Genomic DNA, 56244 nt, shown 5'->3' with positions numbered 1-56244 from the left:
CCCCGCTGTTCAGTGGCTACTTCGATACCCATATCGGCCATAAGCGTGAAGCTGAGGCGTATCAGCATATCGTCAGCAAGCTACAGCTGCCCGCCGACGAAATCCTGTTCCTATCCGATGTGGTCGAAGAGCTTGATGCTGCCAAGCAGGCGGGCATGCAGACGCTGCAACTAGTGCGTGAAGGCACCCAGGCAGGAACACAGCACGCTTGCGTAACAAGCTTTGATGAGATCAATCTGACGAATTAGCCTTTAACAGTTCAAGTATTAGCTAGCGGAGAGCGCCTTAATGTCACAACTCAAAGTATTTGCCGATCAAGACCCAAACAACGCGCTGGTCGATATTACCGACGGCGAGCAGATAAAAACTGAGCTTAATCGTGTAGGCGTACTGTTCGAGCGCTGGGCAACGCCGGGCGAAATTGCCGACAACGCCACCCAGGACGATATTCTGGCGCTCTACCAGGACGACATCGAACGCTTGAAAACCCAAGGCGGCTACCAGACGGTGGATGTGCTGCACATGGTGCCCACACATCCTGAAAAGGACGCCATGCGCCAGAAGTTCCTCAACGAGCACCGCCATCACGAAGATGAAGTACGCTTTTTCGTGAAAGGCCAAGGGCTTTTCTGCCTGCATATCGACGACAAGGTGTATCAGGTGCTGTGCACCCGCAACGACCTGATCAGCGTGCCCGCCAACACGCCCCACTGGTTCGATATGGGGCCAAAACCTGAATTTACCGCGCTGCGTTTCTTTGACAACGTGGAAGGCTGGGTGCCCCACTGGACCGAGAGCGATATCGCCGGCAAATTTGACCGGATTGATCAGCTGTAAATATCGGCAGTAACAAAAAGGACGCGGGTTCAATTCCCGCGTCCTTTTTGCGCTGGCCTCAGTGCTTTTCATGCTTGCCACATGGCCTGCCACAGCGATTGACTTTCCACCCCCCTTTACCGATGATCTTGCGCCCTTCACAGCGTATGCCTACCAAGGAGAACCGTCTTGCAAGCGAGCGTGCTTGATATCCAGGGGATTCATAAATCCTTTGGGAACAATCAGGTCTTGCGTGGCATTGATATGCGTATCAATGCTGGCGAAGTCGTCGTACTGATGGGCGCCAACGGGGCTGGCAAGTCAACCCTGGTCAAGGTGCTCAGCGGCTACCACGCGGCCGACCACGGCCAGATGCAGCTTGCTGGCAAACCTTATAGCCCGCGCGATGCACGCGAGGCAATCCACCAGGGCGTGGTGACCGTACATCAATCCATCGATGACGGCGTCATCCCCGACCTGGATGTAGTCAACAACCTGATGCTGGATAGATTAGCCTCCGGCGCAAACGGCTTATGGATCAGCGCCAGAAAACTCCGCCAGCAGGCAAGCGAAGTGGCCGACGCCATGGGGCTGGATATCGACCTGAACGCCCGCGTTGCCGACCTTTCGGTGGCCGACCGGCAGATGATCAGCATCGCCCGTGCCATGGCCCATGCCCCCAGGCTTTTGATTCTGGATGAGCCGACCTCATCGCTCTCCGCCTCTGAGGCCGAGCGCCTGTTTACGGTAATCGACCGCTTGCGCGTCCAGGGCGTGGCGATTGTGTATATTTCGCACCGCATGTCCGATATCAGACGCCTGGCGGATCGCATCATCTGCCTGCGCGATGGCCAGATCTCCGGTGTATTCGATCAAGCGCCGCTGGATCTCACCGCCGCCGTGCACGCCATGCTGGGCCAGGCGATCAATAATGCCGATATCGAACCGGCAACCCCGGGCGCGCCTATCCTGACCTTGCAAAATGTCGAACTGGCTCAAGGGGCGGCACCGGTCAGTTTGAGCGTGGGTGACGGCGAAGTTGTCGCGTTTACCGGCCTGCTGGGCAGCGGAATGTCGGCGCTTGTCGAGACGCTGTTCGGGTTGCGTCCTTTAAGCAGCGGTACCATGCAGGTCGATGGTCAGCCCTATGCGCCCGTTAATGTACGTGAAGCGCTTGCCCGAGGTGTGTTCATGTCGGTAAAAGACAGGGCGACCAACGGCGTGATCGGGGATTTCAATATCGCCGATAATATGACGCTGCCGTTTTTAAAAACCTTTACCCGCGGAGCCTTCCTGAGCGCCCGTCAGCAGCGCGCCAGTACCAAGCAGATGATTGCCCAGCTGGGGATTGTCTGCCAATCCCACGCGGATTCGATTGGCACGCTTTCCGGGGGCAACCAGCAAAAGGTCATGATCGGGCGCTGGCTTCAATCGCCCAGTCGCGTGTTACTGCTGGATGAGCCCTTTCAAGGCGTGGATATCGGGGCCCGGCAGGATATAGGCCGCCATATCCGAGCGACCGCCAAAGGGCGCGCAACGCTGGTGTTTGTCTCTGAACTAGACGAGGCGATTGAAATCGCTGACCGAATTATTGTGTTACATGAAGGAGCCATTGCTGGTGAGCAATCCAACCGAGATATCGACCTCAACGCCCTCGTCGCCCAGGCCTCCGGCAAAGCCTAACGCCAGCGCCGCGAAAGCCCGCTGCCTGGAGTTGGCCATTCGCTACGGTTTCTTGCTGTTGCTGGTGGCGCTGGTGGTTTACTTCAGCCTGGCAGCCTCGGGCTTTGCGAACCCGCGTTCGGCGGTATTTGTGCTTCAATCTGTGGCGATTACCGGCATTCTGGCACTGGGCGTGACCACCACACTGGTGGTAGGCGGGTTTGATCTATCCATCGGTGCCGTGGCCACCACCTCGTTGATGCTGGCGGCGTACTGCATGGTGGTGCTTGAGCAGCCCGCCTATGTGGCCGTGGCGGTGTGTCTGTTGATGGGTGCGTTCATCGGGCTTATTAACGGTCTGCTGATCGTCAAGTTCCGCATCCCTGACCTGCTGGCCACCCTGGGCATGATGTTTTTGCTGATTGGCCTTCAGCGCATTCCTACCCAAGGCAACTCTATCGCCACCGGCATGTCGCTGGCCGATGGTTCCACTGCGGAAGGCACGTTCTCGGCGGCGTTTCTGTGGCTGGGCAGGCACCGCTTTGATCTGATTCTGGAGCGTTTGATTCCGGTGCCGGTGGTGGTGTTTGTACTGATTGCGGTCGCTATCTGGCTGTTTTTAGGCTTTACCCGTCACGGCAGGTTGATGTATGCGATTGGCTCCAATGAGCGTGCGACCGCTCTGGTGGGGGCGCCTGTGGAGCGCTACAAGATCGCGGCGTACATGATTTCTGGCGTTACCGCCTCGATTGGCGGTATTTTGCTGGCCGCCCGTTTAGGCCGGGGCGATATTGCCAGCGGCAATAACCTGCTGCTGGATAGCGTAGCCGCCGCGCTAATTGGCTTTGCCGTACTGGGTGCTGCACGCCCCAACGCATTTGGCACCGCCATGGGTGCGCTTTTTGTGGGGATTTTGCTGCAAGGCATGACGATGATGAATGCACCCTACTACACCCAGGATTTTGTTAAAGGCGCGGTATTGGTGGTGGCACTTATGTTCACCTTTTACCTCTCCTCACGGCGTGGCCAATCAGGCCGTCATTAATAACGCTTCAATACTAAAAATGTTAACAACGGGGATACCGCTATGCTTAAACACCTTGTACTTAAAAACCTTGTTCTTAAAAACTGTGCACTTAAACACCGTATGTTCAAACGCTTTGCGGTCAGTTTTACCGCCGCCATGGCGCTACTGGGAACCAGCCTGGCAACCGCTGAGGAGCGCCCGGCACCCTTTGATGCGCCGGAAGATGTCACCATCGCGCTTATCCGCTACATCTCCACGGGCGATTTCTTCCAGGCCTATCTGTCGGGTGCAGAGGCGCAAGCCGCTGCGCTGGGTGTGAACCTTCGCGTGCTGGATAGCCGCCAGGATGCAGCCCTGCAGGCAGATATGGTGGACCAGGCCATCGCGCTCGGCGTGGACGGCATCATCATTCAGCACGGGCTGCCGGAGTCCATGAAAGACGCTGCCCAGCGCGCTGTAGAGGCGGGTATTGATGTCGTCGCGTTCGACGTGGAAGTGGACAACCCCGCTATCCCGCAAGTCGAGCAGTCCGATTACCTGCTGGGCGAGATGGCGCTTGACCAGGCACTACAAGACAACGGCGACCGCTTTACCGCAGGTTATGTCTACGTGCCGGGTATCGCCCCGCTTGATCGGCGTAACGCCGCCTGGGAAGACTTTAAAGAAGCTCACCCCGGTGTGACCGAAGCCGCCGTATTCGGCACGCTGGACAACCCGATCGCCAACTCGGTTGCCAATCAGGCCCGCGCGGTAATTCAGGCCAACCCGATGATTAACGTCTTCTTCGCGCCCTACAACGAGTTTGCAGCAGGCGTGAAAATAGCGGTGGATGAAATGGGTCTGGGTGAGGATATCGCTATTTATTCAGCCGATATCTCCACCTCCGACATTGCCGCCATGCGTGAACCCGGCTCGCCCTGGGCCGCAACAGTTGCCACCAATCCAACGGTGGTAGGCGAAGTCTCGGTACGTACGCTGGCGCTACTCATGGCCGGTGAAGCGCCGGGCCAGCAGGTTATCGTGCCACCCACACTAATTACCCAAGACTTTTTGAACGATAACGCCATCACCAACATGGAAACGCTGGGCGAAAATATGCCGCAGTTCTCCCATGCCGAGGTGGCGCTTGCCGATTGGCTGCCCCTGCCTGAGCGTTAATCCTGGCGAGTCATACAACAGCCATTCAAAAGCCGCGGACCTAGTGTCCGCGGCTTTTTTATAGCACGCCTTTTATAGAAGGCTGTTTATAAAACTTCCTGGCGGTTATACGCCTGGGCCAATTCAATAAGCGCAGGTATTTCACGTACCGCGTCAGGCTCCATAATCAGCGCCTGGCCCATCAGCACATTGCGGGCTTCTAGCCTGGCACGTAGTGCAGTGTCTTCGATCTCTTCGAAGTCGGCATTATGGGCCAGTGACAGCACCCGACGGTGCATCTCGATACCGCAGTAGGCCAGCGCGTCCAGGCGAATTTCCTCCAGCAACGCATCGCAGGCGTCGTCTGCGCTGTTGCCCTGGTCTTCAAACAGCGCCCTGGGGAACAGAATGCCGGTGCGCTCGGTTTGCCATAAGTGGCGGAACTCGGCATCGAAGCTTGTGAAACACGCCTCGATGACGTCGAGAATCCACGCCTGGTAATCGTCCAGATCATCATCCTGGCGGTGGGCAGGCTGACTAAAGTACGCCATCAGGAAATTGGCTACGGCCATTCCCAAATCAAACGCCATCGGCCCGTACTGGGAGAACTCAGGATCGATCACGCGTATGTCGGTGTCGGTCGCCATGATCGAGCCCGAGTGCAAATCACCGTGGAGCATAGTTTCGGTGTTGGCGGTGAACTTCATCAATAGCCGCTGAACCTTGGCTTTTAAACGCGCATTGCGGCGCAACTCGTCCACCACCGGCGAAAGCTCCGGCGTGTGGTGATTCATCTCGGCGCCGTAATAAGGGTCGGTGAATACTAACGCTTCGGTAATCGCGGGAATCGCTACGTTGCCGGAGAAAAGGCCAACATCCTGCTTTTTCTCAGGGCTTGGCAGAGAAAGCTCTGAGCCACGAAATGCCGTGCGCGCACAAAACTGGCCGATGGTTTCACCCAAGCGCGCCACGCGTTCGCCCTTGATCAGCTTACGGCGCAAAATCGTGTGCGGGTAAAGGTACTCCATCACAAACAGGGCCTGAGGCTTATCGAAATAAAACACCTCCGGCGCAATGTTGGGGGCACGCTTGGCCTGGCGCACCAGGGCGTAATACTCGAAATGCGCGCGATAAAGCGGCAGCGGCCAGCTTTCGCCCACCATGCGCACGTAGGGCAGCGCCTGCTTGACCACCACACTGCCCGTGGTACCTGTCACGATAAACACCAGGTTCAGGTTGCCATCGCCCACCTCGCGAATTTCCCAGCGGAGCGGGTCGCCGCCAACCCGCTGGGCAACGGCCTCGATCTCACCCAGGCGTTTGCCCAGTGTATCGACACTTAACGCTTCATAGCGCGTGGATTCTTCGCGTTGGTCGTGCTGCACGGCGTGCTCCTCAGAGTTTTTGCGTATTTGTCCTTACTAACCGGGCCGTTGTCAAATCAGCGCGGCGCAAAAGCGAGCCCGCTATTTAGAAATACGGCCTAATCTATCGGCGGCTTCGTGCTTAAGACGCCACTCTTTACCAGCTACCCAGGTACAGTTACGGCCTTGCTGCTTGGCTTTATAGAGCGCGGCATCGGCCATACCCAAAAGTTCAGCCGACTGTAGGCTATCGCTGGGATACACCGTTGCCACACCGATGCTGACGGTAATGACACTCTGCAACGAGTAACCGTGATTGGAAATTTGCAGCGCCTCGATAGTATGACGAATGCGTTCCGCCATTTGCTGAGCGGCAGTGGGCGCTGCACTTGTCATCAGCAGTACGAACTCTTCACCTCCAAAGCGGGCTACCAACTCAGCGTCCCGACTCTCGTGTTGCATGGCTGCCGCCACCTGACGCAAGCACTCGTCTCCCTGCAAATGGCCGTAGTAATCGTTGTAGGCTTTGAAGTAATCAATGTCGATCACCATCAAACCCAGGCAAGTGCGCTGCTCAGCAGCATCCTGCCAACATGCGGTCAGCCTCGCGTCGAACTGGCGCCGATTGGCAATATTGGTCAGCGGGTCAGTCAGCGATAGCTTAGACAGCTTCTGATTATCTTCCTGATAGTAGCCCGCGCGAATCCTTTCTCTTAGCACTAGCAGGTACGACTTGCGTTCGCTACGCTCAAGGCGATAGTTGGTGACCAGGGTAAACAGCGTTGTGGTAAACATGCCCAGCATTGCTAGGTGCTTTGCCTCTCGCGGCATAGGCTCGTAATCCGCTACAAATATCAACATAACCAAAATGCTGACGGCCGATGAGAGACAGGCGTACGAAAAGCGCAGCGGGAAGAAGATATTGCCTGCCACCAGGATAAGGCCGAAGGAAAAAACGTCGAAATAAGAATAGGGCGCGGTGGAGGCCGTAAGAATCACGCAGGAAACCAACATCGTCAATACTACGACGCTGGCCATTAGCATCTCTCGCACAGCGGGCCGAACGCCTCGGCAAATCAGCCAAAAAATAGGCAGAGTGAAAACAATAATGGACCCCAGGCGAAGCAGCAGAATTTGCGTGAATATCTCTGGGCGAAAGCTGTAATCATTGATTAGAAAAAGGAAGTAGATGGGAATGGCGATGAGCCCGGCCACGACAATGGTATGGCTTCGACGCCGCTGGGTGTCTGCTTCGAAACGTGCTTCAAGCATCTTGGCAAAGCGCAGCCGAAAACGCCTCCTTTTCAACTCAGCTTCTATGGCTTCAAGTAGCGCGTCGTTGATCATTACCAGCCCTCTTGCCACAAAAAGTCTATCTGCGTATTGCGTTACTGCTCACTATACCTGGGGGTAGTTTGGCACATTAAACGTCTCCGGTGATGAACAATCTTGTCAACGTAACAGGGAGGGAATGCATAGACTTTTTGCTCTGGGCAAGAAGCCAAAGCAGCGCCTGCAGAGCACTTAATGTCTGTTTATATCAAAAATCTCACCCCCTGCGCGGCCAGCGGACTACGCAATCGGTCGGGTAATGCTGCATCGGTTATCACCGCGTCATAGTCGGCCAGCTGCCCGGCGGCGCAGCGCAGCGGTAAATCAAACTTGGTGCTATCCAGCACCAGAACGCGAAAGGCTGCATTGGCCAACAGCGCTTCACGGGCCATGACCTCATCGTCGTTGTAGTCGAAAAGATTGCCGTGAGCATCCATCCCGCCTACCGAGACAATGCCTACATCCGCTCGGTAGCGTTGAAAAAAGCGCCACGCATCCCCGCCAATCACGTCCTGATCGCGGCGGCGCACCCGGCCGCCTGCCACCACCAGCTCACACTCAAGGGCTGAAAGCTTGATAAGCGCGTGGAGATTATTGGTCATGATATGCAGGCCCTGTTTATCGTGCAGCGCGTCGGCCAGCTGTTCAACGGTGGTGCCGGTGCCTAGAAACAGCGACTGATGATGCTGAATCAACGAGGCGGCCTGGCGGGCAATATGGCGTTTTCCGGCTTCGTTGACGATCTGGCGCTGGTCGTAGCCGATATTTTCGCGGTCGGGAAACGGCAGTACCTCACCGTGGCGCCGCAGCACCATGCCTTTTTCGGCAAGAAAGCGAATATCGCCGCGCAGGGTTTGTACGGACACCCCAAACTGATCAGCCAGCGCCTCCAGCGAATGGCGCCCCTCTTGGCGTACGCGCTCAAGCAGCGCTCGGCGGCGCTCGTTTAGCCCCTTCATTTTGCTCTCATCTCCCCTCTTTTTTGTTAACGAAAGACTTTCCGATATGTACGAAAGCTCGCCCCCTTCAAACGAAAGCGTACTGTCATGATGCTGTAAGGTGATGACAGTAGTGTGAGCAGGGTCACTCACAGGAGACCTTCTGATGCTTAAGCGCTCACTCTGCACCGCCATCGCTCTTACCACCACGATGGCAGGCCTGGCTCTTTCAGCCAACGCCGTTGCCGACGACAAGCTCGTGCTCTATACCAGCCAGCCCAACAGCGACGCCCAGCAAACGGTCGATGCGTTCCAGGCCGCCTATCCGGATATCGAGGTAGAGTGGGTACGCGACGGCACCACGCGGTTGATGACCCGCCTGCGCTCCGAGCTTGCCGCTGGGGTCAGTAACCCCGATGTGCTGCTGATCGCCGACAGCATGACCATGGAGTCGTTAAAGCAGGAAGGCCAACTTCAGGCTTATTTGAGCCCTAATCGTGAAGCCTTTGATGCCGAGCTTTTTGACCCCGAAGGCTTCTACTACGGCACCAAACTGATCACCACCGGCATCGTGTACAACACCGGCGCTGACGAGCAGCCGCAAAGCTGGCAGGACCTGCTCAAGCCTGAATATGAAGGTCTGGTCACGATGCCAAGCCCGCTTTATTCGGGGGCTGCCCTGATTCATATGGCGGCGATTAGTGAGAACCCTGACCTGGGTGAGAGCTATTACGATGCCCTGCATGACAACCGCACCGAAGCCCAGGGCGGTAACGGCGGTGTGTTCAACGCAGTGGCAGCCGGCACCAAGCCTTACGGCATCGTGGTGGATTTCCTGCCCATCCGCGAAGCGGCCAAAGGTTCACCGGTCGAGTTTGTCTTCCCTGAAGAGGGTGTGAGTGCAGTCACCGAACCTGTCGCCATTATGGCAGGTGCCAAGAACGTGGATGCGGCGCAGAAGTTTGTCGATTTCGTGCTCTCGGAAGAAGGTCAGCAGCTGGTCAGCGAGCAGGGGTATCTGCCTGCCCACCCGGGTGTTGCGCCGCCGGAAGGCTTCCCCGCCCGCGACACCATCGAGCTGATGTCCGTCGATATCGCCCAGGCGCTTGAGCAGGAAGAAGCCCTGAAACAGCGCTTCAGCGACCTGTTCGGCGGCTGATCATGTCACCGAGTCTTACCCAAGGCAGCCAGCACCGCTGGCTGCTTACCCTTTTGACGCTTACCGTGGTCCTGCTGAGCCTGGCGCCTAGCCTACGCCTTTTGGTCGAAGCGTTAAGCGATTTGACCCAAGGGGGCAACGCGCCGCTATGGCGCGTGCTCCAGTCTGCGAGCACCTGGCGAGCGCTGTCACACAGCCTGTATACCTCGGGGCTGGGCATGCTGATTGCCCTTGCGCTGGGCAGCCTGTTTGCATTCGTGATTACCCTGACCGACATTCGCGGCAAGGCATGGCTGGTGTTCTGCTTTATGCTGCCGATGATGATTCCGCCCCAGGTCACGGCGCTTAGCTGGCTACAGCTATTTGGCCCGGCAAGCCCGTTACTCAAAAGCATCGGCATGGCACCGCCGCTGGGCAGCCCACAGCCGCTCTACTCGGCGGAAGGCATCGCCCTGCTGTTAGGTATTCAAAGTGCCCCGCTGGTGTTTTTAGCGCTGCGCACGTCACTACTTTCCTTACCACGCGAGCTTGTCGAAGCTGCTCGCATCAGCGGTGCCCGGCAGAATCAGGTGTGGCGGCATATCGTACTTCCCGTGACGAGAAGCGGTCTGGTAGCCGGTAGCGCCATGGCGTTTATCTCAAGCCTGGGTAACTTCGGCATCCCGGCCATGCTGGGCATTCCGGCAGGCTATTACGTGCTGCCTACGCTGATCTATCAGCGCATGGCCAGTTTTGGCACCGGTGTACTGGCTGAGATGGCCGCCCTTTCACTATTGATTGGTGTGCTGGCGCTGGCGGGTGTGGCGCTTCAGCAACACTGGATGGGCCGCAGCCGTTTCGGGCTGGTGGGCCATAGCGGACGCGCCCATGATTTCTCACTCGGCCGCTTTCGTGCGCTGGTCACGGTGCTGCTGGTCAGCGTGTTGCTGGTCATTCTTGTCGCGCCGCTGGTGGCGCTGGTGGTCAGCTCGCTGGTGCCGGCCATGGGCGTACCGCTCAATGCCGATACCGCCACGCTGAACGCCTACCATGAAGTGATTGGCCGCCAGGGCGCCACGTGGCGCGCCATGCGCAATAGCTTTTGGCTTGCCGGTGGCGCAGCCGTGGTGCTCATGCTGTGCAGCCTGCCGCTGGCCTACCGCCTCCAGCGGCTTCCAGCGCGCCTGCAAAACCTGACGTTGAGCATTATCGAGCTGCCTTACGCCCTGCCCGGCGTGGTACTGGCGATTGCCTGCATACTGCTGTTCGTGCGGCCACTGCCCATTATCAACGTGGCGCTTTACGGCACGCTGGGGCTGATCTTCGTGGCTTATCTGGCGCGTTTTCTGGTGGTGTGCTTAAAGCCGGTCAGCGCAAGCCTTGCACAGCTTGACCCTTCCCTTGAAGAAGCCGCCCAGCTCGCCGGTGCCGGCCCTTGGCGTCGCCTTTCCACTATCGTGATGCCGCTGATTGCACCTGCGCTGTTTGCCGGGGGCTTGCTGGTATTTCTGCTGGCCGTCAACGAGCTGACCGTCTCGGCACTGCTATGGAGCGCCGGTAACGAAACCCTGGGCGTGCTGATTTTTAACCTCGATGAAGGTGGCGAAAGCGTTCTAGCCTCGGCGGTGTCCGTGCTGGTCGTGCTGATGGTCGCTTCACTCATGCTCTCGCTTAGCCTTCTGGCCCCGCGTTTACCCAAAGGAGTCGTGCCATGGCAGGGCTAACCCTTAAGCAAGTCACCAAGCAGTTTGGCGAACACAAAGCCGTGGATGGGCTTTCATTAACGGTTGAGCCGGGTGAGTTTGTCGCCCTGCTCGGCCCCAGCGGCTGCGGCAAAACCACCATGCTGCGCATGCTGGCCGGGTTCGAGCAGGTAAGTGGCGGTGAAATCCATCTGGGCGATCAGCTTCTGGCAAGCGAGCAGCACCACGTGCTCCCCGAGCAGCGCAACATGGCCATGGTGTTTCAATCCTACGCGCTGTGGCCGCATATGAGTGTTGCCGATAACGTCGGCTACCCGCTTAAACTACGCGGCGTGCGCGGGGCGGATTATCAGCACCGCGTTGAGCAGGCGCTTTCTCTAGTGGCGCTTGAGCCCTACGCCCAGCGCACGCCGCAGGATTTAAGCGGCGGTCAGCGCCAGCGCGTGGCACTCGCCCGCTGCCTGGTCACCGACCCGTCAGTGGTGCTTCTAGATGAGCCATTGGCGAACCTGGACCGCCACCTGCGCGCATCCATGGAGCACAGCTTTGCGGATTTCCACCGCCGCACCGAAGCCACCATGGTCTACGTCACCCATGATCAAAGCGAAGCCATGGCGCTTGCTGACCGTATCGCAGTGATGCAGGCGGGCAAGCTGGTGCAGTGGGCCACGCCTGAAACGCTCTACCGCGAGCCGCGTACGTCCTGGGTGGCAAGCTTTATCGGCCAGGGCAGCCAGTTGATGATAAGTACCGGCGCACCGGGCAGGCGCCTTGGCGGCCATGAGCTGATGCAGGGGCTAGCGTCTCCCGCTGCCCAGCGTCATCAGGCGGTGCTGGTGCGCCCGGAACATATTCAGGTGCACCCCGAAGCGCCCAGCCAGCAGGATTTAACCGCTCGTATTGAGCGCCAGACCTTTCGTGGCGAGCGCTATGAGCTTCACCTGCGCATGGCCGGTGGCGAAACGCTGCTCGCCTATCATCCCCACGCCCTGAAATTGGGCCAGCAGGTAGCGCTGACGCTCCTGGAAGGCTGGTGTCTGGAGCCCGACCAATGAGCGCCAGCATCAACATGTTAAGCGGCCTGGGCGATAAAGGCCCCGCAGCCATTGTGGTGGAGGCCAACGGCAAGCGGCTTCTGCTGGATGCAGGTGGTGCGCTGCACCCGGGCGAGCCGGTCACCTGGGCACGCGGGCTTGATGTCGATGCGGTGATTATCAGCCATGACCATATCGATCATATTGGCGGCGTCAGCGAGCTGCCCGCTACGCTGCCGCTTTACTGCACGCCTCTGGTAGCTCAAGCGCTCCCCAACGGGCGCGCCTGGCAGCCGCTACCCGAACGCGGCACCTGCCAGATCGCCGGTATTCCGGTGACCACCGGGCAGGCGGGCCATTCGTTGGGCGGGGTATGGATTCATCTGGATGTGGCAGGCGGCATTTTCTATAGCGGTGACGCCTGCTTTGAGTCCCGGCTGTTTCCGTTTGATACGCCGCCACCGGCGCAAATTGCGCTGCTTGATGCGTCCTACGGCACCTACGATCAACCCCAGCAGGCATGTGTGGATGCTATCAGCGCACACTTGGACCGCCCTCTGGTTTTCCCGGTGCCTGAAACGGGCCGGGCGCTTGAGATGGCGCTCTGGCTAGCCGAAGAGGCGGATGCTCGCGGGCTTTCGCTTGCCATTGACCCGATTATTCGCGCCAATCTGCAAACCCTGCTGGCGCTCCCCGCTACGCTACGCCGTTCCCATGTGGATAAAAGAATAGAAGCGATTCTAGTGCGCCCCGATGCTTCCCAGCCAAGCCTCAACCTGATCAGTGATCGTGACGACACAGCTGCCATGTGGCCAGGTTTTCACTTATTGCACACCGGTTACCTGACGCCTTCGCGCTGCGCCGAACTGGCCGCTGGCGACATTCTCTGGCAGCGCTGGAATGTGCATCTACGCGCCTCGCATCTGGTTGGGCTTGCCGATCAGCTAAACGCCGAACGTGTGGTGCCGCTGTTTACTCATTTATCCGACCCGGCTCTTAGCAACTGGCGCACGTTACTCGGTGCGCGTCTCGCCACACAAAAGACCCTGTTCTTGAATACTGACGCCTTGAATACGCACGTTTTAAATGCCAACACCTTAAATAACAGGAGCCTTGCATGACCCACGCCGTGATTGTCGATGTTGACGGTACGTTAGCTGAATTTCACCCCACAAAAGTACACGAATGGGTGCTGGGCCCCGCCAAGCAGTGGGACCCCTTCTTTGCGTTTATGGCCGAAGCGCCGGTGATCGAACCGGTCGCCCGGCTGGTGAAATTATTGAAAGCCCAGGGGCAGCAGATCATCATTTGCAGCGGCCGCCCGGACACTCACCGAGATCATACTCATGAATGGCTGACCCGCAACGCCATACCGTTTGACGCCATGTACCTGCGCCCGGATGGCCATGACCACGTGGATGATGAAGCGGTCAAGGAAGCCCTGCTCAGCACCATGCGCGAAGACGGCTTCGAGCCCTGGCTGGTGCTGGATGACCGCGATGCGGTAGTCGCCCAGTGGCGCGCGCTGGGCCTTACCTGCCTGCAATGCGCCCCGGGTGATTTTTAATCGAGCGCCGTCCGAATGATGTATCCCTAAAGCCCGCTACTTGTTGAGCTTCTTGTAACGCTGTTCGGCCCGTTTGATGGTGGCGATTTTTTCGGGCCGCTTCATGGATTTCCAGTGGCGAATTTCTTCAATACTTCGCCCACAGCCGGTGCACATGCCGCCTTTCAACTGACAGGCGGCGATGCAGGGGCTGTCGATTTTCTTGGCCATCAGTGCCTCACGCTTCGCGCGCGCAGACGGCGCTGCCAGTCACCGCCGTGGGCGCGCTGGCACGCCTGCTCACTATCGAAGTCGATGTGCTGTGCGATGCTATCCAGCGCCACACCCGCCTCGGCCAAGGCGCTGGCCGTGAAATCATGCAGGCGCTGTTTGGCATCGCCCTTTAGCGCTGAGGCTAAATGGGCATCGGTATCAAATACCCAGATAACCACCAGGCTTTCGGGAAAGTGCTGGTAGTCCACGCAGTGGGTTAGCCAGACAAACCCGGGCACCTCAGCCTTGGCCTGCTCGCAGGCCTCGGTCAAAGAAGCAATGATCTGCCGTTCCAGTTTTCCGCGTTCCCGTTTAGCAATCATGTAAACACCTGACTTAACAAACAAATGGACCTTATTAACTGCGTTATAACATCTTAAGATAACAAGGGCGCGTTTGGCCGTCGTTGCCATATCAATAACACCACTGGCAGTAACGAAACAGGAATCAAGAGCGCATTGAGCATCGCCCAGCCCAGGGTATTAACCAACGGCCCCGCCAGCAGCGCCGTCAAGGCAACCGTACCGAATACCAGAAACTCGTTGGCCGCCTGAGTGCGCGCCTTGTCAGCCGGTTGATAGCTTTGCGTTAATAGGCCGGTAGCGGGCAGGAAGGTAAAATTCCAGCCAAGCCCCAGCAGAATCAGCGCAACGTTAAAGCCAGCAAAACCGGCATCGAACTGGGCGGCGACAGCGCTTGCCACCAGCAGTAAGCAGCCAGCGGCAATCATGCGCGGGGCGCCAAAGCGTGTCGTCAAATGGCCGGTGAAAAACGAGGGCAGGAACATGGCGACCACATGCCACTGAATGGTCGTGGCGACATGGTCAAAACTGTGACCAGCCCCTGCCATCGCCAGCGGTGTTGCGGTCATGGCCAGGTTCATTACGCCGTAGCCGATGGCCGCTGCGCTGACGGCCAGCAGAAAACCAGGCTGACGCAGGATAGCGGACAAAGGCTTTTTCTCGCTCTCTACTGCCTGCACAAAAGCGACCGGCAACCGCGTACAAAGTAATATGCCCAGTGCCAGCGCGTAGAGCACGCCCAGCCCTACGAAGCTACCTAAAAACGGCGTCTCGCTCAGCTCGCGGCTAACGCGGGCAAGCCAGGGGCCTGCAAATGCCGCCAACACTCCGCCGCCCATCACTAAACCAAGCGCTTTATCACGCAGTGCGCTGGGGGCGGCCTCAAGGGCCGCAAAGCGGTAGAGCTGCCCAAAGCCGATACCGATACCAATCAGCCAAGTCGCCAGCAGGAACAGCCCAAAGCTTTGCTGACGTAGCGCCAAAATGGCCACGGCCGTACCCATCAAGCCGATAAGATTGCCCAGCACAAACCCGCGCTTACGCCCCAGCCGCCCCATGATCAGCGAGGCGGGAATGGTGGCACACATCAGCCCCAGCCATTGGCTGGCCACCGGCACAGTGGCCCAGTTAGCCGTTGGTGCCAGCGAGGCGCCAATGAGGGGCGATACGGCAATCAGCAGAATATTGCCGCTGACCAACAACGCCTGACACAGCGATAACAGCGTAACGGTTAATGGCATGGCGATGGCTCCAAAGGCGTAGGCACAAGAGTAGGCGTGAGGGTAGACGTAAGGGCAGACTTAGCCGCCGCGCCGAAGCGCTGGCGATACACAGAAGGGGAAACGCCATAGTAACGCTGAAACTGGCGGCGCAGTTGCTCAGCGCCGCCCAAGCGCCAGCGTTCGGCTAATCGTTCAAGCGACACCGTTTGCTGCTCATCCAGCAGTGCCAAACGTGCCTGCTCCAGGCGCAGCTGGGTCAAGTAAGTAACCGGCGTCGTGGTTAAGTGGCGCTTGAATAGCCGGGTAAGATGACGTGGCGACACCGCCATCAAGGCCGCCATACTTTCCAACGAATGCGCCCCACCAGGGTCGGCATGCAGATGATCCAGCAAACGGCGTAACGGGCCAGCACCTTGCTGGCAGCGAAGAAGTTCGCTGAACTGCGACTGCCCGCCGGGGCGATGCAGAAACATCACCAGCTCCCGCGCCACCCGCCCGGCAAGGTCAGCGCCGTGGTCAGCTTCCACCAGCGAAAGCGCCAGATCGATACCGGCCGTTATCCCGGCACTGGTGTAGCGATCGCCGCTCTGTATATACAGCGCATCAGGCTCAACGCTAAGTGCCGGGTACTCCTCGGCAAGCTGCTCGGCATGGCGCCAATGGGTGGTAACCCGCTTGCCATCTAAAAGCCCGGCGGCAGCCAGCAAGAAAGCCCCTGAGCAGATCGAGCCTAACCGGCGCACGTGAGGCGCCAGCTTACGTAAAAGTGCCAACACGTGTCGGTCCTGACGTAACGCCATCACACCGCTGCCGCCTGCTATCAGCAGTGTATCCAAAGGCAGCAATTGTGGAAGTTCAGCATAGGCGTGGCTGGCATGCACCGCCAGGCCACCGTTGGTCATCACCGGCCCTGGCGCATCGGCGACCAGGGTTAAGCGATACAAGGGTTCCGGGCTTAGCGCGTTGGCGCTGGCAAACACCTGCCAGGGGCCACTGACATCCAGCAATTGGCAGTCGGGGTAAGCTAATAAGGCAATATGGCGCGTCATGTTCTCTCCCGCTCGTTAATAGGGAGAGTTTCCGCTGAGCGCGACGCGTCGGCAAGGACCATTACCCCACCGATACGGACATTACCTAGCCCGTTTGGCTGATGGGCGCTTCCATGCGACGCACGCTGGACACGAAGTCGCTGAATCGTTCACCTTGAATCAGCACGTGGTCGCATAGCGCTTGCTCAGCCAGTGCAGCATCGCCTTGGGTAATGGCATCTACGATGACCTGGTGTTCGCTTAGCGAATTATGCATGCGCTGGCGAACCTGCAATTGCAGACGACGATAGGGCTTTAAGCGCTGTTTTAACTGACGAGCTTCGCTGGCCAGAAAAGTATTGTGGCTCGCCGCATAGATGCAGTCGTGAAAGGCTTCGTTTTCGTAGTAGTACTCGTCGGTATCACCCGCCAGGGCGGCGGCCTCGCAGCGTCCATGGGCGGCGCGTAATTCAGCAAGCTCCGGCTCGCTGATGCGCCGGGCTGCCAGTCGCCCGCACATACCTTCAAGCTCAGCCATCACTTCAAACATTTCGATTAGCTGGTCGATACCCACCTTGGCGACAAACGTGCCTTTCTTCGGCGAAACGGTGACCAGGCCGCTGGCGACCAACTGCTGAAAGGCCTCGCGCACCGGCGTGCGTGATACGTTAAACGTCTGCCCCAACTCTTCGGGGTCCAGCCGTTCGCCCGGTAGACGGCGTCCATTGATAATATCGTCTTCAAGAGAATCGCGAAGCTTCTGCGCGTTGGAACGTTTGGTATCGGCCATATTTCACCTCCAAAAAAGCACGCCATTATACTTATTGTATGCTGCACTTATTTGACATTAGCACAGCTAAGGACTATTGAAATATATATCAGATTTTCTGATACACATAAAAAGCTCTTCCAAACACACAACAACAAACAGTTGGAGACGCCATATGCAACGCTACCTATGTACCACCCTGACCGCTCTGGGCTTGGCCATTGCCGTTTCTCACGCCAGCGCCGATACCGTGCTGCGCGCCTCTCACCAATTCCCCGGCGGGCAAGGTGATGTCCGTGATGAAATGGTCCAAATGATGGCCCGCCACGTCGCTGAGGCGGATGTGGGGCTTACCATCGAAGTCTACCCTGGCCAGTCGTTGTTCAAAGCCCGCGAGCAGTGGGGTGCGCTTACTCGGGGTCGCCTGGATATTACCTCGCTACCGCTGGACTACGCGAGCGGCCGCCACCCTGAATTTTCCGCCACCTTGATGCCTGGTTTGGTACGCAACCAAGCGCATGCTCAGCGCCTGAATGACTCAGAATACATGGAGTTAATTCACGCAGTGATTCTGGAGGGAGGCGCACGCGTGCTGTCCAACGCTTGGCTTTCAGGTGGTTTCGCGTCTAGCGAGCAGTGCATTACCTCCCCCGACACCGTTTCTGGGCAAAACATTCGTGCCGCGGGCCCGGCGTTTGAAGAGATGCTGGAAGCCGCCGGTGCTTCAATCGCCTCCATGCCCTCCTCTGAAATTTACACCGCCATGCAGACCGGTGTACTCGACGCCGCCAATACCTCTTCCATGTCGTTTATCTCGTTTCGACTTTATGAACAGGTTGAGTGCATGACCCAGCCAGGCGACTTCGCGTTGTGGTTCATGTACGAGCCGATCTTGATTTCCGAGCAGGTATGGCAAGGCCTCAATGAAGAGCAGCAGGCGGCCCTGATGGAAGCAGGTAAAGCGGCCGAGCAGTTCTTTGCCGAAGAAGCGGCAGCCATTGATCAAGAAATGGCTGACGTCTATGAAGAGAACGGCGTGGAAGTGGTCAGCATGAGCGAGGAGGACTACAACGCCTGGCTCGAGATCGCCCGTGAAACCTCCTACCAGAACTTTGCCAATAACGTTCCCAATGGCCAGGCCATCATCGATGCGGCGTTAGCCGTCGAGTAAGCACTTACCCCAGCAACCTGTGACCATTTGTCTGCATTAGACGAGTGGTCCGGTTCGATTGTCGCCTGCTTAGCTTGATGAGGGAACTATGGCAACTTCAACCACGCATCCCCCCGCCGCTCGCGGTGGGGTTATCGGCAGCTATATCCGCCTGATGGACAGGCTGTCACGCCTGTTTGCCTATCTGGCCTGCGCCCTGTTTGTGGCGGGCGTACTGGTGATTTGCCAGATGGTCTTTATCCGCTACGTGCTGGGCATGAGCACCAGTTGGCAAACCGAGTTCACCGTTTTTTCAGTGACCGGCGCCATGCTGATGGGCAGCCCCTACGTACTCATGACCGGCGGCCACGTCGCCATCACCATTGTCCCTGATGCGCTGGGCGGTATCGCCCAGAAAGCCATGCGCCTGGTGGCCTCGCTTTTTGGCCTGGCCTTTTGTGCAGCGCTTGCCTACGCCTCCTGGGTGTATGTACTGGAAGCCATGCACGGCAACTGGACCACCGGTTCGGTCTGGAACCCGCCGCTCTGGCCGGCGCTTATGCCCATGGCATTAGGCGCTTCGCTATTGGTACTGCAATACGTGGCTGAAATTCTGCGCGGGGAGCACTGAGCATGGATCCGATTACCTTAGGCATTATTGTAGCCATCGCGCTGATTGCGCTCATGGCCATTGGTACCCCTATCGCTTTTGCGCTGGGCGGTGTATCGCTACTGGCGCTACTTTATGATCGCGGGCTTGCCGAGCTCACCTACTTTGGCGAAACATTTTTTGACCGCATTGCGGAGTTTGGCTTTGTCGCCATTCCGATGTTCATCTTGATGGGCGCGGCTGTCGCCTCATCGCCCACCGGACGCGACCTTTATCGCTCGCTCGACTTATGGATGGGGCGCTTACCGGGCGGCCTGGCGGTCTCCAATATCGGCGCTTGCTCCATCTTTGCCGCCCTTTCGGGCTCGTCCCCGGCCACCTGTGCAGCGATTGGTAAAATGGGCATTCCAGAGATGCGCGTGCGTGGCTACCCGGATGGCGTAGCGGCTGGTTGTATTGCCGCAGGCGGCACCCTGGGCATTCTGATTCCGCCATCGGTCACCATGATTATCTACGGTATTTCTACCGAAACCTCAATCGGTCGGTTGTTTATCGCAGGCGTGGTGCCGGGCTTCATGCTCGCGGGGCTGTTCATGATCTGGACGATGATCGCCTGCAAAATGGCCGGTGGTTATAACAACCCGTTGGCGGAGTCTGCCGAGCGCCTGAAGCAGACGGTTAAACACAACGTCGATAGCAACTTGAAGGCGTTAGTGCGCGTTCTGCCTTTTCTAGGCGTGGTGGCGGGCATTTTATTTGCGCTTTACGGCGGGGTGGCGACACCCTCGGAAGCGGCGGGTGTAGGCGCCTTCTTATGTCTGGCGCTGGCCATTTTAATCTATCGCATGTGGCAGCTGGGCCCGATCAAACTGATCATGCGCGACTCGCTGCGCGAAAGTGTGATGATCATGCTGGTGATCGCCACCGCCGAAGTATTTGCCTACGCACTCTCCTCGATGTTTATTACTCAGACGGTGGCCGCCGCCATTGCCGACCTGGAGGTCAACCGCTGGGTGTTAATGGGGGTGATTAATCTCTTTTTACTGGTAGCTGGTTTCTTCTTGCCACCGGTGGCAGTCATCGTCATGACCGCGCCGATTCTGCTGCCAATTATCATGGCCGCCGATTTTGACCCTTACTGGTTCGCCGTAATCCTGACCATCAACCTGGAAATCGGTCTGATCACTCCGCCTGTGGGGCTGAACCTGTTCATTATCAAAGGCATCGCACCAGATATCTCGCTGCGCGACATCCTGATGGGCAGCCTGCCCTACGCGCTGTGCATGGTATTGGGCATCTTGCTGCTGTGCCTCTTCCCGGGCATCGCGCTGTGGTTACCCAACTTGATAATGGGTTAAGGAGCTGAGCCATGAACATGATGTTTCTGCAGGAGATTTTTAACAATATCACTCAGCGTGATGCACTGTTACGGCGCCGCAACCCAGGGGCGCTTACTCCGGACCATGATCATCTGGTGAGTGCCTGTCAGGCGCTTCTGGCAAGCGACGGCGAAGCTTCCAGCATTGCCTTGGCAAGCCGGGCGCTAGCTATCTACCAACGCTTATCAGCCGCAGAAAAAGCCAGCTTTTTTGCACGCCTGGCCAGCGACTTTGCCGCCGACGCTGCGCAAATTGATGAAGCCTATGCGGCCTACTCAGAAGCCCGCGACAACTACACGCTACAAACCCTGTTTGACGCCTGCGAACCGCGCCGTCAGGAGCTTTTTCGGCGCTTGAACCTGGCCCGCGACGGCACCTATGAGCTGGTCAAGATGCGCGAAGACCTGCTGGGGTTGCTGCGCGAGCAGCCCGAACTGGGGCCTATCGACGACGACTTTGCGCACCTTTTCGGCTCCTGGTTTAACCGCGGCTTTTTAATGCTTAAACGAATCGACTGGAACACGCCAGCCTCTGTGCTTGAGAAGATCATCCGTTATGAAGCGGTGCATGAGATTCAGGACTGGAATGACCTACGTCGACGGCTGGATGCTCGTGACCGGCGCTGCTTTGCATTCTTTCACCCGGCGATTGGCGACGAGCCGCTGATCTTCGTCGAGGTGGCCCTGCATAAAGGGCTGCCGAGTCGCATTCAACCGATTCTGGTGGGTGAAGAAAACGGCGCTGATCCCGAAGATGACGATACGGCTGCCTTCTTTGGGATCAGCAACTGCCAAACCGGCCTGCGCGGCATTTCGTTTGGTAACTTTCTGATCAAGCAGGTGGTACAGGAGCTTTCACAAGAACTCCCTCAGCTTAAATACTTCGTCACGCTGTCGCCGGTTCCCGGGTTTGCCCAATGGCTCACCGAGCAGCGTGAGGATGAGCAGTGGCCGGAAACCCTGCGCAGCACGCTGGGTGAGCTTGAAACGCCCGACTGGCACCACGATGCGGTACGCGAAGAACGCCTGAAAACCATTATTCGCCCTCTGGCCGCCCGCTATCTGATCGAAGCCAAAAACGCCAAGGGCTTGCCTCTCAACCCTGTCGCCCGCTTTCACCTGGGCAACGGCGCTGAACTGCATCGCATCAACTGGCTGGGCGATATCTCGTCCAAAGGCGTCAAGCAAGCGGCGGGGCTGATGGTCAACTATCTATATGTGCTTGATGACATTGAACGCAATCACGAAAACTATACCGCCAAGGGCACCGTTGCCTGCTCAAATGAAGTGCGTGACCTTGCGCGTCGCGCCCGCAAGCTGGCCAAGGGAGAGACCGCCAAATGAACCACAACCTGTTTGAAACCTTTGCCGCCAAGATGCGCGAGCGCGCCGACGCTGACTTTATTACCACTCGTGAAGGCCGCCACTATAGTTACACCGATGCGCTGAACATAAGCGCCCAGCTTGCCGGTGCCTTGACCGAGCTGGGCGTGACACAAGGCGACCGCGTTGCCGTCCAGGTAGATAAAAGCCCTGAGGCAATACTGCTTTACTTGGCCTGCCTGCGTATTGGCGGCGTTTATCTGCCCTTGAACACCGGCTATACCGGCGATGAAATTCGCTACTTTTTAAACGACGCCGAACCTGCGCTGTTTGTTTGCCGCCCCAAGCTAGAAGATGAAGCACAAGCACTTGCCGCTGAAACCGGCTGCCCGGCGGTGGCAACGCTGGGTAGTGCGGCGGATGGCAGCCTGATGGAAACATCCCTTCGCTCAGCGCCCTGTGAGGAGATCGTCACGTTGGGCGAAAACGATCTGGCGGCGATTTTATATACCTCCGGCACCACCGGGCGCTCTAAAGGCGCCATGCTGACTCACCGCAACCTGGCGTCCAATGCTGAAACGTTAGTAACAACCTGGCACTTCAGTGCCGATGATCGGCTGATTCATGCGCTGCCCATTTTTCATACGCACGGGCTGTTTGTGGCGTGTAATGTCGTCTTGATGGCTGGCGCCAACATGCTGTTTCTGCCCAAGTTTGATGCCGATATCATCTTTGAGGAATTGCCCCATGGTAGCGTGATGATGGGTGTGCCCACGTTCTATACCCGGCTGGTTCAGGACGCGCGATTAACACCGCAGGCGGCGGAAAACATGCGCCTGTTTATCTCGGGCTCGGCACCGCTGACCTCTGAAACCCATGAAGCGTTTGCAGCCAAGACCGGCCATGCGATTTTAGAGCGCTACGGCATGACCGAAACCAATATGAATATCTCCAACCCCTATCAAGGGGAGCGCCGTGCGGGCACCGTGGGAATGCCGCTGCCCGGTGTGGATATTCGAATTATCGATCGGGAGTCAGGCGCGGAAGTCGATGAAGGCGACATCGGCATTCTTCAGGTCCGCGGGCCTAACGTGTTTATCGGCTATTGGCGAATGCCCGAGAAAACCCGGGAAGAGCTGCTCGATGACGGCTTTTTCATCACCGGCGATTTGGCCATGCGTGACGCCCAGGGCTATGTGCATATCGTGGGCCGCGATAAGGATCTGGTGATTTCTGGGGGCTACAATGTTTATCCCAAGGAGGTGGAGCAGCTTATCGATGAGCTGGAGCAGGTGGTTGAGTCGGCGGTGATTGGCTTGCCGCATCCTGATTTTGGCGAAGGGGTAACGGCGGTTGTGGTTTGCCAGGCGGGCGCGACGCTTGATGAGGCCACGATTTTTGATCACCTGGCAGGACGCCTGGCCAAATATAAGCAGCCCAAACGGGTCTTTTTTGTCGAGGAGCTGCCGCGCAATACCATGGGCAAGGTGCAGAAAAACGAATTGCGTAAGCGCTTTGCTGACACATACCGCTCAGTTTAATCCCGCTTCACCTAGCGATTCGAGCCACTAACAACGCCGCCTGCTCTTTGAGCTCATCGTGAGCTTCTTGAGTGCGGCGTTTTTCTGCTTCGCTGCCCAGAGAGTCAATATTGGCTTCAACGTTGAGCAGCACGCTGCGTAATGCCGCAGCCAGCAGCTCTCCCCCGGCTCGGGTGTCGCTGGCAAATTGCTGCTCGCTGCACCCACCCGCCCGGATGCACAGGCTCAGAGCCTTCTGGCACAGCCGTGCCGTTTGTAGCGGCACGTCGACCGCCGTGGCGGCGGCTTGCTGAATCGCGCTGCATCGGGCCGTTTTTTCGTGTTCGTCATGGTGGGGCATCTGAAATGCCGCCATCAATCCTTCAAATGCCGCAATGTCCTTATCGGCCAAGGGGCCAAGCTGCTCTTTTAAGCGCTCGCCTTCATCAAGCAGAGCGCGTCTGGTCTCGCTTGTCTCATGCTGTTGACTCAGGTGCAGCCCCTTGAGAATCAGCGCCACGCCCAAGGCGGCAGTCACGCTGGCTGCGGCCCCACAGCCTGGCATGGGTTTTCGGGCAAGTGAATCGCCAAAATGGCCAAGCGTTTGTTCCCAAATGGGGGTGTGGCCTTGTCCAGCATCCTGCATATACGTTACTCCGAAGATCTTGGCGGTGGGATAGAACTCATACCTGCCCCTCAGGTCTTACAAGCGGGTGCCGGGGTTTCTATCTTTGAAACAAACGTCAGCTTTTTGAAACACACTTCAGCTTTTGAAACACACTTAGGTCAGTATGGTTCACCTTGGGCCATCATGTGTTATTAGCCGCCATGCGATATTAGCCAGCATAGAGGCGAGGCGTGGTAGCGTACAGGCAGCGTGATGAAAACCGCGACTTGTCCAAGACCATGACCGACGCCTTACCTCAAGGTGTATTCATTGGCCGAAATCGCAATGAGTTGTACTTCGCTAGAAGGTTATTTAGCGTTGATGCTAAACTAAATTTCACTTTGCATAAGGAGCTTGCTGTTTTGACAACTTCAAATGACATCGGCGCGCGGTCTGCCGCCGATCTTTATCGTTTTGTTACCGAAGCTACCGCACAACCCGATACCAGCGAGCTTGAGTGGCCGGATGCCAACCTCAGCCTGGACGAGGCCAACCAGACTCTGATCTGGGAACTTCACGATTACGGCAATCTAACCCTGACCCTGTCGCGTAGTGACAACGAATGGATTGCCATGACGGCGATTGCGGCGGTAGACAGCGTCAGCAACCAGGCCGAGCTCAATGAGGTGCTGCTGCGCCAAGGCCTCGCCCTACCGCTGGCATCTGTCGGCATCGTCGCTATTGATGGGCGTGATTTCTACGTGGCCTATGGCCAGCTATTTGGCGACTCAAAACTGGCGTCCATTTGCGCTGAACTGCACGCAACGGCCAGTGCCGCCATGGAAGTCGCCGGTCTGATTCAGGAACACTTTTCTTAACCATTTTTCATCTTAATACGCTTTTCAGGAGCAACTCTTATGTTAAGTAAAATCATGACGGCCTTACGCGGTAAAGCCAATGAAACCGGTCAGGCGGTCGTTGATTCTCAGGCCCTGCGTATTCTGGATCAGGAAATTCGTGATTCCGAACATCATCTCAAGCAGTCCAAGACCGAACTGGCACGCCTGATGGGCCAGCGTCAGCTGAACAGCAATAAAGCCGACACGCTGGAAGGCAAGATTAGCGAGCTTGAGCAGAGCGCTGAGGCCGCACTGGACAAAGGCGAAGAAGCACTCGCAGTGGAAGTCGCCGAGCGCATGGTGGCCATGCAGGAAGAACTCGACGCCGAGCGTAATATCGTCAGCGAGTACGATGCCAGCATCGAGAACCTGCGCGGTGCCATTCGTAACACCGAAAACCAGCTGCGCCAGCTCAAACAGCAGGTAAGCGTGGTGAAGGCGACTGAATCTGCACAGAAGGCTCAGTCTGCCGTGGCGGCGCGCCACTCGGGCCAGAACAGCGCCATGGGCAGTGCCATGGAGTCCCTCGAGCGTATTCGTGAACGCCAGCAGCTTAACTCCGCCCAGATGCAGGCCGCCGACCAGATGGCCGCTGAGGAGAGTGGTTCATCGCTCGACGCACGTTTGAAGGCCGCCGGTATTGGCGCAAGCGACCGCAAGGCCGAAGACGTGCTGGCCCGCCTGAAAGCCAAAAAGAATACGCCACAAGCGTAACTAAAATAGCGCCCGCCCAAGCGGCGGGCCTGTTCTCAAGGAGCGAGCAGTGCCTATTTTTGTACGTCTTCTAAAGGCGCTTCAAGCATCCACCATCAGCGTCAGTTGGACCTTTCTGTTTTTGATGGTTATCGGGCATTCGGCGCTTTCCTGGGCTGCCATGGCCGTTGCCGATGAAGTAGTGGCAAGCTCCTTTCGGCTGTGGATGTACTTTTATGTCACCACCACGACTACCGTGGGCTATGGTGATTTCAGCCCTCAAACACCAATTGGCCAGTGGGCAGCCACACTGTGGGTAATTCCCGGCGGCATCATCTTGTTTGCTGCGTTTATCGGCAAGGCAACGGCCAACATTAGCTCAACCTGGAGAACGCTGGTGCAGGGTAATGCGAACTATGACGGCCTTACCGGCCATACGCTCGTGATCGGTTGGCACGGTGAGCCAACAGCCAATATCATTCGTATCCTTCAGGCGGATCCTAACCTGCCGGACGATATCGTGCTGTGCGTGGCCGCCGATATCGATAACCCGCTGCCCGGCAGTATCAAGTTCGTCAAGGGCGAAAGCTTCTCCGACGCCGAACTGCTTAATCGGGCAGGTATCAAGGGCGCCAGCCGCATCATTATCTACGACAAGGTCGATGAGCGCGTGGCAACTATCGCGCTTTCGGTGTACGACCAGAAATCGCCGGGTTGCCATATGGTAGCGCACTGCGACAACCCTTCGACTGCCAGCATGTTGCGCCGCACGCTACCGGGTATCGAGTGTACCCAAGGGCTCTCTATCGAAATGCTGGTGCGCTCGGCAACTGACGCGGGGATCAGCCGGGTGGTCAATGAGCTGCTGGCCATCGGCCAGGGAGCTACTCAGTTTCAGGCCTGTTTACCCACCACCCTGCCCAGCGAGCAGAGCGTGCGTTACGGCGATTTGATGGCAAAGGCGAAAGCGGACAACAACGTGACGCTGCTAGGCGTCTGGCGCCCGGCAAGCGATGAACGCCAACTATTGAATCCGCCTGCCGACTTCGCGGTGACGGCAGGTGATACCCTCTACTATATGGGCGATCAACGCCTGAGCGAAGATGATCTTGTCGCTCTGTTTCAGTCTGCTCTGGGGAGAGTTACCTGATGTTCAAAACCTTGAAAAGCCTGTTTGGCGCCTCTGATGATACCGCTCAAGCCGAGAGTAAAGCGACCTTCAATGCGGGCCTGCCGCTGGGCATGACGTCTGAAGATTTCGAAGGGCTACGCCTTGATGGCCGCGTCAAGATTGCACTTGCCGAGCTTAGCGCGTTTCCGGACACCCTGTTTGGCTGGTCCAGCGAGCCCTACCACCATGTGGCGGCCGTTGGCCATGTAGATCTGGGCCAGGGCGCTCACCTGGTGCGCTTTTATCTGGATAACGATACGTGGCTGCAGGCCAATGTCGAAAACCAGCAGGTGGTCGAGTACAAGCTATTTGATTTTTATCGCGTCACCCATCTTTCGGACGTCGAGTTTGATGCGCTGATCAACGCAGATGACAAGAAAGCGGGCGAACTTGGCGCGCAGTCCATCACCGTTGAAGCAACTGACACAAGCGGGCGTGAATGTCAGTATCAGCGTGTATGGGGCGATGAAGCGAGCCTATGGTCGCCGCCTGTGCTGCTTGAAGAGCAGGTAATGACCACGGAAAGCGTCATGACGCGTAGCGTTACCCATCATGCCATGCTTTACGAGCGCCAGATTGAAGGCTCTGAGCGCATGGAATACGTGCTGCTGAATGCTGAAAATGACGGCGAAGGCGGCTTCATGCTGGTGCAGAATCTGGGGGTTGATGTTACCTCCGTGGACATTGATGCTATTTAAACGGCGCCAGCCATCTACACTGTTTATTCTTAACCAAGGAAGATCCTACACATGCTGTATTTACAAGGCCTCCCCCACTTCTTGGGCTATCTGATTGGCGCGCTGGTGCTTCTCGTGGCGTTCATGTACTGCTATAGCCGGATTACGCCTCACCACGAATGGACACTGATTCGTGAAGGTAACGCCGCGGCCGCTACCGCTTATGCGGGCTCGATTCTAGGCTTCACCCTGCCGCTTTACAGCGCCATGGCGAACTCCGTTAGCTTCATCGATTTCATCCTGTGGGGCATCATCGCGTTCGGCGTTCAGTTAGCCACCTTCTTCGGGCTGAAAATGGTGCTGAAAAATCAGGGGGAAAGTCTTTCACTGCACATTACCGAAGGCCATATGGCATACGGCGTTCTGGTCGGCAGCGTATCGATTGCGGTAGGCCTGATCAACGCAGCCTCGATGACGTGGTAAGGAGTTTACAGATGGCAAATCACGATCAGACACCGCACCTTCCTCGTCGCAAACGCAGTGCCCGCCTGTCATTGGCGATGATGGGAGCTAGTGCCTTCGGTCTTACCGCCTGTGGCCAGCCGGAACAGACCACCGATGTCAGCTTCGATAGCCCACGCAGCTACCAGAGCGTGGATGAGTGCGTAGCCGCCGATGTGTATACCCAGAGCGCCTGCGAAGAAGCCTACGAAGCGTCGATCAAGGAAGTGCCACGCTTCAATACGCTTGAAGCCTGTGAAGCAGAGCATGGCGAAGGTGCTTGCGTCGCGCCCAGCGAAGAGCAGGCCCAGGCGGCGACCGGCAGCAGCGGCGGCAGCTGGTTTATGCCGGCGATGATGGGCTATATGGTCGGCAATATGATGTCGCGCTCAAGCAGTGGCGCCACCAGCCGTGGTGTCTATCAGGAGCCGGTGTATCGCAACCGCCAGAATCAGGGCAATTGGAATACCGCCAACAATCAGGCTAGCCAGCGTGTCAGTCAGCGCCAGCAGACCATGCGTACCTCTGCCATGCAGAACCGTCAGTCAGCCACACAGCGCAGCGGCTTCGGCTCACGTTCCTCTGCCCGCGGGGGTTGGGGTTCGTGACCCGCAGCGGATATTCACATGCTTAGAATCGACGTGGCAGAACGCCCCAACTGGAAAACCCTGGCTCATGAGCTGGGGTTTCATTTTCATACCATTGACGGCGAGCCTTATTGGAAGGAAAGCGCTTACTATCAGTTTACGCTTGAACAGGTAGAACGGGATATCGAAGCGCCTACCGAAGAGCTTCATGAAATGTGCATGGAGCTTGTGGACAGGGTTTGCCACTCCAACGCGCTGATGCAACGCCTGGCCCTGCCGGAGTTCATGTGGGATACCATCCATGACTCGTGGGTATCCGGTCAGCCGCACCTTTATGGACGGATGGATTTTGCCTATTCAGGCCAAGGCCACGCCAAGCTGCTCGAGCTCAACTACGATACGCCCACCTCGCTTTACGAAGCGGGGTTCTTTCAGTGGGTGTGGCTTGAGCAAGCGATTCAACAGGGCATCATCCCGCGCCGTGCGGATCAATATAACTCCATTCAGGAGCGATTGATCAATGCGATGGCGCATATTGGCGACCGCCTTGAAGACCGAACGCTTCACTTCTCATGCATCAAGGACAATATTGAGGAACGGGCAACCGTCCACTACCTGCAGGATGTCGCCGTACAGGCGGGCGTTACGGCGCCGTTTGTGTTCATGGAAGATATTGGTTACCAGAGCGGCAACGACTTTTTTGTCGATCTGGATAACCAGCCTATTCAGGCGCTGTTCAAGCTCTACCCCTGGGAGGAGCTTGCCGATGATGCCTTTGGCGAGAAAATACCGCAATTGGCAACCCACTGGTTCGAGCCACCGTGGAAAGCCATTCTCTCCAACAAAGGTATTCTGCCGCTGCTTTGGGAGCACTTTAAAGGCCATCCCAATCTTTTGCCCGCCTACTTTGAAGAGAAGAACGCCGCACCGCTGCCACCTGGCTGGGTGCGCAAGCCGTTCTTTTCGCGCGAAGGCAGCAATATTGAGCTGTTAACACCGGAGGGCCAGCGCGAAGCGGTAGACGGCCCGTATATTGACAGCCCCTGGATTCGTCAGGCCTACCACCCTATGCCACGCTTTGGTAATCATCACGCCTTAATCGGCAGTTGGGTGGTAGGTGACAGGGCCTGTGGTATCGGCGTGCGGGAAGACGTAGGGCGGATTACCAAGGATTCATCCTGCTTTGTGCCCCACGCCATCGTATGACGCGCTATTGATACCCTAAAGGAAAACCTACGCCGCGTCGGCGCCCTGGGGAGTAAATTGTCCAGGGCGTTCAAATAGCTGCCTAATAGGCGCTAGCCGCGCCGCGTCATGTTTATGCGCCATTGAAAAATGCCGTGCGCCCACCCAGCAAAGTGGTACCGAAAGCACTGTCTCTTTGGGCACGCCCTGCTGGGTTAATTGCAGCAGGACATCGTCACTTTCTGTGGGGTGCCAATGCGCCAAGAGTTCAAAAGGTGCGGCCTGAGAGATACGCATAGCCAGCATGCCTGTTTCAGGCTGACCGTAGAGCTCAACGATTTGTGCAACGCCTTGAGAAACCAGCGTCTGGTGCGTTTCCTTATCCAAGGGGGCGGTCGTTACGGCGGTAATGTTGGCGGGTAACGATGGCAGGCGCTGCGCCAGTTGACGCCAGCGGTCACTGCTCGTCACCACGATATCGCCCGCATTCAGGTCCCACAGCGCATCGGCATGATCAAATAGCGAGCGTGTTTTAAAACCGGCTTCCTGAGGTAAAAGTGCGCCCAGCATAAAGCCGAAAACGGTTTGCAGCGGCAGCCAGCTGACCAGCGTGCGGTTCGCGCGCGGCTCGGCATCCAATAATGCCTGGAGCGCTTTCACTTCCTGAGTCAGTGATTCCGCCTCATGAACATACTGGTGCTGTAACTTATGGCTAAAGGCGCCGCCTGCAACGGTATCAAATAAATTGAGGCGATTAATACATGCGGTTTCACTTAACGCATTGGCCCATTCCTCCAGGGTGATGGACGCATCGGTAAGTAGTTCACCATCGGATAAATCGAAAAAGTGCTGAACGGCATTAACCAGTCCGCTGCGCTCGGGCGTACCCGCTGAAGGCAACATATCCGTATGTGCCGGGCAGTGACGCGAGGCAATATCGCGCAGCACGCTAAATAATGTGCTAGAAGTGAGTGACAACATGCTGCTTCCTTAGCAAGAATTATCATTTCCATTGGCGCGCAGAATACGTTTTTGTACTATTTTTGTCAAAAAAACCAGCAATACACCTCAAGAAATCTAAAAAATATTTACAATTATTTTCAATAACTTAAGTTAATTCAGCTTTCCATTAATTAAGGCCACCTATACTTAATTAATATTAAGACATTACTTTTTTAAAAAAATTATGCAAAAGCTTGTATAAAAAATATAACCTCTCAGGTTAAAAAGCGTTAATACAAAAACTAGACAATATTCATAAAAATCGCTGAAATCATTACTACAATATCCCACCCTCTACCCCTTACACCGCTCATCCGCGGTACTATTAGGCCTACTTAGCCCTGACGGGCATCGGCCAACTGGGAGCAATTTTGATAATGACGGCGCGTTGGAAATCTTTGCCTCTGCGGCTAAGGCTTTTTATCTCTTTTGGGACAGTACTAGCGTTGGCAATGCTGGTTGCCCTTTACCTGCAGGCTCGCTCTTATGGTCAGGCGCGCCTTGATGCACTTATCAACGAAGAATTGCCGGCTCAGGCAGAAAGCCTTGCAGCCCACCTCAGCCTAAATTTAAGCCCTGCGCTGGCGCTTTCCGAGAATCTGGCCAATAGCTACTTTATCGAGCAGTGGACGCGTGACGGTTTTCCAGAAGAGCGTCAGGCTGAAGTAGAAATCTATCTATCGCGCATGATGGACCAGTTGGGTACCGAACTTCTGTTTATTGCCGCGCAATACCAGGGCCGTGGCTACTACTTTCAGTATCGTGATGGCGAGTTTTTACAGCGTACCCTTGAGCCTACTGGAGGCGCCGACGATTGGTATTATCAGTTCACTGACAACGGGGAACTTTTTGAGCTGAATTTAGACAATGACACGTTCTCGACAGAGGAGGCCTTTGTCTTTTTGAACTTCCGTAGCACTCAAAACGCCGTCAATGGCCGCCCGCTGCTGGTAGCGGGCGCAGGTCTTGATTTGTCACGCCTTGCTCTTCTGATTGAAAACTTCCGTCTGGGAAAAACGGGCCGTGCTGCCCTGCTAAACGCTGAAGGCGAACTGCTGGTGCGTAGCGATGAAACCGATATTGAGGCGCTGCGTAGCCAAACGCCTGAGCAACTGGCACAACAGGGCAATACCTCAACGGTGTACGAGATTGAACGCGACAACCATGTCTATTTGATGAGTACGGTGTGGCTGCCGCAGCTACAGCGCTACTTAAAGGTGGAAGTCTCCAAGTCAGAGTACTTAACAGCCTCCCGTGAGCGCTTTTTAGCTTCAACAGGGATTGGGTTATTAATCCTGTTGATCGGCCTAGTGATCCTCTACCCGCTCACCGGCAGGCTCATTCGACCGCTTATTCACTTTCAGCGTCAGTTAAAGCAAATTACTCATAGCCTGGATCTTTCCCGGCGTGTTGAAACGGACGACCGAGCGGAGCTTGGTGATTTGGCCAACCAAACCAATGCGCTGTTAGAGCGTTTATCACGGGCGATTCTGGCCGTTTCCAATAATGCTCATGCGCTGACGCGAGTAGCTGACCAACTGGCTCAAACGGCCGGATTGTCAGGCGTTCATGGCGGCGACATTACCCATGAAGCCAATCAGACCATGGCCGCCGCCGTTGAAGAAATGGCCTCATCGGTTGCCGAGATCACCTCGACCATGGAAGAGCTTTCCACATCGTCGACCCAAATTGCCGATCATTCCCAGTCGGTGGTAGACGTTGCCAATCACACCCTTGAGCGTAGCCGTAAAGGCAGCACGGCCATGCAGCTGCTGCAGGTAAAAATGCAGAATATACGTAGTGACAGCGAGCATAGCCTGGCGGAAATTGTCGCGTTAGGCGCCAAATCTAAACAGATCAACAAGGTGATGGAGCTGATCAATACACTGGCGGCCCAAACCAAGCTAATTGCGTTTAACGCAGCACTTGAAGCGTCAAGTGCCGGTGAGTCAGGCCGCCGGTTCTCGGTCGTGGCAAGTGAAATTCGCCGCTTAGCAGATAGCGTGACGGACTCCACCCAGGAGATCGAGAGCCACACTGACGATATCCAGAGCGCCATCAACCGTTTGGTGGTGGCCTCTGAGAAAGGCGCCTCTTCTATTGAAGAAGGCGTTGAAGTCAGCATGAGTACCGCGCAGGATCTAGATGCCCTGCTCAAGGCAGCAAGCCAGACCAGCAGCGCGGCTCAGCAGATATCGCTGTCCACGCAGCAGCAAAAAACCGCCAGTAATCAGGTAGTCATTGCGCTGCGCGATATTGATATGGCCAGTTCCCGCAGTGCTCAATCGGTACGCAGTATTACTGAGATCAGCCAAGAGATGATTCAAATGTCAGCGGAACTCAACTCGTTGGTACAAGAGTTTACTCTGGCACAACAAGGAGCAGATAATTCACGCCGCTCATGAGGACGCCACGATGAGAGCCATTCGGGTTGTGATTGCAGATGATAGCCGCGTGGCTCGCGATGTGTTGCGCGCGATTCTCACTCGTGATGGCGATATTGAAATTGTCGGCGAAGCAAGCAACGGCCTTGAAGCCGTCGAGCTTGCCCGACGCTTATCACCACAGCTGATTACCATGGATCTCAACATGCCCGATATGGACGGCATGAGCGCTATCGAAGAGATCATGCACACCAAAGGAGTGCCAATTTTGGTGGTCAGCGATCGCGCGGATGCCCAAACGGCTTATCAAGCGCTTGAGGTGGGCGCGCTTGAGGTCATGCCCAAGCCCATGCTGGAAAGTGACGATGCTGAATGGCTGCTGGCGCGGGTGCGGCTATTATCAGGCGTGGCAGTAATTACTCGGCTGCGCCGCCGCTATACCACCCCACCACCCCCGGTGCGGACTGCCACGACGGCCGTCAATGCAACTGCGTCCCGAGGTTTTCGACGGATTATCGCGATTGCTTGCTCAACGGGCGGTCCTCAAGCCCTGGCGCGTCTGCTTAACCGCTTGCCAGCCACGTTTCCCGCCCCGATCGTGATCGCCCAGCATATCAGCCACGGGTTTATTGAAGGCATGGCGCGGTGGCTAGCAACACTATGCGCCATGCCGGTCAGTGTTGGCCGGCACGGCGAGCGCCTGCTGCCTGGAAGGGTGTACTTATCGCCATCAGAAAGCGATCTCTGCGTTACCTCACAACACCGCTTTCAGCTTCAGGAAAGCCCGGCCAATGCGCTTTATCATCCCTGCGGCGACATACTGCTGACGAGCGTTGCCAACGTATATGGAGCAGATGCGATAGGCCTAATTCTAACGGGCATGGGACGCGATGGGGTAAGCGGCATGCGCTCAATTCAGCTGGCGGGCGGTCAAACGCTTGCTCAGGATGAAGCTAGCTCGGTGATTTATGGCATGAATCAGGAAGCGGTTAACGCAGGCGTCATTCAACATATATTGGCTCTTGAAGATCTGCCTGACCGCTTGCTTTGTGAAGTGCGCGGCAACGAGCCTCTATGGCAAGCACCGTTATGAACACGCTGCCCCTGTTTAAAGCGCTAGTGTTAAAGCGTTGTGGGTTACAGCTGGAAGGTGTCGCAGAAGCCCGGCTAAGCAAAGCCATTGAAATACTCTCCAGTATAACGGGGCTAAGCGATGCAGCTTTAATGATCGCCAAGCTTGAGCTGGATGACGCCCTGTTTGATACGTTTATTAGCCACCTGACGATTAACGAAACGTACTTCTTCCGCGAGCCCAAGGCCCTTAACTGGCTGGTTGACACCTACTTGCCCCAACGTTTGGCCGAGAAAGGCGCGCCGCTTGCTATTCTAAGTGCAGGGTGTTCATCGGGCGAGGAGCCTTATAGCTTGGCAATGGCGCTATTTGAGCGCTACGGCGAACGTGCCACCCAGCTATTCACCCTATCGGGAGGCGATGTAGACCAGCAAGTGCTGGCCAAGGCGCGCCAGGGTATCTATAGCGGCTTGGCGTTTCGCGCACTGCATCCGGCGCTCAAGCAACGCTATTTCAGTCATCATCAAAACCATTATAAGATCTGCGAGTCATTACGCTCCTGGGTAACGTTCCACCCTTTTAATCTACTACAGCCTGAAAGCGTTAATGCGCATGGCCCTTTTGACGTTATTCTTTTTCGTAACGTTTCTATCTATTTCGATGAGCCAACGCGGCGACGTATCCAACAACATTTACATCAGCGGCTTGCCCCTGAAGGCATTCTGCTGTGCGGTGTTACGGAAACGCTGGGTAACGACTTAGGCGTATTAGAACTGGTTCAGACTCAAGGCCTTTTCTATTTTCAGCCTTTCAAAATTTCTGCTCTCCCGTCCAGTGTTGAGCCTCAGATTGAGTCTCGGGTTGAGCCTGAACGGCAAATACTTACCCACACAGCACCGGCTATTACTGTTGTTACAAATAGTCCTGCGGCTTTTGAAGAAGTGCCGTCGCCTTCAGATGCGTCTTTTAGTAACCAGCTCCAACGTGCCCACCAACTGCTTAATCAAAATGCTTTTCAGGAAGCCGCCGACCTACTTGAAGAGCTGTTGGCCCAACACCCCTGGTCTGTGGACACACTGCTTCTGGCTGGGCTTGTGGCGCGGTGGCGAAACGCGTTTGAGGAGGCTTACACGTTTTTCAAACGGGCTATCTATGTCGCCCCTGACTGCTGGCCAGCGCATTTTTATAAAGCCGAGCTTTTTCGTCAGGGCGAACTAACCGATGACCCTATTCAGCGCCAGCAGGGCTATAGCACGGTTGTCCGATTACTCAATGAAACGCCCACTGCAAACGGTAGCCTACAGACCATCGCGTCACCTCTTCCTCCAGGCGATGCGTATTTTTTAGCAAAGCGCTACCTAAACACAATGCTTGCCACACAGGGAGTGGGCTAATGGCACTGGATATCCGGCGATTTATACAACGGTTTATAGAAGAAGCCGCAGATCACCTGCCCCGTCTACGCAAGGGAATTAATGCGTTAGAACAGGGCCAGGCCGACCAGGAGTTGATTAACGAGCTGTTTCGCTCCGCGCATACGCTTAAAGGCTCCTCACGGATGCTTAAGCTTTTTCCGATCACAGCACTTGCGCATAGTACGGAAGAGCTGCTTAGTGCGCTGCGCGATGGCACCCAAACCACCAATGCCCAGGTCATCAGCCTGCTTAACCAAGCGACTGACGGCCTGGCGGACATGATCAATCAGTTAACTCAAGGAGCTGCGCCCGAATCGCTGCCTGAAGCCGATGCAGCGCTCTGTCAGGCGCTTGAACAGGCAGCCAGTAACCGTCAGCCTCTGCCTGAGGGGGCATCTGAAGAGGTTGAGCCACCTCTAGAGATTTCAGCGCCACTGACGGAAGCGCCCGCCCGCTCAACGACACGGGCGAGTTCCAATGCCACGGCTGATTTACGCCTAAGCGATACCGTTCGCGTGCGTCTTGACCGCCTGGACGATGTGATTCGCTTGATGGGCGAAGTACTTTCTGGGCACCATCACCTACACAGCCTAGTGGTCCAGGCGAGTGAATTAAGCGCTACATTACCGGCGGATAAACAGGCTCCGTTTAACGCGTTTAACCGCGAGCTAAAAGATAGCGTTTTAGCCCACGACACCTTGATGAGTGACCTCCACGATCGCGCACTGCAGATGCGAATGCTGCCCCTTAACGTTGTGTTTGACCCACTATCGCAAATGGCCAGAGAGCTTGCCCATTCATTGGGCAAACACGTTGACTGCCGGGTACGAGGTAGTGAAATTGAGCTTGATAGGCAGATGATTGATCGCCTGTCAGATCCGCTCATTCACCTGCTGCGTAACGCACTCGACCATGGCATTGAGTCTCCCCACGAGCGTCAGGCAAAGGGCAAACCGGCGCGTGGCCAGCTGACGCTGGAAGCCTGGCAGGATGGTGGCTGGGTGATCGTTGAAATGCATGATGACGGCGCGGGCATCTGTTTAGAAGCGGTACGCCAAAAAGCGCTTACCAAGCAACTGATCAGCGAAGAAGCGTTAGCGGCACTTAGCGAGCAGGAAACGTTGGATTTGATCTTTCTGCCTGGCTTCTCAACGAAAGCCATGATTACCGATTTCTCGGGCCGTGGTGTAGGCATGGATGTGGTTAAACGCACCGTGGTGGATGAGCTAAGCGGGGATATTCAGTTAAGCAGTGAACCGGGGGACGGCGCTCGTTTCACCCTGCGTCTACCGCTATCGCTTGCCATGATGCGCGTTTTATTAATCAGCGTTGGAGGCCTTACCCTAGGCGTCACCGCGCCTTTTGTAGCAGAACTCGTTAAACGCTCGCCCGAGACGTTTATTGATGCTGCGGGGCAAACCACGCTGATCCTACGCAATGAGTTTGTGCCAGTCATTGCCCTGGCCGACCTGCTCGAGCTTCCCACGCCCCAAGCGCAAGTGCCGGAAGTGCTGTTACTTGTAGTTCACCAACGTCATCAAAAGCTCGCCTTGATGGTCGATGCGCTAGTTGACGAACGTGATATGGTAATTAAACCGTTACCGTTACATTTACGCCATTTACCCCTGGTTTCTGGCATGGTCTCCCAAGGGCGTAACGAGCTGATCAGCCTATTGCATGTACCCGCTCTCATTGAACGCAGTCGACGTTCCACACAGCGCACTGCCTATGAAACAACGCCTTCGCCACAGGCACACCGCATTTTAGTGGTGGATGACTCATTGAATACCCGCGAAATTGAAAAAGACGTGTTAGAGGCCTGGGGTTATCAGGTAACGCTGGCTGAAAACGGCAGAGACGGCCTGTCCAAAGCGCTCGCGGAACCCTTTGATGCCGTACTGACCGATATTGAAATGCCCATCATGGATGGCTTTGCGCTTACCGCCCGACTGCGTGAAAGCGAGCTTTATTCTCATAAGCCAATTATTATTATCACGTCGCGGGAAAAAGAAGCCGACCGTCGGCGCGGTATCGAAGTGGGTGCTGACGCATATATTGTCAAAGGCAGCTTTGACCAAAATAACTTGGTAGATACGCTTAAAGCCTTACTCGGTTAGCGTATTATCTTTCATTTAAATGAGGCATTACATGCATATTCTGGTCGTAGACGACGACCCATTGGCGGGTGAAATTACGGCAGCATACCTTGAAGCGTTAGGCCATGAAGTAGTGATAACCCCCGACGCCATGGAAGCGGTTAGCCAACTGGACAGTACGCCTGATATCGAGCTTATCGTCAGCGATATGCATATGCCGCTGATTGATGGACTCGCCCTTTTAGAGATGCTGCGCGAGCAGGAAGTCACGCTACCGTTTATTTTACTGACCGGAGATGCGCCACCACCCCGCGCCCTGGATAATCCTCATTTAACCGCCTGCTTACAAAAAGATGACAATCTCGATAGCACGTTAGCCCAAGCCATTAATCATGCATTCAGCCATTAGTCGATAACATTTGATATGCTTATGATGTTCGCCCAACTGCTCAGGTAGCCTGATGTCACCACCGGCCCTTTCGCTGCATGAAAAGCTTAACCAACTGCGCCAGCGTTTTATCAACCAACTTCCTGCGCGATTGGAGAAAACCACTGAACAGTGGCAGTTAAGCCTTAAATCAAGCGAGGCAGAGTCACGCCTTGCGCCTGATCTTCATCGCTTTTTCCATAGCCTTAAGGGAACCGGACGGTCATTAGGCTTTGAGCGTATTGCGCTGTTTGCTGAGCAGGCAGAAGAAGCACTGACCACTGACCCTCAAAGGGCCGACATTGATACGCGTATCGTTAATCTTCTTAACCAGTTAAAAGACGAGCTGGTGTACCTGCAAACCCACCAGGGTCAGCAAGCCGCTATGGCAGGTCTCAATAGCGTTGAATTCCCACACCAGCCTGAACAGAAGCGCAGCAAACGCCAACGGCTTATTTATTTATGTGACGATGAACCTGAGCATATTAATTCGCTGATGCACCATTTGCGCTGCTTCGGCCATGAAGTCGTTCACTTTGCCACTACCGAATCATTTTTTAATGCCGTGCTGACCCGCCGCCCCGATGCCGTCATTATGGATGTGCAGTTTCCCCATGGCCAAACGGCGGGTACCGAGACGTTAACCAGTTTAAATAAGCTGACCGGGGAGCAGTTACCATCAATCGTTCTATCCGGCCACGGCGATTTCCATTCACGCCTAAGTGCGGTGCGTGCCGGGTGTGACGGGTATTTCACCAAGCCGGTCAAGCCTCTTGATTTGATGCTCGCAATTGATGAGCTCACCTCCCCCATAAGTGAAGAGCCGCTACGCATTTTAATTGTCGATGATGAGAGCGAGGCGGCCGAATACCATGCGCTGCTGCTTGAAGAAGCTGGCATGGTGGTCCAGCAGGTATATCATCCTAACGATGCGCTCAGTGCACTTGAGCGTTTTTGCCCCGATTTAATGCTGGTGGATGTGTATATGCCGGTTTGCTCGGGCGAAGAGCTGGCGACCATTATTCGCCAGCAGCCCGAACATGTTGGCCTACCGATTATTTATCTTTCCAGCGAAACCGATAGCCAGAAGCAAATGTCGGCGATGACGGCGGGGGTTGAGGCATTTATTACCAAGCCTGTCATACCCGCCGAGCTCGTTTCAGCGGTCCACTTGCGCGCTGAGCGCCTGCGCCTGCTACGCTCGCTCATGACCCAAGATAGTATGACCGGCCTTTACAATCACAGCACGACGACTGATTTAATCAATAAAGCGTTAATCCAGGCGCACCGCAATGGCCGCCAACACGCCATGGCAATGATCGATATCGATCATTTTAAAGAAGTGAACGATACCTATGGTCATCTAGCCGGTGATCAAGTCATTATCACCTTGGCAAGGCTACTGAAAACACGCTTTCGGCTATCTGATATTATTGGCCGGTATGGAGGCGAAGAATTCGTCGTTTTGCTAAAGGACGTAAGCACCGAGCAAGCGGTTAAATTAATGGACAACTTGCGCAATGACTTTGGACAAGTGGATTTTTATGCTGGCGAAGTGAGCTTTCGCTGTACCTTTAGCGTTGGGATCAGTGACTTCCCCGCCCATCCCTCTACCCAGTCACTGCGCTTAGCCGCCGACCAAGCGCTTTACCGCGCAAAACGTCAAGGACGCAACCAGGTAACGACCAGCCAGGAGTTAGATCATGACGCCTCCGCCTGCGAATGAGCCCGGCAGCCTCACGCTTGAGCAGGCGCTTGCCGAGCATGATGAAAACGTATCTATTGTCGATGTAGAAGAACCTAGCCAACAGCTGGTGCTATTTAGAGTAGCCGGTCAACGATTTGCGCTCCCTGGCGGTGTGGTTAAAGAAATTATTAGCCATGATCAACCCGTGTATTTTGTTCCTGGCTTACCCACTACGACAGAAGGCGTGCTGCATCTACGCGGACATATTGAGTCGGTCATTCAACTCAACGTTTTGCTGGGTTTACCCTTACCCAGCGGCACCCAGCCAGGAATGATCTTACTGGTATCGGCAGCAGGCATTTGCAGCGGCGTGCGTATTGAACAGCTAGATGATGTATGCGATGTGCCTACCAGCCTGCTTCAACCGCCACCGGATACGCTTTCAAGTGCGCTGCGCCCGTATGTCAGCGCTCTTTGGCAACTCGACGAAGGCGTCACTGCCGTACTGCTGGATGCTGAAACCTTGTTCAAGGCTTATCAGGACGGGCTGGGATAGCCATGCCTTTGGAGCTGCTTAGTAATAGCGCACCTCAAGGCGCTGTGCCAATGGTGTTGTTCAGCGCAGGGGCATTCCGGGCGGCCTTGGAAGCCCGCCATGTCATGAGTATGTCAGACCAGCCTCGTGCCTCTCGTTATATAGAGGCCGCCGCGCTACTGTTTCAACATACTGCGCCCGCCACTCACTGGCTCACGCTTAACGACACCGAGGGTAGTTGGCAATTAGGCGTTAGTCATCCGGTGACGTTGCACTCATTTGCAGCCAGCGAACTACATCCCTTGCCGCCACTTTTGAAAGCACGCCGCCCTCATGCTGCCTTGTGCGGGGCTACTTTTGAGCAGCAAACGCTTGTACTGCTATTGGATGCACACTTGCTTACACCGCAAGCCACAAACAGTTAACGGTATCGCCTTGCCTGACCTGATCATTAGGCGGAATGACCGCAAAAGCATCGGCCTCAATACACGACGACAGCACACCGGAGTTCTGGTCGGCAAACGCATCGGCCACTAAGCCCACGGGCGTGAAGCGCAGAGAAACGCGCATATAGTGCTGGCGCGGCCCGGTCGATGTATCAAAATTTGCCGTCGCCGTTAGCGCGGGTAACTCAGCAAGCGCGGGACAGGCCATCAGCACTCCCATAAGCGGGCGCAAAAAAAGCCAGGCACCCACAAACCCCGATACCGGATTGCCTGGCAAGCCGATAAACCGAGCTTCACTTCCATCGTCCCGGGGCACGCGGCCTAATGCCAAAGGCTTGCCTGGGCGTATGGCTAGGCGCCATAAATCCATCTGCCCCAACTGCTCAAGCGCTGCTTTAACGTGGTCCTCTTCGCCTACGCTTACGCCCCCGGTACTAACGACCACATCCGCCTCGGCGGCCGCCTGGGTTAATAGCGCCACTGTCTGGGTGTAGTCATCCGGCACGCTCATTACCCGCACAACGTCAGCTCCAAAATTCTCAAGCAGACGCTTTAACATCGGCCGATTAGAGTTATAAATCTGACCCGGCGCCAACGGCGTGCCCGGGTCAACGATCTCATCGCCGGTTGAGAGCAGCGCAACCCGCGGGCGAGAACGCACGCTAACATGGGTGATGCCCTGCCCTGCCAAATGCCCGAGCGCCGCCGCTTCCAAGCGTAGCCCCTTCTTGAGTAGACATTCGCCCTGACGAACATCACGCCCTTGGCGGCGCACGTTGTCATCCACCGGGATATTCGCCGGTATCAAGGCCTTGTCAGCCTCAACGCTGACGCGCTCCTGCATCACCACACAGTCAGCCCCTTCAGGCAGCTCACCGCCGGTAAAAATCCGTGCGCAGCTGCCAGGGGCAAGCGGGGCGGACTTTGCGCCTGCTGCAATACGCTGGCTAATCGGCAGCCACTGGCCGGCATCGCTGGCACGCAGCGCATAGCCATCCATTGCGCTATTATCAAAGGGCGGCACGTTCAACGTCGCCATCACATCGGCGGCAAGTACTCGCCCAGCGGCGGCGTCAAGCGACACGCTTTCAGCCTCAACAGGGTTTACACCGGCCAGCAACGCTTCAAGGGCGGCACTTATCGACTGCAAATCAGCCATGCTGACCTCGGCCAGGGATGACCAGATTGGCAAAGTTACATGGCTTGTGGCGGCTATCCAGCTGTTCCTTCAAAATTTTCTCCCAGCCCGTACGGCAGGCACCGGTTGACCCTGGCAGGCAAAATAGTACGGTCGCGTTGGCTAACCCACCCAGACATCGGCTTTGAATGGTCGAGCTGCCGATCTCATCGCCGCTTAGCTGACGAAAGCGTTCACCAAACCCTTCGATGCGTTTATCCAGCAGCACCGATACGGCTTCCGGCGTGGAATCTCGGCCGGTAAAGCCGGTGCCGCCAGTGGTAATAACGACCTGCACTTCGGCATCGGCAATCCACTGGGCCACGACCGCACGAATCTGATAGATATCGTCTGGCACAATGCGCTTATCGGCAAGCTGATGGCCCGCTGCTGTCAAACACTCGACCAGCAGTTGGCCTGAACGATCGCTCTCTTCAGTACGCGTATCTGAAATGGTCAGTATGGCTATTTTAAGCGCAACCATCGGCTCCATAGGCTTACTCCTGATATTCTTTCTTGGCTTGACGGGCTTCCAGCGCGGCCAGCTGCTCAGGCGTTGCTTTTGCCTGATAGTGCTCTTTCCACTCGCTGTAGGGCATGCCGTAAACGTATTCACGGGCGGCTTCATAATCCAGCGACTTACCGCGCTCTTCCGCCGCGTTTACCATCCACTTTGAAAGGCAGTTACGACAAAAATCCGCCAGGATCATCAGATCGATATTCTGAACATCCTTGTTGTCGTCCAGATGGCGCAGTAAGCGACGAAAGGCGGCAGCCTCAAGCTCGGTGCGGGTACCCTGATCAAGCTCGTTAAAATCTGACATTAGCGTTCTCCGTATGAAAAGTAACTTTCGTGCAGCATACCAAAAGACAACGCTTATCGGCGCTGTTCACTTAGATAACCTAGGCAGGCGAACCCGCTGATTGATATGGGTCATCGTGCTTACCATCAATTATCTAACGCATAGACAAATAAGGTCCCTGCCCGCCATCATAGCGATAAGGGATCTACACTTAGAAGTGGCGCGGCTGATTGACCAATCTTGTTAATCCTCGCCCATTGTTACAGGAGGCATGCCGATGATCACGACCCAGGCGTTAACCGGCATGGTGCTTGCTGGCGGTGAAGGCCGCCGCATGGGCGGGCGCGATAAGGGCCTGGAGCCCTTTGCAGGGCTGCCCCTATTTGCCCATACGGCCGCCAAGCTTGAAGGACAAGTCGCTGAACTGCTGATTAGCGCTAACCGCAATATTGATGCCTACCGCCTATTTGGCCGCGTGATCAGCGATGTAGAAGCCGGCTTTCACGGCCCGTTAATGGGCATTTATAGCGGACTGTGTGCTGCAAGTACGCCGTGGCTTCTAATAGCTCCTTGCGATACGCCTCTGCTTCCAGATAACGTGGTCGCAAGAATGCTGGCAGGCCTCCAAAACGCCGATATCGCAGTGGCGTTCGATGGCCAGCGTCTTCACCCAACCGTTGCCTTAATACGCACAGCGCTTGCTGATGATCTACATATGGCGCTTAAAAGCGGCGAGCGTAAAGTCCAACAGTGGTATAAACGCCATGCACTTAGCCAGGTGGATATGTCTGACTGCCCAAATGCCTTTACCAATCTGAATACGCAAGAAGATAAAATTCGCCTGGAAGCGCAGCTGATGGCGCCCAAGGGGGCATTGTGACGCTCTCCTGCTTTGAGCTTGGCGAACACATGTTAAGTGTGGAAGAGGCTCGCCAAGCGCTGTCCGCGCTGATTGAAAGGCCCCTGCCCAGTGAAGTTATCGATTTAAGTCAGGCCCACGGGCGGCGCTTGGCACAGGACGTTATAGCGCCAATTAACGTCCCGCAAAATACCAATGCCGCGATGGATGGCGTAGCACTTGCCTGGCCCGATACGCCTCAACATCAATGGCCGCTTATCGGCAGCTCGCTCGCCGGGCGCGCTTTTGACACACACGTACCGCCTGGGGCCTGCGTGCATATCACCACCGGTGCCCCACTACCGCTGGGTACCGACACGGTTATCATGGGCGAGCAGCTCACCGAGCATGCCCAGCACCTTACAATCAATACGCCTGAGCGTGTTAAGCGTGGCCAGAACGTGCGCATGGCAGGGGAAGATATTGCGGCAGGCAGCATGGCGCTGGCTAAGGGAAAACGTTTGGATGCCCCCGCGATGGGTCTGCTCGCCTCACTAGGGGTGGCCAGTATCGCGGTCATCAAGCAGCCAACCGTTGCGCTGTTTTCCACGGGCGATGAGGTCACGGCTCCTGGCGAGCCGCTCGAAAGCGCCAGCATTTATGATGCCAATCGATTTACCCTGATGGGCTTATTAACCGAGCAGAATGCAAAGGTTATCGATCTAGGCATTCTTCCGGATAACCCGCAGGCGATACAGGCGGCACTCTCAGAGGCCGCCCAAGTGAGCGACCTGGTATTGACCAGTGGCGGCGTATCGGCGGGCCAGGCTGATTTTACCCGGGCAGCGCTTGAACAACTGGGGCAGCTGGCTTTCTGGCGGGTAGCGTTACGCCCAGGGCGCCCCCTGGCCTGTGGCTGGCTGGGCGAGTCGCGCACGCCCTTTATGGGCTTGCCCGGTAATCCGGTGGCTGTCATGGTAACCTTTTACCAGTTTGTAGTCCCCCTATTACACCACCTGCAGGCATTGGCCATTACCCCGCCCCCTAGGCTATACGCTGTCGCTGATGAAGTGCTTAAAAGCCGCTACCAGCGCACCGATTTTTTGCGCGGCGTTTATCATAGCGATACACAGGGTGTGCTCCATGTACGCACCACCGGTGCTCAGGGGTCAGGCATTTTAAGTTCGATGGTCGCCGCTAACTGTCTGATCGAACTACCCGCGGATCAGGACGGTGCGCAAGCTGGCGAGATCGTCTGCATTCAACCACTTTTGAGATGGCAATGACCGAGCAACTAATTGATGACTTTGGTCGCCGGGTTAGCTATGTCCGCATCTCGGTGACCGACCGCTGCGATTTCCGCTGCGTGTACTGCATGAGTGAAGAAATGACCTTTCTCCCGCGTGCGCAGGTGCTAACGCTTGAGGAGATCAGCCAGATTGCCCGCGCGTTTACCGAGCTGGGCGTGGAAAAAATCCGCCTGACCGGTGGCGAACCCCTGGTGCGCCGCGGTATCGAGCAGCTTGTGGACGAAATAGGCGCGCTCCCAGGGCTTAACGACTTCACAATGACGACCAATGGCGCCAGCCTTCGCAAACATGCCAGCAGGCTTTATGCCAGCGGGCTGCGTCGCCTCAATATCAGCCTTGACTCGCTTGATCCTGAACGCTTTAAGAAGCTCACCCGCACCGGGGATTTAGCGCGTGTGATTGACGGTATTCACGCCGCTCAGGAAGCCGGATTTACGCGCATCAAGCTGAACGCAGTCATTCTCAAAGGCCGCAATGACGATGAAGTGCTGGATCTGGTCGATTTTGCGCGTAATGAAGGGCTGGATATCAGCTTCATTGAAGAAATGCCGCTGGGCGACGTGTCCGACCACTCCCGGGCGGAAACTTTTTATTCAAGTGATGACGTTCAAGCGCTGATTGAAAAGCGTTACGCCTTAACGCCTACGACTGAAACCACCCCAGGCCCATCGCGCTATTTTAAAATGGCCGATAGCAACAGCCGGGTTGGCTTTATTTCCCCGCACAGCCACAATTTTTGCGACACCTGCAACCGTGTCCGGGTCACCGTTGAAGGCCGCCTTCTGCTCTGTTTAGGCAATGAGCATTCGGTCGATTTGCGCGCAGTAATGCGCCGCTACCCCGGTGATATAGCGCGGCTCAAAGAAGCTATAGTCAACGCGCTACCGCTTAAACCAGAGCGCCACCACTTCACGACCGACGGTGACGTTCAGGTCGTGCGCTTTATGAATATGACCGGAGGTTAACGCGTGGCAGCGTCAAAAAAAGTGCCGGTGCATATCATTACCGGCTTTTTAGGCAGTGGCAAAACCACGCTTATTCACAGCCTGATTGAGCAAAAACCGGCGGATGAAAAGTGGGCCATTCTAGTCAATGAGTTTGGCCAAATTGGCATTGATCAGGCCATGTTTGATCAGCGCGACGATGTCGTTATCAAAGGCCTGCCCGGTGGCTGCCTGTGCTGTCAGCTTGCCTTTGTACTCCAGGCGGCGTTGGTGAATCTGCTCGCACGAAGTAAACCTGACCGCGTGATTATTGAACCCTCGGGGCTCGGTCATCCGGCGGGGTTACTCGACCTGTTACGTGGCGAAGCTTTCCATGATGTGGTCGAGGTACACGATATTATTGCCACGTTAGACCCTCGCCGCCTGGACGACCCGCGTGCACGAACGCACGAAACGTTTCAAGATCAGCTGGCCATAGCGGATGCCGTGGCGCTTACCATGTTTGATCAGTGCACAAGCCAACAGCAACAAGCTGCCCAGCAGTTTGTTGAAGCGCTCTGGCCGCCACGCAAATGGATTGAACAGATCGCTAACGGCAGCCTGCCGCTGGAGCGCTTAACGGGCAGTGGCCAAAGTGATGCACATGAGTTAGCCATGCCTGAAGCGCACCGCACACTTATTGCCCCGCCCAGTCTTGACGGTGGTTTTTTTGATTTTCCACCGGCCAAGGGCGCGCCGCAGCAGGAAACCGGCACTGCTCTTGGCTATATAAGCCTGGGCTTACGCTGGCACCCGAACGAGTGTTTTGATATCGATCACTTAGCGCATTGCCTGGGAGAGTTACCCCGACAGGCGCGGATCAAAGGGGTTTTTCATACCTCTAGCGGCTGGCAGCGGCTTAACCGTGCCGATGGCGCGCTGGAAATAGACAGCAGCACCTGGCGCCAGGACTCTCGCCTGGAAGTGATTATTCCTGAAGCCTTTGGTAACGCCGTGCCGAATATCCAGACACTCGCGACACAGCTTGGCGCCTCGGCAGTGCATCAAGATAGTTAGAACTGCATAAAAATAGTTAGAATTATGCAGCAGCAAGCTGCGCTTCGAATTCTTCAAGCGTAACAGGACGACCAAACAGGTAACCCTGGTAAGCACAGCAGCCATGGGCCAATAGCCATGCCTGCTGTGCTCGGGTTTCTACCCCTTCGGCAATAATCTCCAGATCAAGGCTTTCCGCCAGTACGATAGTACTCTCGACAATCGCCGCGTTAGCGCTACTGGTCAGCACCTGCTGCACAAAAGTTTGGTCGATCTTGAGCTGATCCAATGGCAGCTGCGCCAAATAGGCAAGTGATGAGTAGCCAGTGCCAAAATCGTCCAGTGAGAAGCGCACGCCCAGCGCTTTTAAACTAAGCATTTTATCGTGCGCGTTGTCATCTGGCTCTAAAAAGAGCGACTCCGTCACTTCAAGCTTTAAGCGTTCAAGCGGGGCCTTGGAGCGGTTAAAAATAGCCTTAACATGGGGGATAAATTCAATATCGTGAAACTGCAGCGGGCTAATATTAACCGACATGGTCAAATGACACAGCTGGTCATTCTGCGCCCAAAGCGCCAACTGGTAACAGGCTTTTTCTAGCACCCATGCGCCTACTTCACTGATCAGGCCGGTACTCTCTAACAAAGGAATAAACTCTTCTGGAGAGACGAGACCACGCTCTGGATGCTGCCAACGTAACAGCGCCTCAGCACCAATGGCATTCCCATTGATATCGACCTGGAGTTGGTAGTAAAGCTGCCATTGATGAAGTACTAGCGCTTGGCGTAAATCGCGCTCCAAATGAATTGAGGCCAACAGGGCGGCCTGCATCACGGGGTCAAAAAAGCACAGCGTGTCGCGCCCCTTCGCCTTCGCCTGAAAGAGCGCCATATCAGCCTGCTGAAGGTACTCATCTTGCCCGGTTGGCGAGTGGCTTAAAAGCGTAATGCCTATGCTGGCGCTCACGCTGATGGAGTGATCGATCAGCGTACTGGTACGCCGTATTGTTGCCATCAGCTTATGGGCTATGCGCTCTGCAAGCTGTGCGGCTTTGACCGGGTCGTTATCCAGGGACTGTATCAGTACCGCAAATTCGTCTCCGCCCAATCGCGCCAGTGTATCGCTTTCACGCAGCTGTTGGCTGAGCTGACGCGCGACCCCCTTAAGCAGATGATCACCGATGGGATGGCCCAAAACATCGTTAATTTGCTTAAAATGGTCAATATCGATAAACAGCAGCGCCCCATAGCTGCGGTGGCGAACCACCTCTTTAAGCGCAACCTCCAAGCGGTCCATAAACAGCCGACGGTTCGCAAGTCCCGTGACAGAATCAAAAAATGCCAGCTGATGGATTTCCTGTTCGGCCGCTTTACGCTCACTGATATCTACGATGGTCGCCACGTAATGGGTCAATTGGTTATCAGCATTACTAATTGAACTAATCGCCAACCATTCGGGGAATACATCACCGTTTTTACGCTGACTCCACACTTCACCTTCCCAGCGCCCATATTTTTTTACGCTGCGCCATAACTGATGGTAGAAGCTAGGCCCATGGTGCCTCACGCCAAACATATCGGGATTATGACCAATTACCTCGTCTTCGGCATAGCCGGTAATTTGGGTGAACGTAGGGTTTGCTTTAAGTATCGTGCCTTGGGCATCGGTGATAATAATGCCCAAATGGGCTTGAAACGATGCCGCAGCAATGCTCAGTTCTATTTCGCTCTTTTTCGCTTCCGTGATATCCCGCGCCACCACCAATGTACCCGAGAAGCTGCCATCGGCACGCACCAGAGGGCTTACCACTGCCTGAAAAAACAGTTCTCCATTGAGCACCATCAGCGGATATTCAATAGTGACGGCTTTGCGATGCCACTTTACCTGCTCGAACACAGCATTAAAGCGTTTGGTTAAATCAGGCGAAAGAATCTCGTTATAGTGTTTCCCGATCAAGCCAGTGTCGCCCTTTATTGTCATTTCATTATGCAATACATGCATATAGGTAATCCGATCTTGCGTGTTAAAAACAAAAATCAGATCCTGAATAGAGTCAATAAGTGCCTGAAGATGGGCTTCTCCTGCTTGAGCTCGAGCGCGTGCCTGTTCAAGCTCCTGAAGGCGATACTGTAATAACAAGGCGAGTTTTAGCCGATTGACGTAATGATGTACTCCCCAAGCTCCGAGTACGACAATGCAGGCCCAGATGCCAACTAAAATAGCTAATCGCTGATACCACTGTGCCAGAATCTGTTCCATATCCATGCCGACCACTATCCACAACGGATAACCCTGGACTTTCTGTATCCAAAAAAAACGCTCTCGATTATCCAAAGAAGACCACATGGTGTTTGACCAGAGCAATTGACCGCTATCCACAATACGTTGCACGGTGGGTCCATCTAGCTGCGCCCCTATTTGCGTGTGCTCATCTAGGCCAGGGTTCCTGGCGATTAACCTAAGCGTTGGGTCAATCAAGGCGATACTTTCACCGGCCTCTATTTGCATTTGGTTAATGGTATCTGCAAATATTTGAGGGGCTACGCTCGCCACCGCTACGCCCATAAAGGAGCCCGTTTGATCGGTTAAGCGTCGTGCATGATAAAGTACGTACGCAGGCTCCTCCCCCGTCCATTGAAGCGGAGTGACTACGTCTTCCTGACGACTATTATCAGGATTGCTTAAGATCTTAAAGAAATCACTATCACTTAAATTAATCCCCTCATAACGGTTATTGCCACTGCTGGCAAGTACAGTACCCTGAGTATCAAGCAAACTAATCCCTTGGACTAACGGTGCATAGTGACGCCGATCATTTAGCGCTTTTACCATTTGTCCTGCTGTGGCTTCAATGGGCATCCCCTGAAGATCAGCGAGTTCATCAACACTTAAAAGCGCCTGATTACTTTGTGAGAAGACACTTTTCACCCACTCGCTGATAATGCTTGACCGGGCAGCGCTGTGAGACTCTACGGAATTGAGTTCTTGCAGACGCTGCTCGTAAAGTAACCAAGCAAAGAGGCTGCACAGCAACAGCGAAGCAAGAATATATAAAATGTAAACATTGCGGCGCTGACGACGAAAGGAGGTATAAGATATTCTTTCGCGCCCTTTATCTTCATCATACTGAACCAATGCATTCAAAACGGGCATAGTGCATCGACCTTAGTCAACATTAAAAAGAAGGTATAATTAATATATGGCCACAGCCAGCCATAAACTAACGACACCAGTTCTTATCCTGTTAACTGGTTAATTAAATTATTCATAGGAAAAATAAAAACCATACAGCTCATCACGACTGACAATAATAAAGTGGCTTGATTCATCTGAGTATCGTTTTTTTCCAATAGATATCATTTATTTAAATAAAAATCATCTAATATAACTATTGAGAAGCATTGCTCCTTCCAATAAACACTCTGAATCACATTACGTCAACGCAAAATTTAAAACTTAGATATAACTAAAAACAACCAATAAGTAGCATTTTAAATGTCTCGATATGAGTTTTAAAAACGATAACGCAATAACTCTTAATTATTAAATAACAAAAAAAGACTACCTATAAGCAAGCCCTCGCTAAAAGGCCATATGACTTCGTTAACCCCACCGGCATTAGCTTATTGAGAGTCATCTCATAAAAATAGCGCATCTACCTAACACACCGGCAAGCAAGGCAATCTCCTTTACCCTGGAGTGACACAGGCCTCATTGATTAAAATTAAGCTTTTTATTTTAATTTTTTTATATTCATTTTATTTTTCACTTCAGCGGCGTATCAAATTTCGCAACGCGCTGTTCCTCATGTAGATAAAGACAAAGCAGGGCTTCCTTGAGACTATGAGAACATATCTCATATAAAACATCTTCTCATAAAAGGAATATCCATGAAGTCTCAGGTTCTTGCTGCATCGCTGATTTTCACCGCTGTTAGCTCCATTGCTCATGCTCAGGAGCGTATCGCCACCTTCGATTTAGGCAGCTTGGATACGCTTGATGCACTCGGCGCTAGCGAGCAGGTAGTCGGTATTCCCAAGCAAGTACTGCCTGATTACCTTTCAAAATATAACGCTGATGCTTATACCGACCTTGGCGGCCTGCGCGACCCTAATCTTGAAGCTGTCGCGCAAAGCGAGCCAACCCTTATCCTTTACACTGGCCGCCAGGGTGACTGGGAAGCTGAATTTGAAGAGATTGCACCGCTGATGAATACCAGCTTACAAGGTGACGATTACCTGGCTGCCTTTGATGACAACGTACGTCAGATCGCCAGCAAAGTAGAGGCTGAAGAGCGCGCCGAAGAAGCTCTTGAAGCGCTGCATGCCGATATTGAACGTCAGCGCGAGGCGTTGGATGAAGCATTACGCGTACTGGTTGTGACCCATAACGATGGCAATCTGGGCCTAAATACGCATCCGGTCGTGCACGATGTGCTGGGTATCAAAAAACTGGAAATGCCGGACAGCGTCACCAGCGTACAGCGCGGCAACCGCACATTTACACCACTCACCATGGAAGCCATTGGTGAAATCAATCCCGATGTACTGCTCGTAGTGGATCGTAGCGCAGCCATCGGTAACGATGCTGCCGATACACAAGCGCTAGAGCAGGCGTTATCGGATGCAGGCGCGTCAGAGACTCGCCTGGTAGTGCTAACGCCCGCACTTTGGTACCTGTCGGGTGGTGGTCTGCAAAGCCTGAAACTTCAGATCGACGAGGTCGTCGACGCGCTATAAGTCCTATTACGCTGTGAACGTATGCCCCTGCACCGCTATGCGGCCAGGGGCTTTTTCATTAAGCATTAACGTCCCAGGGTATAGAATTCATCGTTTGCGCGCATATTGGTGACATTGGCCATCCGGTTAGACATACCGAAGAAAGCTGTAATCGCGGCAATATCCCACAGATCCTCTTCATCGAAGCCATGCTCCGCCAAGGCAGTAAAGTCGTCTTCGCCTACGGCGTAGGCTTGATCAGTTACTTTCAGAGCAAAATCCAGCATGGCCTTTTGTCGGGCTGAAATATCCGCTTTGCGGTAATTAAGCGCCACCTGATCCGCCACCAGCGGATTTTTAGCGCGAATACGTAAAATAGCGCCATGCGCAATCACACAGTACTGGCACTGATTGGCAGCGCTGGTCGCAACGACAATCATTTCCCGCTCAGCGAGCGTCAAGTTGCCCGTTTTTTCCATCAACGCATCGTGATACGCAAAAAAAGCCCGAAACTCATCAGGGCGGTGCGCCAGAGTAAGAAAGACGTTGGGAATAAACCCGGCTTTCTCCTGTACGCCTTCAATGCGTTCACGAATATCGGCGGGCAGCTCATTCAGGGCAGGAATGTGAAAGCGGCTGACCGGATGACTTACCCGACGGCTTTCGTTCTGTTGTTTATCGGGCTCACTCATCTCTTTATTTGCTCCAGTCATCATGGGACGCCTCATTGTTGTTATCAGGGAGACACGTCACTAACACTAAAGCGGAAGCTGAAAAGACACAATCACTACGCTTGAGGCAATAGAAGCGCAATGCCCGCTAACGCGGGCACCTGGATTGGCTGACTTGGACAAAGCACGTTAACCTACAACTACACCGTCTAAGGAGCCGATAATGAGCCTATTAACCGCTCGCAGTTTTTTAGCAGAACATGCCCCTGATATCGAAATTATCGAGCTGGAGGAGAGCACGGCGACCGTGTCCCTGGCAGCGAAAGCCCATGGGGTTGAGCCCGGACAAATCGCCAAGACGCTTGCTTTCAAAGTGGGCGAGAACCCCTTTTTGATCGTGGCCGCCGGTAACACCCGTATCGATAACGGCAAAATTCGCAATGTTTTCGATGGCAAAGCCAAAATGTTGGATGCCGATACGGTAATGGAACTCACCAGCCATCCGGTAGGCGGCGTATGCCCGTTTGGTCTGGCGACCAGCGTGCCCGTTTATTGTGATGAGTCGCTTTTGGCGTATGACGAAGTACTGCCCGCCGCAGGTTCCTCTAATAGCGCCGTGCGCCTGTGCCCCAAACGGCTTGCCGAGCTGGTAGATGCCGATTGGGTCGATGTGTGTACGCTTTCAGAACCCCACGAGCAGGTCGATTAAACAACGTGCTCGACAAGGTTTAACCTGGCCTCTAGCTGCGCATTCACAATCGGCGTAAGATAGGTAGGCTGCTATGCAGCAATGTTCTCAGGGCGGGGTGAAAGTCCCCACCGGCGGTGATGGTACCTTTCCTAATGAAAGCGGCCTAAGCCCGCGAGCGCTCTTACTGGCTTGCCAGTGAGAGGTCAGCAGATTCGGTGAGAAACCGAAGCCGACGGTGATAGTCCGGATGAAAGAGAACGGCATCAACTCAACGACGTTATTCCATTCGGAAGGCGTGCGTTTTGCCTATTGGCGGATGCCGAATGCCCTGATTCTGGTACCACTTATCCAAGAGAATGACCATGAATCAGACCTTTCCTTTAGCACTCTCCTCACATACTACATCCCAGCGCATTGCGTTTATTCAGGGCCATTGGCACAACGACATCGTCGGCCAGGCCTATCAGGCATTTATTGAGGAAGTGGAGCGTAACGGCTTATCTGCAGACCAAGTGGATACGTTTACCGTTTCAGGCGCGTATGAAATTCCGCTACAGGCCAAAGTATTGGCTGAAAGCGGCCGCTATGGCGCGATTGTCGGCGCAGGCTTTGTGGTGGATGGCGGCATCTACCGCCACGACTTCGTCGCTCACGCAGTCATCGATGGCATGATGCGCGTTCAACTCGACACCCAAGTGCCGGTGATTTCGGTGGTGCTCACGCCGCACCATTTCCATGAGCACAGCACTCATCACGACTTCTACTTCCAGCACTTCCTGGCCAAAGGCAAAGAAGCCGCCCAGGCGTGCCTGAACACCATGGAAAACCTGCACCGCGCCCGCAAGCTTAGCGACGCGTAAGCACTATCCTGGCCCGGTGAATGCTGGGCCAGGAAATCATATCTATCGATTAGCAGCCGCAGGTATTAACACTCGTTTTTGCCAGGTTGCCTGGCAAGTCACCGGTTTGGACTGGATGCCCATCACGACGCCAAAAATCCAGCCCGCCCAGTAGCTCCTTCACTTTCAGCCCTGCGTTGGCAAGCTTCCACGCGCCTTTGGTGGACCCGTTACAGCCGATTCCATCGCAGTACGTTACATAAACACGCGACGCATCAAGCTCCGCCAATCGCTCGGGTGTCATTTCTCGATGCGGCACGCTTATCGCTCCTGGAATATGCCCGGCGCGGTAGTGTTCAAGGCTGCGCGTATCGATCACGACAATGGCGTCGATGCCGTTGGCCAGGTCTTCGGCCACATCCCAGGCATCGGTATAGTGGCAAAGTTTTGCGTACATTATTTGGGCCATATCGGCTGGCGTAGCGGATGGAAACGCTAATACAGAAGACACCGGTTGTTCGGTCATACGCGCTCCTGGCTTACATCCAGCAGGTAGCTATAAAACGCGGTATTACGCTGCCAGCCAAGTGACTCATAAAGGCGTTGTGCGCGCTCATTCTCTACCTGGGTCATCAATACCAGTCTTGCGACGCCGTGGTCCTGGGCCAAATCGGCGGCGGCGCCCATTAACGCCCGGCCTACGCCTTGGCTGCGGTACTCAGGCAGCACGTAAAGATCGTTCAACGTCCACCGTGCATTCATGCCTACCGTCGATAAGCCGGGAAAAAGCTGCACGAAGCCGCTGATTTTCCCCGATGCGTCTTCACTGACCAGAATGAACGAGTCGCCCAACCCAAAGCGCTGGTTTAAAAAGTAGCGAGCGCCCTTTAGGTCGCTTTGTTGCTGATAAAACTGGCGATAGTCATCCAGCAGCACGCTAAGCGCGTCCAAGTCATCAAGTACGGCAGCCCGAACATTATTCACAGTGGCGGTCCTTAAAAAGAGGTGGGAATAGGCAAGTCTCTCGTTATAGTGGCTCTTGGTGAAGAACCAGTTTATTAAATAGCGAGGGAACCAGTGAAGCAGCGAACGCCGTCGAGTGAATGGCTTATTGATGCCTTGGCGCTACAGATTGGCACCCAAGGAACAACCACGCTGGTACATCAGCTTTACAGCGCGCTGCGCCGTTGGATTCAACACGGCGAACTGGCCGCCGGGAGTCATTTGCCCTCTTCACGGCATCTGGCTCACGGCTTGGGTATCAGCCGTAATACCGTATTAGCAGCAATGGACCGCCTCCTAGCCGAGGGGCTGGTGGTTTCTCGGCGGGGCGCAGGCATGTATGTGGCCAACCTACCTACGCTACCGGCTCATCCCAAGCCGCTTTTGGACGCGGCGTTTAGCTACTCAACACGTGGGCAGGCGCTGATTGATCGTTGCGGTACGCTAAGCCAGCACTATCAAGCGTTTGCGCCCGGCGTGCCGGGGCTGGACCTGTTCCCCCACGCGCAGTGGCAACGCCTGTTAAGGCGCCACTATCGCCAGGCCGATACAGCATGGCTTTCCTATCAAACGCATGGCGGCTTGCCCGCGCTTAAAGAGGCATTGGGTGATTACCTGACGCTTTCCCGCGCAGTGCGCTGCCGCCCGAAGCAGATTGTGATCACGCAAGGCGCGCAGCAAGCATTCGAACTGGTGGCCCAGCTGCTGACCGATAGCGGCGACACAGTATGGATGGAAGAACCCGGCTACGGCGGCGCGCAAACCTGTTTTTTGGCAGCGGGACTGAACATTGTCCCTGTGCCAGTCGATGAAGACGGGCTGAACCCGTTGTGCTGTCCGGCTAATACGCCTTCGCCGCGGTTGATTTACGTCACGCCCTCCCACCAATACCCGAGCGGCGTTACCATGCCGGTTCCTCGGCGCTTGGCATTACTCGAACACGCCGCCAGGCACGGCGCCTGGGTCATTGAGGATGACTACGACAGCGAGTTTCGCTACGACACGCCGCCCACGCCGTCGCTTCAGGGCTTGTCGGAACAGGCATCCGTCATCTATATCGGCACATTCAGCAAGGTGCTCTACCCAGGCCTTAGACTAGGTTATATCGTGCTGCCCGAGGCGTTGGCCGATACGTTTCGGTTGGCTCACGCCCGCCTGCACCGCGAAGGCAACTATCCCATTCAGTCGGCGCTTGCTGAGTTCATTGCCAAAGGTGACTTTTCACGCCATATCGCCCGAATGCGCATGAGCTATCGTCAGCGCCAGGCCTGCCTGCGCCGTGCACTGGCCCCTGCTACTGACGCCGGGTTAAAGCTCTCCTCAGGCCATGCGGGCATGCACCTGATCGCCGAGTTGGAGAATTTAAATCAGGAAGCGCGCCTGGTTGAACTGGCCCAACAGGCACGCATTACGCTCTCCCCGCTATCCCGGTATTATCTGAAGCAACCTCAACGTGCGGGCCTTGTGCTGGGCTATGCGGGCGCGACGGAGGATGAGCTACTACGTGCAGGCCGCTGGCTCAGCCACGCATGGCTAAATCTGACTTCTTTATAAATCCTGA

Annotated in this window: 55 protein-coding genes and 1 riboswitch (1 of these 56 only partly in view); of the genes, 38 read left to right on the top strand and 17 right to left on the bottom strand. The window is 55.4% G+C overall.

Going from position 1 to position 56244, the window contains the following annotated elements; translation table 11 throughout:
- The 5 genes from mtnC to ACT3R7_RS14885 all read left to right on the top strand — a co-directional run.
- Positions 1 to 248: the end of an acireductone synthase gene (gene mtnC / locus ACT3R7_RS14905; protein ID WP_193091522.1), read on the top strand. It extends 478 nt beyond the left edge of the window; 248 of the gene's 726 nt are visible here — the last part of the coding sequence; the start codon falls outside the window, past its left edge; it ends in the stop codon at positions 246 to 248.
- A 40-nt stretch (positions 249 to 288) separates the two neighbouring features.
- Positions 289 to 837: a 1,2-dihydroxy-3-keto-5-methylthiopentene dioxygenase gene (locus ACT3R7_RS14900; RefSeq protein WP_193091521.1), complete on the top strand. Its 549-nt coding sequence runs from the start codon at positions 289 to 291 to the stop codon at positions 835 to 837.
- A gap of 168 nt (positions 838 to 1005) precedes the next feature.
- Positions 1006 to 2499, top strand: a complete 1494-nt coding sequence (locus ACT3R7_RS14895) for a sugar ABC transporter ATP-binding protein (protein ID WP_193091520.1) — start codon at positions 1006 to 1008, stop codon at positions 2497 to 2499.
- Complete coding sequence (locus ACT3R7_RS14890) at positions 2435 to 3523, top strand: ABC transporter permease (RefSeq protein ID WP_319643920.1); 1089 nt, start codon at positions 2435 to 2437, stop codon at positions 3521 to 3523. The genes ACT3R7_RS14895 and ACT3R7_RS14890 overlap by 65 nt, the downstream gene beginning before the upstream one ends.
- A 42-nt stretch (positions 3524 to 3565) precedes the next feature.
- Positions 3566 to 4663, top strand: coding sequence for a substrate-binding domain-containing protein (locus ACT3R7_RS14885; RefSeq protein WP_226940106.1), 1098 nt, complete (start codon positions 3566 to 3568; stop codon positions 4661 to 4663).
- An 86-nt stretch (positions 4664 to 4749) separates the two neighbouring features.
- Here the strand turns inward: ACT3R7_RS14885 and mtnK are convergent, their stop codons facing one another.
- The 3 genes from mtnK to ACT3R7_RS14870 form a co-directional block, all read right to left on the bottom strand.
- Positions 4750 to 6027 (bottom strand): S-methyl-5-thioribose kinase, encoded by a 1278-nt coding sequence (gene mtnK / locus ACT3R7_RS14880; protein WP_193091519.1) that lies wholly within the window; start codon positions 6025 to 6027, stop codon positions 4750 to 4752.
- A gap of 81 nt (positions 6028 to 6108) precedes the next feature.
- Entirely contained in the window at positions 6109 to 7353 is a 1245-nt protein-coding gene (locus ACT3R7_RS14875) for a GGDEF domain-containing protein (RefSeq protein WP_192538141.1), read from the bottom strand.
- Between the two features lie 188 nt (positions 7354 to 7541).
- Positions 7542 to 8297: a DeoR/GlpR family DNA-binding transcription regulator gene (locus ACT3R7_RS14870; protein ID WP_192538140.1), complete on the bottom strand. Its 756-nt coding sequence runs from the start codon at positions 8295 to 8297 to the stop codon at positions 7542 to 7544.
- Between the two features lie 145 nt (positions 8298 to 8442).
- Between ACT3R7_RS14870 and ACT3R7_RS14865 the strand changes: the two genes are divergently transcribed.
- Genes ACT3R7_RS14865 through ACT3R7_RS14845 form a run of 5 tightly spaced genes read left to right on the top strand, consistent with a single transcriptional unit; the run spans position 8443 to position 13718 of the window.
- The gene (locus ACT3R7_RS14865; RefSeq protein ID WP_192538139.1) at positions 8443 to 9435 is read left to right on the top strand and encodes an ABC transporter substrate-binding protein; all 993 of its coding nucleotides are present in this window, start codon (positions 8443 to 8445) and stop codon (positions 9433 to 9435) included.
- 2 nt (positions 9436 to 9437) lie between these two features.
- On the top strand, positions 9438 to 11138 hold the full coding sequence (locus ACT3R7_RS14860; RefSeq protein WP_192538138.1) for an ABC transporter permease: 1701 nt from the start codon (positions 9438 to 9440) through the stop codon (positions 11136 to 11138).
- The gene (locus ACT3R7_RS14855; protein WP_193091518.1) at positions 11126 to 12172 is read left to right on the top strand and encodes an ABC transporter ATP-binding protein; all 1047 of its coding nucleotides are present in this window, start codon (positions 11126 to 11128) and stop codon (positions 12170 to 12172) included. The genes ACT3R7_RS14860 and ACT3R7_RS14855 overlap by 13 nt, the downstream gene beginning before the upstream one ends.
- Positions 12169 to 13272, top strand: a complete 1104-nt coding sequence (locus tag ACT3R7_RS14850) for an MBL fold metallo-hydrolase (protein WP_193091517.1) — start codon at positions 12169 to 12171, stop codon at positions 13270 to 13272. The genes ACT3R7_RS14855 and ACT3R7_RS14850 overlap by 4 nt, the downstream gene beginning before the upstream one ends.
- Entirely contained in the window at positions 13269 to 13718 is a 450-nt protein-coding gene (locus ACT3R7_RS14845) for a phosphatase domain-containing protein (protein WP_192538135.1), read from the top strand. Before ACT3R7_RS14850 ends, ACT3R7_RS14845 begins: the two co-directional genes overlap by 4 nt.
- Before the next feature lie 36 nt (positions 13719 to 13754).
- Here the strand turns inward: ACT3R7_RS14845 and ACT3R7_RS14840 are convergent, their stop codons facing one another.
- The 5 genes from ACT3R7_RS14840 to ACT3R7_RS14820 all read right to left on the bottom strand — a co-directional run bounded on the left by ACT3R7_RS14840 (position 13755) and on the right by ACT3R7_RS14820 (position 17313).
- Positions 13755 to 13928 (bottom strand): DUF1289 domain-containing protein, encoded by a 174-nt coding sequence (locus ACT3R7_RS14840; RefSeq protein ID WP_192538134.1) that lies wholly within the window; start codon positions 13926 to 13928, stop codon positions 13755 to 13757.
- Positions 13928 to 14293, bottom strand: a complete 366-nt coding sequence (locus ACT3R7_RS14835; protein ID WP_192538133.1) for a hypothetical protein — start codon at positions 14291 to 14293, stop codon at positions 13928 to 13930. Before ACT3R7_RS14835 ends, ACT3R7_RS14840 begins: the two co-directional genes overlap by 1 nt.
- A 53-nt stretch (positions 14294 to 14346) precedes the next feature.
- Positions 14347 to 15513, bottom strand: a complete 1167-nt coding sequence (locus ACT3R7_RS14830) for an MFS transporter (RefSeq protein ID WP_192538132.1) — start codon at positions 15511 to 15513, stop codon at positions 14347 to 14349.
- Complete coding sequence (locus tag ACT3R7_RS14825; protein WP_192538131.1) at positions 15504 to 16544, bottom strand: GlxA family transcriptional regulator; 1041 nt, start codon at positions 16542 to 16544, stop codon at positions 15504 to 15506. The genes ACT3R7_RS14830 and ACT3R7_RS14825 overlap by 10 nt, the downstream gene beginning before the upstream one ends.
- Before the next feature lie 85 nt (positions 16545 to 16629).
- Positions 16630 to 17313, bottom strand: a complete 684-nt coding sequence (locus ACT3R7_RS14820) for a GntR family transcriptional regulator (protein ID WP_018917109.1) — start codon at positions 17311 to 17313, stop codon at positions 16630 to 16632.
- 154 nt (positions 17314 to 17467) lie between these two features.
- Between ACT3R7_RS14820 and ACT3R7_RS14815 the strand changes: the two genes are divergently transcribed.
- The 5 genes from ACT3R7_RS14815 to ACT3R7_RS14795 all read left to right on the top strand — a co-directional run bounded on the left by ACT3R7_RS14815 (position 17468) and on the right by ACT3R7_RS14795 (position 23294).
- Positions 17468 to 18463 (top strand): TRAP transporter substrate-binding protein, encoded by a 996-nt coding sequence (locus ACT3R7_RS14815; protein WP_192538130.1) that lies wholly within the window; start codon positions 17468 to 17470, stop codon positions 18461 to 18463.
- Positions 18464 to 18551: 88 nt separating this feature from the next.
- On the top strand, positions 18552 to 19073 hold the full coding sequence (locus ACT3R7_RS14810; RefSeq protein ID WP_018917107.1) for a TRAP transporter small permease subunit: 522 nt from the start codon (positions 18552 to 18554) through the stop codon (positions 19071 to 19073).
- Positions 19074 to 19075: 2 nt separating this feature from the next.
- Positions 19076 to 20410, top strand: coding sequence for a TRAP transporter large permease (locus ACT3R7_RS14805; protein ID WP_192538129.1), 1335 nt, complete (start codon positions 19076 to 19078; stop codon positions 20408 to 20410).
- Positions 20411 to 20421: 11 nt separating this feature from the next.
- Entirely contained in the window at positions 20422 to 21774 is a 1353-nt protein-coding gene (locus ACT3R7_RS14800) for a malonyl-CoA decarboxylase (protein WP_192538128.1), read from the top strand.
- Complete coding sequence (locus ACT3R7_RS14795; protein WP_192538127.1) at positions 21771 to 23294, top strand: malonate--CoA ligase; 1524 nt, start codon at positions 21771 to 21773, stop codon at positions 23292 to 23294. The genes ACT3R7_RS14800 and ACT3R7_RS14795 overlap by 4 nt, the downstream gene beginning before the upstream one ends.
- Positions 23295 to 23301: 7 nt before the next feature.
- Here ACT3R7_RS14795 and ACT3R7_RS14790 read toward each other — a convergent pair whose 3' ends face one another.
- The gene (locus ACT3R7_RS14790; protein WP_193091516.1) at positions 23302 to 23919 is read right to left on the bottom strand and encodes a cyclodeaminase/cyclohydrolase family protein; all 618 of its coding nucleotides are present in this window, start codon (positions 23917 to 23919) and stop codon (positions 23302 to 23304) included.
- 383 nt (positions 23920 to 24302) lie between these two features.
- On the opposite strand from ACT3R7_RS14790, the gene ACT3R7_RS14785 reads away from it, so the two are divergent.
- Genes ACT3R7_RS14785 through ACT3R7_RS14755 form a run of 7 tightly spaced genes read left to right on the top strand, consistent with a single transcriptional unit; the run spans position 24303 to position 29614 of the window.
- A complete protein-coding gene (locus tag ACT3R7_RS14785; RefSeq protein WP_192538125.1) occupies positions 24303 to 24758 on the top strand; it encodes a DUF2170 family protein in 456 nt (151 codons plus the stop codon).
- 39 nt (positions 24759 to 24797) lie between these two features.
- Positions 24798 to 25493, top strand: coding sequence for a PspA/IM30 family protein (locus ACT3R7_RS14780; RefSeq protein ID WP_192538124.1), 696 nt, complete (start codon positions 24798 to 24800; stop codon positions 25491 to 25493).
- A gap of 49 nt (positions 25494 to 25542) precedes the next feature.
- A complete protein-coding gene (locus tag ACT3R7_RS14775; RefSeq protein ID WP_192538123.1) occupies positions 25543 to 26622 on the top strand; it encodes an ion channel in 1080 nt (359 codons plus the stop codon).
- A complete protein-coding gene (locus ACT3R7_RS14770; protein WP_192538122.1) occupies positions 26622 to 27341 on the top strand; it encodes a DUF2491 family protein in 720 nt (239 codons plus the stop codon). The genes ACT3R7_RS14775 and ACT3R7_RS14770 overlap by 1 nt, the downstream gene beginning before the upstream one ends.
- A gap of 51 nt (positions 27342 to 27392) precedes the next feature.
- The gene (locus ACT3R7_RS14765; protein WP_018917098.1) at positions 27393 to 27803 is read left to right on the top strand and encodes a DUF350 domain-containing protein; all 411 of its coding nucleotides are present in this window, start codon (positions 27393 to 27395) and stop codon (positions 27801 to 27803) included.
- Positions 27804 to 27814: 11 nt separating this feature from the next.
- Positions 27815 to 28429 carry a DUF1190 domain-containing protein gene (locus ACT3R7_RS14760; protein WP_192538121.1) on the top strand — a complete coding sequence of 205 codons (615 nt, stop codon included), beginning with the start codon at positions 27815 to 27817 and terminating at the stop codon, positions 28427 to 28429.
- An 18-nt stretch (positions 28430 to 28447) separates the two neighbouring features.
- Positions 28448 to 29614, top strand: a complete 1167-nt coding sequence (locus ACT3R7_RS14755; RefSeq protein WP_192538120.1) for a glutathionylspermidine synthase family protein — start codon at positions 28448 to 28450, stop codon at positions 29612 to 29614.
- A 27-nt stretch (positions 29615 to 29641) separates the two neighbouring features.
- Here ACT3R7_RS14755 and ACT3R7_RS14750 read toward each other — a convergent pair whose 3' ends face one another.
- On the bottom strand, positions 29642 to 30574 hold the full coding sequence (locus tag ACT3R7_RS14750) for a hypothetical protein (RefSeq protein WP_192538119.1): 933 nt from the start codon (positions 30572 to 30574) through the stop codon (positions 29642 to 29644).
- Between the two features lie 398 nt (positions 30575 to 30972).
- On the opposite strand from ACT3R7_RS14750, the gene ACT3R7_RS14745 reads away from it, so the two are divergent.
- From ACT3R7_RS14745 to ACT3R7_RS14710, 8 genes are read left to right on the top strand one after another with little or no spacing between them, the layout of a single operon-like run.
- Positions 30973 to 33000, top strand: a complete 2028-nt coding sequence (locus ACT3R7_RS14745) for a methyl-accepting chemotaxis protein (protein WP_193091515.1) — start codon at positions 30973 to 30975, stop codon at positions 32998 to 33000.
- Between the two features lie 10 nt (positions 33001 to 33010).
- A complete protein-coding gene (gene cheB / locus ACT3R7_RS14740) occupies positions 33011 to 34072 on the top strand; it encodes a chemotaxis-specific protein-glutamate methyltransferase CheB (RefSeq protein WP_192536562.1) in 1062 nt (353 codons plus the stop codon).
- Positions 34069 to 35445: a CheR family methyltransferase gene (locus ACT3R7_RS14735; protein WP_192536714.1), complete on the top strand. Its 1377-nt coding sequence runs from the start codon at positions 34069 to 34071 to the stop codon at positions 35443 to 35445. Before cheB ends, ACT3R7_RS14735 begins: the two co-directional genes overlap by 4 nt.
- Positions 35445 to 37583 (top strand): hybrid sensor histidine kinase/response regulator, encoded by a 2139-nt coding sequence (locus tag ACT3R7_RS14730; protein ID WP_192536563.1) that lies wholly within the window; start codon positions 35445 to 35447, stop codon positions 37581 to 37583. Before ACT3R7_RS14735 ends, ACT3R7_RS14730 begins: the two co-directional genes overlap by 1 nt.
- A gap of 31 nt (positions 37584 to 37614) precedes the next feature.
- Entirely contained in the window at positions 37615 to 37971 is a 357-nt protein-coding gene (locus ACT3R7_RS14725; RefSeq protein WP_192536564.1) for a response regulator, read from the top strand.
- A gap of 52 nt (positions 37972 to 38023) precedes the next feature.
- Entirely contained in the window at positions 38024 to 39715 is a 1692-nt protein-coding gene (locus ACT3R7_RS14720) for a diguanylate cyclase (RefSeq protein ID WP_192536565.1), read from the top strand.
- Complete coding sequence (locus ACT3R7_RS14715) at positions 39693 to 40232, top strand: chemotaxis protein CheW (protein ID WP_192536566.1); 540 nt, start codon at positions 39693 to 39695, stop codon at positions 40230 to 40232. The genes ACT3R7_RS14720 and ACT3R7_RS14715 overlap by 23 nt, the downstream gene beginning before the upstream one ends.
- Before the next feature lie 50 nt (positions 40233 to 40282).
- Positions 40283 to 40636: a hypothetical protein gene (locus ACT3R7_RS14710; RefSeq protein ID WP_225735995.1), complete on the top strand. Its 354-nt coding sequence runs from the start codon at positions 40283 to 40285 to the stop codon at positions 40634 to 40636.
- Here ACT3R7_RS14710 and ACT3R7_RS14705 read toward each other — a convergent pair.
- The 3 genes from ACT3R7_RS14705 to ACT3R7_RS14695 are packed head-to-tail and all read right to left on the bottom strand — an operon-like array spanning position 40611 to position 42658.
- Positions 40611 to 41816 (bottom strand): molybdopterin molybdotransferase MoeA, encoded by a 1206-nt coding sequence (locus tag ACT3R7_RS14705; protein WP_192536568.1) that lies wholly within the window; start codon positions 41814 to 41816, stop codon positions 40611 to 40613. The two genes, ACT3R7_RS14710 and ACT3R7_RS14705, sit on opposite strands and share 26 nt — an antisense overlap.
- Positions 41809 to 42327 (bottom strand): molybdenum cofactor biosynthesis protein B, encoded by a 519-nt coding sequence (gene moaB / locus ACT3R7_RS14700; protein WP_192536569.1) that lies wholly within the window; start codon positions 42325 to 42327, stop codon positions 41809 to 41811. The genes ACT3R7_RS14705 and moaB overlap by 8 nt, the downstream gene beginning before the upstream one ends.
- 4 nt (positions 42328 to 42331) lie before the next feature.
- Positions 42332 to 42658 carry a DUF1244 domain-containing protein gene (locus ACT3R7_RS14695; RefSeq protein WP_192536570.1) on the bottom strand — a complete coding sequence of 109 codons (327 nt, stop codon included), beginning with the start codon at positions 42656 to 42658 and terminating at the stop codon, positions 42332 to 42334.
- 256 nt (positions 42659 to 42914) lie between these two features.
- Between ACT3R7_RS14695 and mobA the strand changes: the two genes are divergently transcribed.
- From mobA to ACT3R7_RS14675, 4 genes are read left to right on the top strand one after another with little or no spacing between them, the layout of a single operon-like run.
- Positions 42915 to 43517, top strand: coding sequence for a molybdenum cofactor guanylyltransferase MobA (gene mobA, locus ACT3R7_RS14690; RefSeq protein ID WP_192536571.1), 603 nt, complete (start codon positions 42915 to 42917; stop codon positions 43515 to 43517).
- The gene (moeA, locus tag ACT3R7_RS14685) at positions 43514 to 44761 is read left to right on the top strand and encodes a molybdopterin molybdotransferase MoeA (protein WP_193091514.1); all 1248 of its coding nucleotides are present in this window, start codon (positions 43514 to 43516) and stop codon (positions 44759 to 44761) included. The genes mobA and moeA overlap by 4 nt, the downstream gene beginning before the upstream one ends.
- The gene (gene moaA, locus ACT3R7_RS14680) at positions 44758 to 45750 is read left to right on the top strand and encodes a GTP 3',8-cyclase MoaA (protein ID WP_192536573.1); all 993 of its coding nucleotides are present in this window, start codon (positions 44758 to 44760) and stop codon (positions 45748 to 45750) included. The genes moeA and moaA overlap by 4 nt, the downstream gene beginning before the upstream one ends.
- 3 nt (positions 45751 to 45753) lie before the next feature.
- A complete protein-coding gene (locus tag ACT3R7_RS14675; RefSeq protein ID WP_192536574.1) occupies positions 45754 to 46785 on the top strand; it encodes a CobW family GTP-binding protein in 1032 nt (343 codons plus the stop codon).
- A gap of 22 nt (positions 46786 to 46807) precedes the next feature.
- Here ACT3R7_RS14675 and ACT3R7_RS14670 read toward each other — a convergent pair whose 3' ends face one another.
- Positions 46808 to 49915 carry an EAL domain-containing protein gene (locus ACT3R7_RS14670; protein ID WP_193091513.1) on the bottom strand — a complete coding sequence of 1036 codons (3108 nt, stop codon included), beginning with the start codon at positions 49913 to 49915 and terminating at the stop codon, positions 46808 to 46810.
- 737 nt (positions 49916 to 50652) lie between these two features.
- On the opposite strand from ACT3R7_RS14670, the gene ACT3R7_RS14665 reads away from it, so the two are divergent.
- Complete coding sequence (locus ACT3R7_RS14665) at positions 50653 to 51501, top strand: ABC transporter substrate-binding protein (RefSeq protein WP_192536576.1); 849 nt, start codon at positions 50653 to 50655, stop codon at positions 51499 to 51501.
- A 65-nt stretch (positions 51502 to 51566) separates the two neighbouring features.
- On the opposite strand, the gene ACT3R7_RS14660 is transcribed toward ACT3R7_RS14665, so the two are convergent.
- Positions 51567 to 52196, bottom strand: coding sequence for a peroxidase-related enzyme (locus ACT3R7_RS14660; RefSeq protein ID WP_407648047.1), 630 nt, complete (start codon positions 52194 to 52196; stop codon positions 51567 to 51569).
- 178 nt (positions 52197 to 52374) lie between these two features.
- On the opposite strand from ACT3R7_RS14660, the gene ACT3R7_RS14655 reads away from it, so the two are divergent.
- Together ACT3R7_RS14655 and ACT3R7_RS14650 are read left to right on the top strand one after the other, a co-directional pair.
- Entirely contained in the window at positions 52375 to 52860 is a 486-nt protein-coding gene (locus ACT3R7_RS14655) for a YbaK/EbsC family protein (RefSeq protein WP_192536577.1), read from the top strand.
- A 79-nt stretch (positions 52861 to 52939) separates the two neighbouring features.
- A riboswitch (FMN riboswitch) is annotated at positions 52940 to 53105 on the top strand.
- 99 nt (positions 53106 to 53204) lie between these two features.
- Positions 53205 to 53702, top strand: a complete 498-nt coding sequence (locus ACT3R7_RS14650; RefSeq protein WP_018917075.1) for a 6,7-dimethyl-8-ribityllumazine synthase — start codon at positions 53205 to 53207, stop codon at positions 53700 to 53702.
- A 49-nt stretch (positions 53703 to 53751) separates the two neighbouring features.
- Here ACT3R7_RS14650 and ACT3R7_RS14645 read toward each other — a convergent pair whose 3' ends face one another.
- On the bottom strand, positions 53752 to 54207 hold the full coding sequence (locus tag ACT3R7_RS14645) for a rhodanese-like domain-containing protein (RefSeq protein ID WP_192536578.1): 456 nt from the start codon (positions 54205 to 54207) through the stop codon (positions 53752 to 53754).
- Positions 54204 to 54665: a GNAT family N-acetyltransferase gene (locus ACT3R7_RS14640; protein ID WP_192536579.1), complete on the bottom strand. Its 462-nt coding sequence runs from the start codon at positions 54663 to 54665 to the stop codon at positions 54204 to 54206. The genes ACT3R7_RS14645 and ACT3R7_RS14640 overlap by 4 nt, the downstream gene beginning before the upstream one ends.
- Positions 54666 to 54758: 93 nt before the next feature.
- Between ACT3R7_RS14640 and pdxR the strand changes: the two genes are divergently transcribed.
- Complete coding sequence (gene pdxR / locus ACT3R7_RS14635; RefSeq protein ID WP_193091512.1) at positions 54759 to 56237, top strand: MocR-like pyridoxine biosynthesis transcription factor PdxR; 1479 nt, start codon at positions 54759 to 54761, stop codon at positions 56235 to 56237.
- Positions 56238 to 56244: the final 7 nt, after the last annotated feature.

Origin of the sequence: Halomonas sp. AOP43-A1-21 (assembly GCF_052376775.1) — a bacterium.
GTDB lineage: Bacteria > Pseudomonadota > Gammaproteobacteria > Pseudomonadales > Halomonadaceae > Vreelandella > Vreelandella colorata.
Note: the sequence above shows the minus strand (reverse complement) of the source record. Positions and strands in the feature narration are given on the sequence as shown.

What these genes read in the sequence shown, in the direction of transcription:
- ACT3R7_RS14900 (WP_193091521.1), top strand. Translation starts at nt 289, where the DNA reads ATGTCACAACTCAAAGTATTTGCCGATCAAGACCCAAACAACGCGCTG.
- ACT3R7_RS14885 (WP_226940106.1), top strand. Translation starts at nt 3,566, where the DNA reads ATGCTTAAACACCTTGTACTTAAAAACCTTGTTCTTAAAAACTGTGCA.
- ACT3R7_RS14875 (WP_192538141.1), bottom strand. Translation starts at nt 7,353, where the DNA reads ATGATCAACGACGCGCTACTTGAAGCCATAGAAGCTGAGTTGAAAAGG.
- ACT3R7_RS14870 (WP_192538140.1), bottom strand. Translation starts at nt 8,297, where the DNA reads ATGAAGGGGCTAAACGAGCGCCGCCGAGCGCTGCTTGAGCGCGTACGC.
- ACT3R7_RS14865 (WP_192538139.1), top strand. Translation starts at nt 8,443, where the DNA reads ATGCTTAAGCGCTCACTCTGCACCGCCATCGCTCTTACCACCACGATG.
- ACT3R7_RS14860 (WP_192538138.1), top strand. Translation starts at nt 9,438, where the DNA reads ATGTCACCGAGTCTTACCCAAGGCAGCCAGCACCGCTGGCTGCTTACC.
- ACT3R7_RS14855 (WP_193091518.1), top strand. Translation starts at nt 11,126, where the DNA reads ATGGCAGGGCTAACCCTTAAGCAAGTCACCAAGCAGTTTGGCGAACAC.
- ACT3R7_RS14850 (WP_193091517.1), top strand. Translation starts at nt 12,169, where the DNA reads ATGAGCGCCAGCATCAACATGTTAAGCGGCCTGGGCGATAAAGGCCCC.
- ACT3R7_RS14845 (WP_192538135.1), top strand. Translation starts at nt 13,269, where the DNA reads ATGACCCACGCCGTGATTGTCGATGTTGACGGTACGTTAGCTGAATTT.
- ACT3R7_RS14840 (WP_192538134.1), bottom strand. Translation starts at nt 13,928, where the DNA reads ATGGCCAAGAAAATCGACAGCCCCTGCATCGCCGCCTGTCAGTTGAAA.
- ACT3R7_RS14835 (WP_192538133.1), bottom strand. Translation starts at nt 14,293, where the DNA reads ATGATTGCTAAACGGGAACGCGGAAAACTGGAACGGCAGATCATTGCT.
- ACT3R7_RS14830 (WP_192538132.1), bottom strand. Translation starts at nt 15,513, where the DNA reads ATGCCATTAACCGTTACGCTGTTATCGCTGTGTCAGGCGTTGTTGGTC.
- ACT3R7_RS14825 (WP_192538131.1), bottom strand. Translation starts at nt 16,544, where the DNA reads ATGACGCGCCATATTGCCTTATTAGCTTACCCCGACTGCCAATTGCTG.
- ACT3R7_RS14820 (WP_018917109.1), bottom strand. Translation starts at nt 17,313, where the DNA reads ATGGCCGATACCAAACGTTCCAACGCGCAGAAGCTTCGCGATTCTCTT.
- ACT3R7_RS14815 (WP_192538130.1), top strand. Translation starts at nt 17,468, where the DNA reads ATGCAACGCTACCTATGTACCACCCTGACCGCTCTGGGCTTGGCCATT.
- ACT3R7_RS14810 (WP_018917107.1), top strand. Translation starts at nt 18,552, where the DNA reads ATGGCAACTTCAACCACGCATCCCCCCGCCGCTCGCGGTGGGGTTATC.
- ACT3R7_RS14805 (WP_192538129.1), top strand. Translation starts at nt 19,076, where the DNA reads ATGGATCCGATTACCTTAGGCATTATTGTAGCCATCGCGCTGATTGCG.
- ACT3R7_RS14800 (WP_192538128.1), top strand. Translation starts at nt 20,422, where the DNA reads ATGAACATGATGTTTCTGCAGGAGATTTTTAACAATATCACTCAGCGT.
- ACT3R7_RS14795 (WP_192538127.1), top strand. Translation starts at nt 21,771, where the DNA reads ATGAACCACAACCTGTTTGAAACCTTTGCCGCCAAGATGCGCGAGCGC.
- ACT3R7_RS14790 (WP_193091516.1), bottom strand. Translation starts at nt 23,919, where the DNA reads ATGCAGGATGCTGGACAAGGCCACACCCCCATTTGGGAACAAACGCTT.
- ACT3R7_RS14780 (WP_192538124.1), top strand. Translation starts at nt 24,798, where the DNA reads ATGTTAAGTAAAATCATGACGGCCTTACGCGGTAAAGCCAATGAAACC.
- ACT3R7_RS14770 (WP_192538122.1), top strand. Translation starts at nt 26,622, where the DNA reads ATGTTCAAAACCTTGAAAAGCCTGTTTGGCGCCTCTGATGATACCGCT.
- ACT3R7_RS14765 (WP_018917098.1), top strand. Translation starts at nt 27,393, where the DNA reads ATGCTGTATTTACAAGGCCTCCCCCACTTCTTGGGCTATCTGATTGGC.
- ACT3R7_RS14760 (WP_192538121.1), top strand. Translation starts at nt 27,815, where the DNA reads ATGGCAAATCACGATCAGACACCGCACCTTCCTCGTCGCAAACGCAGT.
- ACT3R7_RS14755 (WP_192538120.1), top strand. Translation starts at nt 28,448, where the DNA reads ATGCTTAGAATCGACGTGGCAGAACGCCCCAACTGGAAAACCCTGGCT.
- ACT3R7_RS14750 (WP_192538119.1), bottom strand. Translation starts at nt 30,574, where the DNA reads ATGTTGTCACTCACTTCTAGCACATTATTTAGCGTGCTGCGCGATATT.
- ACT3R7_RS14745 (WP_193091515.1), top strand. Translation starts at nt 30,973, where the DNA reads ATGACGGCGCGTTGGAAATCTTTGCCTCTGCGGCTAAGGCTTTTTATC.
- cheB (WP_192536562.1), top strand. Translation starts at nt 33,011, where the DNA reads ATGAGAGCCATTCGGGTTGTGATTGCAGATGATAGCCGCGTGGCTCGC.
- ACT3R7_RS14735 (WP_192536714.1), top strand. Translation starts at nt 34,069, where the DNA reads ATGAACACGCTGCCCCTGTTTAAAGCGCTAGTGTTAAAGCGTTGTGGG.
- ACT3R7_RS14730 (WP_192536563.1), top strand. Translation starts at nt 35,445, where the DNA reads ATGGCACTGGATATCCGGCGATTTATACAACGGTTTATAGAAGAAGCC.
- ACT3R7_RS14725 (WP_192536564.1), top strand. Translation starts at nt 37,615, where the DNA reads ATGCATATTCTGGTCGTAGACGACGACCCATTGGCGGGTGAAATTACG.
- ACT3R7_RS14720 (WP_192536565.1), top strand. Translation starts at nt 38,024, where the DNA reads ATGTCACCACCGGCCCTTTCGCTGCATGAAAAGCTTAACCAACTGCGC.
- ACT3R7_RS14715 (WP_192536566.1), top strand. Translation starts at nt 39,693, where the DNA reads ATGACGCCTCCGCCTGCGAATGAGCCCGGCAGCCTCACGCTTGAGCAG.
- ACT3R7_RS14710 (WP_225735995.1), top strand. Translation starts at nt 40,283, where the DNA reads ATGGTGTTGTTCAGCGCAGGGGCATTCCGGGCGGCCTTGGAAGCCCGC.
- ACT3R7_RS14705 (WP_192536568.1), bottom strand. Translation starts at nt 41,816, where the DNA reads ATGGCTGATTTGCAGTCGATAAGTGCCGCCCTTGAAGCGTTGCTGGCC.
- moaB (WP_192536569.1), bottom strand. Translation starts at nt 42,327, where the DNA reads ATGGAGCCGATGGTTGCGCTTAAAATAGCCATACTGACCATTTCAGAT.
- ACT3R7_RS14695 (WP_192536570.1), bottom strand. Translation starts at nt 42,658, where the DNA reads ATGTCAGATTTTAACGAGCTTGATCAGGGTACCCGCACCGAGCTTGAG.
- mobA (WP_192536571.1), top strand. Translation starts at nt 42,915, where the DNA reads ATGATCACGACCCAGGCGTTAACCGGCATGGTGCTTGCTGGCGGTGAA.
- moaA (WP_192536573.1), top strand. Translation starts at nt 44,758, where the DNA reads ATGACCGAGCAACTAATTGATGACTTTGGTCGCCGGGTTAGCTATGTC.
- ACT3R7_RS14670 (WP_193091513.1), bottom strand. Translation starts at nt 49,915, where the DNA reads ATGCCCGTTTTGAATGCATTGGTTCAGTATGATGAAGATAAAGGGCGC.
- ACT3R7_RS14665 (WP_192536576.1), top strand. Translation starts at nt 50,653, where the DNA reads ATGAAGTCTCAGGTTCTTGCTGCATCGCTGATTTTCACCGCTGTTAGC.
- ACT3R7_RS14660 (WP_407648047.1), bottom strand. Translation starts at nt 52,196, where the DNA reads ATGATGACTGGAGCAAATAAAGAGATGAGTGAGCCCGATAAACAACAG.
- ACT3R7_RS14655 (WP_192536577.1), top strand. Translation starts at nt 52,375, where the DNA reads ATGAGCCTATTAACCGCTCGCAGTTTTTTAGCAGAACATGCCCCTGAT.
- ACT3R7_RS14650 (WP_018917075.1), top strand. Translation starts at nt 53,205, where the DNA reads ATGAATCAGACCTTTCCTTTAGCACTCTCCTCACATACTACATCCCAG.
- ACT3R7_RS14645 (WP_192536578.1), bottom strand. Translation starts at nt 54,207, where the DNA reads ATGACCGAACAACCGGTGTCTTCTGTATTAGCGTTTCCATCCGCTACG.